The 57,671-nt window shown below is 40.8% G+C and carries 51 protein-coding genes (2 of these 51 cut by a window edge); 16 read left to right on the forward strand and 35 right to left on the reverse strand.

Translation table 11 applies throughout. The features are described from left to right. A protein-coding gene (locus L3V38_RS10310; protein WP_237119361.1) for an ATP-binding protein crosses the window boundary here: on the forward strand, window positions 1–404 show its end. Its footprint begins 880 nt before the window's first position; 404 of the gene's 1,284 nt are visible here — the last part of the coding sequence; its start codon lies off the left edge, out of view; its stop codon occupies window positions 402–404. Window positions 405–457: 53 nt separating this feature from the next. Here the strand turns inward: L3V38_RS10310 and L3V38_RS10315 are convergent, their stop codons facing one another. After that, the gene (locus tag L3V38_RS10315; RefSeq protein ID WP_062570736.1) at window positions 458–796 is read right to left on the reverse strand and encodes a Grx4 family monothiol glutaredoxin; all 339 of its coding nucleotides are present in this window, start codon (window positions 794–796) and stop codon (window positions 458–460) included. A gap of 260 nt (window positions 797–1,056) precedes the next feature. Between L3V38_RS10315 and L3V38_RS10320 the strand changes: the two genes are divergently transcribed. The 4 genes from L3V38_RS10320 (at window position 1,057) to L3V38_RS10335 (ending at window position 6,647) form a co-directional block, all read left to right on the forward strand. Beyond that, on the forward strand, window positions 1,057–1,638 hold the full coding sequence (locus L3V38_RS10320; protein WP_036967613.1) for a Fe-Mn family superoxide dismutase: 582 nt from the start codon (window positions 1,057–1,059) through the stop codon (window positions 1,636–1,638). Between the two features lie 238 nt (window positions 1,639–1,876). Continuing rightward, complete coding sequence (locus L3V38_RS10325; protein WP_237119362.1) at window positions 1,877–3,799, forward strand: PrkA family serine protein kinase; 1,923 nt, start codon at window positions 1,877–1,879, stop codon at window positions 3,797–3,799. 26 nt (window positions 3,800–3,825) lie between these two features. Next, window positions 3,826–5,112, forward strand: coding sequence for a YeaH/YhbH family protein (locus tag L3V38_RS10330; protein ID WP_130151414.1), 1,287 nt, complete (start codon window positions 3,826–3,828; stop codon window positions 5,110–5,112). A gap of 20 nt (window positions 5,113–5,132) precedes the next feature. Beyond that, on the forward strand, window positions 5,133–6,647 hold the full coding sequence (locus L3V38_RS10335) for a SpoVR family protein (protein ID WP_130151413.1): 1,515 nt from the start codon (window positions 5,133–5,135) through the stop codon (window positions 6,645–6,647). Between the two features lie 119 nt (window positions 6,648–6,766). Here L3V38_RS10335 and L3V38_RS10340 read toward each other — a convergent pair whose 3' ends face one another. After that, complete coding sequence (locus L3V38_RS10340; protein WP_130151412.1) at window positions 6,767–7,735, reverse strand: diguanylate cyclase; 969 nt, start codon at window positions 7,733–7,735, stop codon at window positions 6,767–6,769. 4 nt (window positions 7,736–7,739) lie between these two features. Continuing rightward, the gene (locus L3V38_RS10345; protein ID WP_130151411.1) at window positions 7,740–8,744 is read right to left on the reverse strand and encodes a response regulator; all 1,005 of its coding nucleotides are present in this window, start codon (window positions 8,742–8,744) and stop codon (window positions 7,740–7,742) included. Between the two features lie 205 nt (window positions 8,745–8,949). Between L3V38_RS10345 and tpx the strand changes: the two genes are divergently transcribed. After that, window positions 8,950–9,531, forward strand: a complete 582-nt coding sequence (gene tpx / locus L3V38_RS10350) for a thiol peroxidase (RefSeq protein WP_130151410.1) — start codon at window positions 8,950–8,952, stop codon at window positions 9,529–9,531. 59 nt (window positions 9,532–9,590) lie between these two features. On the opposite strand, the gene adk is transcribed toward tpx, so the two are convergent. The 10 genes from adk to L3V38_RS10395 all read right to left on the reverse strand — a co-directional run bounded on the left by adk (window position 9,591) and on the right by L3V38_RS10395 (window position 18,971). Next, entirely contained in the window at window positions 9,591–10,235 is a 645-nt protein-coding gene (adk, locus tag L3V38_RS10355) for an adenylate kinase (RefSeq protein ID WP_237119363.1), read from the reverse strand. Between the two features lie 178 nt (window positions 10,236–10,413). Continuing rightward, window positions 10,414–12,327, reverse strand: a complete 1,914-nt coding sequence (gene htpG, locus L3V38_RS10360) for a molecular chaperone HtpG (protein ID WP_237119364.1) — start codon at window positions 12,325–12,327, stop codon at window positions 10,414–10,416. Window positions 12,328–12,487: 160 nt separating this feature from the next. Continuing rightward, the gene (gene recR / locus L3V38_RS10365; RefSeq protein ID WP_130151408.1) at window positions 12,488–13,096 is read right to left on the reverse strand and encodes a recombination mediator RecR; all 609 of its coding nucleotides are present in this window, start codon (window positions 13,094–13,096) and stop codon (window positions 12,488–12,490) included. A gap of 10 nt (window positions 13,097–13,106) precedes the next feature. Further along, window positions 13,107–13,433: a YbaB/EbfC family nucleoid-associated protein gene (locus tag L3V38_RS10370; protein ID WP_016707773.1), complete on the reverse strand. Its 327-nt coding sequence runs from the start codon at window positions 13,431–13,433 to the stop codon at window positions 13,107–13,109. Between the two features lie 60 nt (window positions 13,434–13,493). After that, on the reverse strand, window positions 13,494–15,962 hold the full coding sequence (gene dnaX, locus L3V38_RS10375; protein ID WP_237119365.1) for a DNA polymerase III subunit gamma/tau: 2,469 nt from the start codon (window positions 15,960–15,962) through the stop codon (window positions 13,494–13,496). A gap of 3 nt (window positions 15,963–15,965) precedes the next feature. After that, window positions 15,966–16,511 carry an adenine phosphoribosyltransferase gene (apt, locus tag L3V38_RS10380; RefSeq protein ID WP_237119366.1) on the reverse strand — a complete coding sequence of 182 codons (546 nt, stop codon included), beginning with the start codon at window positions 16,509–16,511 and terminating at the stop codon, window positions 15,966–15,968. A gap of 160 nt (window positions 16,512–16,671) precedes the next feature. Further along, window positions 16,672–16,794 (reverse strand): hypothetical protein, encoded by a 123-nt coding sequence (locus L3V38_RS20215; protein ID WP_267136360.1) that lies wholly within the window; start codon window positions 16,792–16,794, stop codon window positions 16,672–16,674. A 91-nt stretch (window positions 16,795–16,885) separates the two neighbouring features. Continuing rightward, window positions 16,886–17,638 (reverse strand): putative DNA-binding domain-containing protein, encoded by a 753-nt coding sequence (locus L3V38_RS10385; RefSeq protein WP_346729901.1) that lies wholly within the window; start codon window positions 17,636–17,638, stop codon window positions 16,886–16,888. Next, window positions 17,631–18,479 (reverse strand): DUF692 domain-containing protein, encoded by an 849-nt coding sequence (locus L3V38_RS10390; protein WP_237119367.1) that lies wholly within the window; start codon window positions 18,477–18,479, stop codon window positions 17,631–17,633. The genes L3V38_RS10385 and L3V38_RS10390 overlap by 8 nt, the downstream gene beginning before the upstream one ends. Before the next feature lie 54 nt (window positions 18,480–18,533). Next, the gene (locus tag L3V38_RS10395; protein ID WP_237119368.1) at window positions 18,534–18,971 is read right to left on the reverse strand and encodes a hypothetical protein; all 438 of its coding nucleotides are present in this window, start codon (window positions 18,969–18,971) and stop codon (window positions 18,534–18,536) included. 167 nt (window positions 18,972–19,138) lie between these two features. Here L3V38_RS10395 and L3V38_RS10400 point away from each other — a divergent pair, with 167 nt between their 5' ends. Then, window positions 19,139–20,116, forward strand: a complete 978-nt coding sequence (locus L3V38_RS10400) for a tRNA-dihydrouridine synthase (protein ID WP_237119369.1) — start codon at window positions 19,139–19,141, stop codon at window positions 20,114–20,116. A gap of 52 nt (window positions 20,117–20,168) precedes the next feature. Beyond that, a complete protein-coding gene (locus tag L3V38_RS10405) occupies window positions 20,169–20,504 on the forward strand; it encodes a TraR/DksA C4-type zinc finger protein (protein ID WP_130151401.1) in 336 nt (111 codons plus the stop codon). Here the strand turns inward: L3V38_RS10405 and L3V38_RS10410 are convergent. The 10 genes from L3V38_RS10410 to pyrC form a co-directional block, all read right to left on the reverse strand. After that, window positions 20,501–21,523, reverse strand: a complete 1,023-nt coding sequence (locus L3V38_RS10410; protein WP_237119370.1) for a hypothetical protein — start codon at window positions 21,521–21,523, stop codon at window positions 20,501–20,503. The genes L3V38_RS10405 and L3V38_RS10410 overlap by 4 nt on opposite strands. Window positions 21,524–21,579: 56 nt before the next feature. After that, window positions 21,580–22,839: a tetratricopeptide repeat protein gene (locus L3V38_RS10415; protein ID WP_130151399.1), complete on the reverse strand. Its 1,260-nt coding sequence runs from the start codon at window positions 22,837–22,839 to the stop codon at window positions 21,580–21,582. Window positions 22,840–22,850: 11 nt separating this feature from the next. Further along, window positions 22,851–23,468: an energy transducer TonB gene (locus L3V38_RS10420; protein WP_062570717.1), complete on the reverse strand. Its 618-nt coding sequence runs from the start codon at window positions 23,466–23,468 to the stop codon at window positions 22,851–22,853. Next, window positions 23,468–23,872, reverse strand: coding sequence for a biopolymer transporter ExbD (locus tag L3V38_RS10425; protein ID WP_058585247.1), 405 nt, complete (start codon window positions 23,870–23,872; stop codon window positions 23,468–23,470). The genes L3V38_RS10420 and L3V38_RS10425 overlap by 1 nt, the downstream gene beginning before the upstream one ends. A gap of 14 nt (window positions 23,873–23,886) precedes the next feature. Further along, entirely contained in the window at window positions 23,887–24,411 is a 525-nt protein-coding gene (locus L3V38_RS10430) for a MotA/TolQ/ExbB proton channel family protein (protein ID WP_054551558.1), read from the reverse strand. Continuing rightward, on the reverse strand, window positions 24,411–25,775 hold the full coding sequence (locus L3V38_RS10435; protein ID WP_062570715.1) for a MotA/TolQ/ExbB proton channel family protein: 1,365 nt from the start codon (window positions 25,773–25,775) through the stop codon (window positions 24,411–24,413). The genes L3V38_RS10430 and L3V38_RS10435 overlap by 1 nt, the downstream gene beginning before the upstream one ends. 6 nt (window positions 25,776–25,781) lie before the next feature. Next, the gene (locus L3V38_RS10440) at window positions 25,782–26,552 is read right to left on the reverse strand and encodes a DUF3450 domain-containing protein (RefSeq protein ID WP_130151398.1); all 771 of its coding nucleotides are present in this window, start codon (window positions 26,550–26,552) and stop codon (window positions 25,782–25,784) included. A gap of 473 nt (window positions 26,553–27,025) precedes the next feature. Then, window positions 27,026–27,640 (reverse strand): response regulator transcription factor, encoded by a 615-nt coding sequence (locus L3V38_RS10445; RefSeq protein WP_237119371.1) that lies wholly within the window; start codon window positions 27,638–27,640, stop codon window positions 27,026–27,028. Between the two features lie 396 nt (window positions 27,641–28,036). Then, on the reverse strand, window positions 28,037–28,246 hold the full coding sequence (locus L3V38_RS10450; protein ID WP_036967526.1) for a cold-shock protein: 210 nt from the start codon (window positions 28,244–28,246) through the stop codon (window positions 28,037–28,039). 334 nt (window positions 28,247–28,580) lie between these two features. Further along, on the reverse strand, window positions 28,581–29,627 hold the full coding sequence (gene pyrC, locus L3V38_RS10455; protein WP_130151396.1) for a dihydroorotase: 1,047 nt from the start codon (window positions 29,625–29,627) through the stop codon (window positions 28,581–28,583). Window positions 29,628–29,818: 191 nt separating this feature from the next. Between pyrC and L3V38_RS10460 the strand changes: the two genes are divergently transcribed. Further along, entirely contained in the window at window positions 29,819–32,188 is a 2,370-nt protein-coding gene (locus tag L3V38_RS10460; protein WP_237119372.1) for a GGDEF domain-containing protein, read from the forward strand. Between the two features lie 37 nt (window positions 32,189–32,225). Here the strand turns inward: L3V38_RS10460 and metE are convergent, their stop codons facing one another. Further along, a complete protein-coding gene (gene metE, locus L3V38_RS10465; RefSeq protein WP_237119373.1) occupies window positions 32,226–34,499 on the reverse strand; it encodes a 5-methyltetrahydropteroyltriglutamate--homocysteine S-methyltransferase in 2,274 nt (757 codons plus the stop codon). 287 nt (window positions 34,500–34,786) lie between these two features. Between metE and L3V38_RS10470 the strand changes: the two genes are divergently transcribed. Then, window positions 34,787–35,674 carry a LysR substrate-binding domain-containing protein gene (locus L3V38_RS10470; protein ID WP_237119374.1) on the forward strand — a complete coding sequence of 296 codons (888 nt, stop codon included), beginning with the start codon at window positions 34,787–34,789 and terminating at the stop codon, window positions 35,672–35,674. A gap of 86 nt (window positions 35,675–35,760) precedes the next feature. Here the strand turns inward: L3V38_RS10470 and L3V38_RS10475 are convergent, their stop codons facing one another. Further along, window positions 35,761–36,513, reverse strand: a complete 753-nt coding sequence (locus L3V38_RS10475; RefSeq protein ID WP_130151392.1) for a Nif3-like dinuclear metal center hexameric protein — start codon at window positions 36,511–36,513, stop codon at window positions 35,761–35,763. A 150-nt stretch (window positions 36,514–36,663) separates the two neighbouring features. On the opposite strand from L3V38_RS10475, the gene L3V38_RS10480 reads away from it, so the two are divergent. Further along, window positions 36,664–37,041 carry a hypothetical protein gene (locus tag L3V38_RS10480; RefSeq protein WP_062570707.1) on the forward strand — a complete coding sequence of 126 codons (378 nt, stop codon included), beginning with the start codon at window positions 36,664–36,666 and terminating at the stop codon, window positions 37,039–37,041. A gap of 31 nt (window positions 37,042–37,072) precedes the next feature. On the opposite strand, the gene L3V38_RS10485 is transcribed toward L3V38_RS10480, so the two are convergent. After that, window positions 37,073–37,549, reverse strand: coding sequence for an HPP family protein (locus L3V38_RS10485; protein ID WP_237119375.1), 477 nt, complete (start codon window positions 37,547–37,549; stop codon window positions 37,073–37,075). Window positions 37,550–37,649: 100 nt separating this feature from the next. Between L3V38_RS10485 and L3V38_RS10490 the strand changes: the two genes are divergently transcribed. Further along, window positions 37,650–38,195 carry a TetR/AcrR family transcriptional regulator gene (locus L3V38_RS10490; protein ID WP_237119376.1) on the forward strand — a complete coding sequence of 182 codons (546 nt, stop codon included), beginning with the start codon at window positions 37,650–37,652 and terminating at the stop codon, window positions 38,193–38,195. 49 nt (window positions 38,196–38,244) lie between these two features. Here the strand turns inward: L3V38_RS10490 and L3V38_RS10495 are convergent, their stop codons facing one another. The 7 genes from L3V38_RS10495 to L3V38_RS10525 all read right to left on the reverse strand — a co-directional run bounded on the left by L3V38_RS10495 (window position 38,245) and on the right by L3V38_RS10525 (window position 50,661). Next, window positions 38,245–41,427: an amidohydrolase family protein gene (locus L3V38_RS10495; protein ID WP_237119377.1), complete on the reverse strand. Its 3,183-nt coding sequence runs from the start codon at window positions 41,425–41,427 to the stop codon at window positions 38,245–38,247. A gap of 106 nt (window positions 41,428–41,533) precedes the next feature. Further along, window positions 41,534–42,358, reverse strand: coding sequence for a M90 family metallopeptidase (locus L3V38_RS10500; protein WP_237119378.1), 825 nt, complete (start codon window positions 42,356–42,358; stop codon window positions 41,534–41,536). Window positions 42,359–42,472: 114 nt separating this feature from the next. Further along, window positions 42,473–43,684 (reverse strand): elastinolytic metalloprotease pseudoalterin, encoded by a 1,212-nt coding sequence (locus L3V38_RS10505; protein ID WP_130151386.1) that lies wholly within the window; start codon window positions 43,682–43,684, stop codon window positions 42,473–42,475. 193 nt (window positions 43,685–43,877) lie between these two features. After that, window positions 43,878–46,769 carry a ligand-binding sensor domain-containing diguanylate cyclase gene (locus tag L3V38_RS10510; protein WP_237119379.1) on the reverse strand — a complete coding sequence of 964 codons (2,892 nt, stop codon included), beginning with the start codon at window positions 46,767–46,769 and terminating at the stop codon, window positions 43,878–43,880. Between the two features lie 130 nt (window positions 46,770–46,899). Continuing rightward, window positions 46,900–47,535 carry a CatA-like O-acetyltransferase gene (locus L3V38_RS10515; RefSeq protein WP_237119661.1) on the reverse strand — a complete coding sequence of 212 codons (636 nt, stop codon included), beginning with the start codon at window positions 47,533–47,535 and terminating at the stop codon, window positions 46,900–46,902. A 156-nt stretch (window positions 47,536–47,691) separates the two neighbouring features. Further along, entirely contained in the window at window positions 47,692–48,732 is a 1,041-nt protein-coding gene (locus L3V38_RS10520) for a Glu/Leu/Phe/Val dehydrogenase (protein ID WP_237119380.1), read from the reverse strand. A 402-nt stretch (window positions 48,733–49,134) separates the two neighbouring features. After that, a complete protein-coding gene (locus L3V38_RS10525; RefSeq protein WP_237119381.1) occupies window positions 49,135–50,661 on the reverse strand; it encodes a fumarate hydratase in 1,527 nt (508 codons plus the stop codon). A 181-nt stretch (window positions 50,662–50,842) separates the two neighbouring features. Between L3V38_RS10525 and pabB the strand changes: the two genes are divergently transcribed. From pabB to L3V38_RS10540, 3 genes are all read left to right on the forward strand, one after another. Further along, entirely contained in the window at window positions 50,843–52,186 is a 1,344-nt protein-coding gene (pabB, locus tag L3V38_RS10530) for an aminodeoxychorismate synthase component I (RefSeq protein ID WP_237119382.1), read from the forward strand. A gap of 17 nt (window positions 52,187–52,203) precedes the next feature. Then, window positions 52,204–52,782, forward strand: coding sequence for a CoA pyrophosphatase (locus tag L3V38_RS10535; protein ID WP_237119383.1), 579 nt, complete (start codon window positions 52,204–52,206; stop codon window positions 52,780–52,782). Window positions 52,783–52,883: 101 nt separating this feature from the next. Continuing rightward, complete coding sequence (locus tag L3V38_RS10540; RefSeq protein WP_237119384.1) at window positions 52,884–54,260, forward strand: L-serine ammonia-lyase; 1,377 nt, start codon at window positions 52,884–52,886, stop codon at window positions 54,258–54,260. Between the two features lie 43 nt (window positions 54,261–54,303). On the opposite strand, the gene cysB is transcribed toward L3V38_RS10540, so the two are convergent. Then, on the reverse strand, window positions 54,304–55,281 hold the full coding sequence (gene cysB, locus L3V38_RS10545) for an HTH-type transcriptional regulator CysB (protein ID WP_062570695.1): 978 nt from the start codon (window positions 55,279–55,281) through the stop codon (window positions 54,304–54,306). 320 nt (window positions 55,282–55,601) lie between these two features. Between cysB and L3V38_RS10550 the strand changes: the two genes are divergently transcribed. Further along, window positions 55,602–56,360, forward strand: coding sequence for a hypothetical protein (locus L3V38_RS10550; RefSeq protein ID WP_237119385.1), 759 nt, complete (start codon window positions 55,602–55,604; stop codon window positions 56,358–56,360). A gap of 37 nt (window positions 56,361–56,397) precedes the next feature. Here the strand turns inward: L3V38_RS10550 and L3V38_RS10555 are convergent, their stop codons facing one another. Beyond that, window positions 56,398–57,671: the 3' portion of an NCS2 family permease gene (locus L3V38_RS10555; protein ID WP_165381494.1), read on the reverse strand. Its footprint extends 19 nt past the window's final position; the window shows 1,274 of its 1,293 coding nt (coding positions 20–1,293); its start codon lies off the right edge, out of view; the stop codon is at window positions 56,398–56,400.

Raw genomic sequence — 57,671 nt, forward strand, 5'->3', positions numbered from 1 at the left:
TCACAATAAATTGGACTAACTTAATTGAGCAATTAAAAAATCAGTGGCAGGTCAATGTGATTCTTAATGATGATGTATCAACTCAGGCCGATCATACACAACTGGAACAACTGCTGATAAATCTGTTAAAAAATGCCCATGAGTCAGGCTCAACCCCAGAAGATGTCAGTTTAACGGTACAACAAGAAACAAGCGGCACCCACATCACAGTAAGCGATAAAGGCAAAGGCATGAGTGAAGCCGTAATGGCAAATGCACTTATTCCCTTTTACTCAACCAAAGCAACAGGCAGTGGCCTAGGTTTAGCACTTTGCAGAGAAATAGTAGAGGCACACCACGGGCAAATTAGCTTACACAACCGTGAGCAAGGTGGTTTGAGCGTGCATGTTTTGCTGCCTGCTTAATAAAATTGCTATAAAAAAGCCGCAATTGCGGCTTCTTTCTACACTAAATACGGTTATTCAGCGTCTTCTTCTTTGTACTTTGCAGCAGTTTCTGCAATCAGTGGTTGTAATTCACCACGCTGAAACATCTCAATGATAATATCACAACCACCGATAAGCTCACCTTCAACCCAAAGCTGTGGGAAGGTTGGCCAGTTAGCGTATGCAGGTAACTCTGCACGGATATCAGGGTTTAGTAAGATGTCGACGTAAGCAAACGGTTCACCACACGACATTAATGCTTGTGATGCTTGAGAAGAAAAACCACAGTTAGGTAATTTTGGTGATCCTTTCATATACAAAAGGATTGGATTTTCAGAAATTTGCTGTTTAATTTTATCGATGGTTTCCATTTACAACCTCAAAATACATTGGCTTACTACATTGGCCTTGAAAAAGATTCACTGTGGCCTCAGATATATTACTTAGAATGGCAAACACAGCCACAATTTTAAATAGTCGTAGCAAGAGCATTGCTGTTTGCTAAAACTTGAGTAAAATACTCAACAATTATAGTAACACTATAATACCACTTGGTATAGGTGAGTACGCTGTTTAGCTTGCTATTACCTATAACTAGGTGGACTATCAACCAAGAAGATGGAGATAAAAAATGGCATTTGAACTACCGTCACTACCATACGCAATCGATGCATTAGAGCCACATATTTCAAAAGAAACTCTAGAGTTTCACCACGGTAAACACCACAACACGTATGTTGTAAAACTAAATGGCCTGATCCCAGGCACAGAATTCGAAAATAAATCTCTAGAAGAAATCGTATGTTCTTCAGAAGGTGGTGTATTTAACAATGCTGCACAAATCTGGAACCACACTTTCTACTGGAACAGCCTATCTCCAAACGGCGGTGGTGAGCCTACTGGCGCTATCGCTGATGCTATCAACGCTAAATGGGGTTCTTTCGAAGCATTCAAAGATGCATTAAACGACAAAGCTGTAAACAACTTTGGTTCAAGCTGGACTTGGTTAGTTAAACTAGCTGACGGCACACTTGATATCGTAAACACATCAAATGCTGCAACTCCGTTAACTGATGAAGGTGTAACACCAATCCTTACTGTGGATCTGTGGGAACACGCTTATTACATCGATTACCGTAACGTTCGTCCAGATTACTTAAAAGGTTTCTGGGCACTAGTTAACTGGGACTTCGCGAACGCTAACTTCGCTTAATCTTCTGTTACTAACAGTAATCAAAAAAGGCGCTTCGGCGTCTTTTTTATTGCTATTGCACGCCCCTTCTAAGCCGCAGCCAAGCCCTCACTCAAAAAGCCTAATCAAGATGAGCTTTTTTCAATTAAATTCTTAATTTTCTTGCGCAAAAAGTCAAAATCGTGACTAAGCTTTAAATAACCTTTGCTTTTCTCTTAATCTAATTACACGTCATTTTAGCGGGTTTTCGGAGGTCTCTATGAGTATTTTTGAGCATTACCAATCACGATACGAAGCAGCGCAAGAAGAAGAATACAGTATTGAGGAATTTCTCGAGATCTGTAAAAAGGATAAATCAGCTTATGCCAGCGCGCCTGAGCGGCTTTTAATGGCCATCGGTGAGCCTGAAATTATCGATACATCAACCGATGCGCGCTTAAGCAGGCTATTTTCAAATCGCGTTGTTGCACGCTACCCTGCCTTCCACGATTTTTATGGGATGGAAGATGCAATAGAGCAAATCGTTGCGTACTTAAAACACGCAGCTCAGGGTTTAGAAGAGTGCAAGCAAGTTCTCTATCTACTTGGTCCGGTGGGTGGTGGTAAATCATCAATCGCTGAAAAGCTTAAATACCTGATGCAGCAGGTGCCTATTTATTCAATTAAAGGCTCGCCTGTTAACGATCACCCTCTGGCATTATTTGACCCAAATGAAGACGCTGAGCTTTTAGAAAAAGAATACGGTATTAAACCGCGTTATTTAAAAACAGTGATGTCGCCATGGGCTGCAAAACGTTTAAGCGAATTTAACGGTGACATTAGCCAATTTAGAGTGGTCAAGCGCTTTCCATCCATTTTAAACCAAGTCGCAATTGCTAAAACAGAGCCCGGCGATGAAAACAATCAAGACATTTCAGCACTCGTTGGTAAAGTCGATATTCGCCAACTTGAACACTTTGCACAAAATGACCCCGATGCATATGCCTACTCGGGTGCGCTTTGTTTAGCAAACCAAGGCTTAATGGAGTTTGTGGAAATGTTTAAAGCACCCATCAAGGTGCTACACCCACTGCTTACTGCAACGCAAGAAGGTAACTATAATGGGACTGAAGGTATCAGTGCCTTACCGTTTAACGGCATGATTTTAGCTCACTCAAATGAATCTGAGTGGCAAACATTCAAAAACAATAAAAACAATGAAGCATTCTTAGACCGTGTTTACATCGTCAAAGTACCTTATTGTTTACGTGTTTCTGAAGAGGTTAAAATTTATAATAAACTGCTTGAAAATAGTGAATTACACGATGCACCATGCGCACCTGGCACATTAAAAACACTGGCGCAATTTACCACGCTTTCGCGAATGAAAGAGCCTGAGAACTCAAGTATTTATTCAAAAATGCGAGTATATGATGGCGAAAGCTTAAAAGACACCGATCCGAAAGCTAAGTCGTATCAAGAGTACCGCGACTATGCCGGTGTTGACGAGGGCATGACAGGGCTTTCTACCCGCTTTGCGTTTAAGATTCTATCGCGGGTATTTAACTTTGATACCACTGAAGTGGCTGCAAACCCTGTACATCTATTTTATGTACTTGAGCAGCAAATTGAGCGTGAGCAATTTACTGCCGATGTTGAAGAACGTTACTTAAGCCACTTAAAAGGCTACCTTATTCCTCAGTATGTGGAGTTTATTGGCAAAGAGTTACAAACGGCCTATTTAGAGTCTTACTCTGAATACGGGCAAAACATCTTTGACCGCTACGTCACTTATGCAGATTTTTGGATCCAAGATCAAGAATACCGTGACCCAGATACTGGCCAGCTATTTGATCGCGCGGCACTTAACGCAGAGCTTGAAAAGATTGAAAAACCTGCGGGTATTTCAAATCCGAAAGACTTTAGAAATGAAATAGTCAATTTCGTACTGCGTGCCCGTGCACACAATCAAGGCAAGAATCCGCTTTGGACCAGTTACGAAAAACTTCGCACGGTTATTGAAAAGAAAATGTTCTCAAATACCGAAGATCTCCTACCGGTTATTTCCTTCAATGCGAAAACTTCGGCTGAAGATCAGAAAAAACACGAAGACTTTGTCAATCGTATGGTTGAGAAAGGCTATACCCAAAAACAAGTACGTTTACTTTCTGAATGGTATTTACGCGTTAGAAAATCGCAGTAAAAAACGTTTGTTTTAAGGGGGTTGTTATGGCGCATTTTATTGACCGACGCCTGAATGGAAAAAACAAAAGTACCTTGAATCGTCAACGGTTCATCAGGCGTTATAAAAAACAAATTAAAGAAGCGGTATCTGATGCCATTAATAAGCGCAGCGTAACCGATACCACCAGCGGCGAGAGTATCTCGATTCCGCAACGTGATATCAGTGAGCCTATTTTTCATCAAGGACGTGGTGGCGACCGTGAGCAGATCCACCCAGGTAATGACCAATTTTCTACGGGCGACAAAATCAAGCGCCCGCAAGGAGGCGGTCAAGGGGGTGGTAGTGGCGAAGGTGAAGCCAGTGATTCAGGTGAAGGACAAGACGACTTTGTGTTCTCTATTTCAAAAGATGAATACCTAGATTTATTGTTCGAAGATCTTGAACTACCTAACCTGCAACAAAATCAGCTCGATAAACTGGTGCAGATGAAAACCCATCGTGCTGGTTTTTGTAACGACGGCATGCCTAGCAATATTGATATTGTTCGTTCACTGCAGGGGTCACTTGCTCGCAGAGTAGCGATGACCGCTGGCAAAAAACGTCATCTTGCTGAGCTTGAGGGTCAGTTAGCCTTATTACAAGCTGAAGAAGAGCCAGATAAGGCCGCAATTGCTTTACTTGAACGGCAAATCGAGGAGCTACAAAGCCGTATTAAAGCAGTGCCCTTTATTGATAATTACGACTTACGTTTTCGTAACTATGAAAAACGACCCCACCCTACAAGCAAAGCCGTGATGTTTTGTTTAATGGATGTGTCAGGCTCAATGGATCAAGCGACTAAAGACATGGCGAAACGCTTTTATATTTTGCTGTATCAATTTTTAACCCGTAGCTACAAAAATATAGAGGTTGTCTATATTCGTCATCATACCCAAGCTAAAGAGGTGGATGAACAGGAGTTTTTCTATTCTCAAGAAACCGGTGGCACCATCGTATCGAGTGCATTAAAACTGATGAACGAAATCATTGCTGAACGCTATAACCCTGAGGAATGGAACATTTACGCAGCGCAAGCCTCTGATGGTGACAATTGGGCAGACGACTCGCCAAATTGTGGCGAAATTTTACGTAATAAACTGTTAAAGGCGGTGCGCTATTACGCCTATATCGAAATTACCGCCCGTGCTCATCAAAGTTTATGGCGTGAGTATCAATCTATAGCGCAAACCCACGACAATTTTGCAATGCAACATATCCGTGGCGTCGAGGACATTTACCCTATTTTCCGTGAATTATTTAAAAAGAATCGTCAGCAGCAAGGCGCCGCATAGCCTTGCGAGTGAGGTAAAGTATGGCCGATAAACGTATTAGCGATGGTCCTGATTGGACATTTGATTTATTAGCAGAATATCAAACTGAGATTGAACGGGTAGCGAACATTTATAAGCTCGATACTTACCCGAATCAAATTGAAGTAATAACCGCTGAGCAAATGATGGATGCCTATTCGAGTGTGGGTATGCCGATTGGTTATAGCCACTGGTCGTATGGTAAAAAATTCATTCAAACCGAACAAAACTATAAACGTGGGCAAATGGGTCTTGCTTATGAGATTGTTATTAACTCAGACCCGTGTATTGCCTATTTAATGGAAGAAAACACCCTACCAATGCAAGCTTTGGTGATGGCACACGCTTGCTATGGTCACAACTCATTTTTTAAAGGCAATTACCTTTTTAAAACCTGGACTGATGCCAGTTCAATCATCGACTACTTATTATTTGCCAAAAATTATATTGCTAAGTGCGAAGAAAAATATGGCATCAATGAGGTTGAGAATCTCATCGACTCCTGTCATGCCTTAATGAATTATGGTGTTGACCGCTATAAACGCCCGCAACGTATTTCGCTATACGAAGAGCAAAAGCGCCAGCAAGAACGTGAAGATTACTTACAATCGCAGGTCAATGAACTGTGGCGCACTATACCTACTTCACAGCAAGAATCTAAAAAACGTGAGCGTCGCTTCCCAGAAGAGCCGCAAGAAAATATCCTGTATTTCATTGAAAAAAATGCGCCACTACTTGAGTCATGGCAACGAGAAATCATTCGTATTGTGCGTAAAATTTCGCAATACTTTTACCCACAAAAACAAACACAAGTGATGAATGAAGGCTGGGCTACGTTTTGGCATTACACCATTTTGAATCACCTGTACGATGAGGGTAAGCTCACCGACGCCTTTATGCTCGAGTTTTTACAAAGTCACACCAATGTGGTTTATCAACCGCCCTACAACAGTAATTATTATTCAGGGATTAACCCCTATGCGCTTGGTTTTAACATGATGGTTGATATTCGCCGCATTTGTGAGAACCCGACTGAGGAAGATAAAAAGTGGTTTCCAGAATACGCGGGCAGTGATTGGCTGGAAACACTCCACTTTGCAATGCAAAACTTTAAAGACGAGAGTTTTATAAGTCAGTTTTTATCGCCAAAAATTATCCGTGATTTTAAGCTCTTTACCATTATCGATCACGAAAAAGAACCAACGCTTAATGTCGGTGCTATTCATGATGAAATAGGTTACCACCAAGTAAGAGAGACGCTTTCAGCCCAATATAACCTAAGCAATCACGAGCCTAATATACAAATTTATAATGTTGATATAAGAGGCGATCGCTCACTCACTTTGCGCTATGTGCCTCATAACAGTATCCCCCTTGCTAAATCTAAAGATGAAGTATTAAAACATCTTTATAGATTATGGGGCTTTAAGGTAAAACTAGAGCAAGAGTCAGCAACTGGTGAGGTATCTGTAATAGGTGAGTGCCCCGCAAGTGATACAAGGCATGCTACAGAGTAGCTTGGGCTATTTATAAGTGCAGACTCTCGCGACTGGTTTGTTAAAAATGAAGGTTAACGTATGCAACCTTTAAGCTTAAAATTAGTTGGAATTTTAAAAGACTAAAGCGCTAAACACCTTTAGTCTTTTAAATCTGAATAAGCTGTTACTTTGTTTCGACCATTTTCTTTTGAATGGTAGAGCGCGTTATCTGCCGCTTCAATCCATTTTTCATAGCGGTCAAACTTTTCGTCGAAACAAGCAAAACCAATGCTTACAGTTAGTTTTATTTGCTGTTCTTTGTAATAGATTGACGAGTTCTCAATTAACTCACGTAACCTTTCAGCAAATATAACAGCACCATCATAATCGGTATCCAATAGCGTAATGGCGAACTCTTCCCCACCATAACGGCCTGCTAAATCGGTTTCTCGAAGGGTTTTGCGCAGTAAATCGGCAACATGGCGTAACGCTTCATCTCCGCCGCTGTGTCCATGTTCATCGTTGACGTTTTTAAAATGATCAATATCAAACATCAATAATGTACTGCAACCACCACTTCGAACAATTCTCATGTATTCTTTGCGAAGCTTTTGTTCCCAAAACCCGCGGTTTGTAAGTTGCGTTAATGCATCTGTACGGCTCATTAATTCAAGTTTTGAGTTTGCTTCTTCAAGCTCTTTTTTATTAACTGCTTCGTCAGTAACATCGTAAATAATGATACAAATGTGAGAAACTTCACCTGTCGTCGTGGTCAGCGGTATAAAAGTCGCGTTTTGATACATATGATCCGCTTTGCCGGTAATAGGTCGATAGTTTTTAAAACGGAAAATATACGGTTGCTGCTCCCATATAGTGAATGAGCGATTGTTAAGAATAAATACCGACTCAGATTTACTTCGAAACCACTTTTCATCGATTGATGGAAACAAATCGAACAGATCTCTATCTTTCACCGCACTTGGTAATAGCCCAGAATGGTTCTCCATAAAGCCATTCCAAATACACACTTTATAGTCCCTGTCGAGCACCACAAGGCCTACATCAACTGTATTAAACATATCCATTAACCAATGGAGTTCATTCATATTAAAGTCGGCTGCTGGCATAAGTTTAATCTTCTAGTAAATAAGCTACTTTATATTTTAAGGTCTTCAACGAGTCCTCGGTGAATAGCAACATCAAATCACAATTAATATTATGATTTTCAATGCCGTAGCTGATCTCAATGGCCAACGTTCGTTGCCAACGAGATTTATTAGCTTTGACTAAGTCAGAGACATCACAGTGTTGACCAAGAACAACGGGGTGTCCTTGGCTAAAGCGCATATCAAGCTGCTTAGAAAGCCCTGATAAAATAGCACCAATTAGAATGTTGCTGACGTCCATTAATAATTCAAGCTCAACTTTATTGTTTAACTCACCTTCATAGTTCATCAATGAGGCGATTTCTTTAAAGCTTGAATCATTTAAAAGAAGCAACGCTTCACCTGATACCCCACCACCAATAAAACCCTGGCAAACACCAGACGTTGAGGCATTGGCATCAATAGAACGAAGTGCCATATCCAGCTCATTTACTTCTAAGACATTCACATTAGGAATAGGCAACTTGACAAACACATTGAGTAAACGCGCGAGTAAGTCACCTGCCTGACCCATCGCTACATTTGTAAGTTCTTGATATATATCTCGTACATCAGGATCAACCTGCTCACCTAACTTATTTGCTAAACGCTCACGCATGGCTTTATCTTTAATACCATGATGCTCAATGATATTGGCGAGCTTTTCAGGTGAACAAGGCTTTTGAATAAAGTCGATAGCCCCTAACTCAAGGACACGTTGATGTGCATTAGGTTGAATATCGCCGGAGACAACGACTGTTAGAACATGCAGCCCTTGCTCTTGAATGGCTTGAAGAACTTCATAACCATCCATTTCGGGCATGTTTAAATCCAGAAATAATATTTCTGGTTGGAGTTTCTTAATTTGCTCGATGCAATGAACTCCATTTTCTGCAAATTCAATTTTGATATCCCAATCATCTGGTAAAGAGCGCGCTAATTGCCTACGCGCTAATTTTGAATCATCACATACTAATACCGATGTCGACATACACTCTCTCTAAATCCGCACTTTTTAACTAGTCAGAAAAGCAAAATACTAACTTTATTATTGTTATTATTAATAAAAATTGGGCTGCGTATACATGTTAATCAAACTACCCTTTATTTACAATTTTAAATTACTGTAAACCTTGGAGCTATTAACTCAGTATAATACACTGATGTAAAATGCGTTAATTTGAAGGAATGAAGTTATGATACGCCCATTGATATTTGCACTTGGCTCACTATGTACATTTAGTTACGCAAGTGAGTTACCAGAAAACACGCTTGATGCAGGTAAAGTATCTGCTCAATCAAAACCAGTTACTTTACTAGGTCAAGGTGTTGAAGTTGGTCAACAAGCACCTAATTTTAAAGTAGTAGATGATAGCTTTACACCTGTCACTCTAAATGACTACAAAGGCAAAGCAGTACTTATTAGTGTAGTGCCAAGTTTAGATACCGGTGTATGCAGTATTCAGACTAAACACTTTAATGAAAAAGTAGCTGCCGAATACCCTAGTATCGCGATGCTAACTTTAAGTGCTGATTTACCGTTTGCGCAGAAGCGCTTTTGTAAAGCGGAGAATATAGACAAAGTGACGGCACTCTCGGACTCTGTGTGGCGTAATTTCGGCGAGCAATATGGTTTAATTATTAAAGATATGGGTTTATTAACTCGCGCCGTATTTGTTTTAAATGACGAGCACAAAATCGTATACAAACAACTTGTCGATAACTTATCGAAAGAGCCTGATTACAGTGGTGCAATTGAGGCTTTAAAAAAGCTTTAAAGTTACATTAAGCAAAAAACCGCCAAAGGCGGTTTTTTATTGCTCAGTTAATCCTAAGATTAACCAAGTAACTCACCAAGTTGTTGGCTTACTGTTTCAACAGCTTGTGTACCGTCTAATTTATGGTACTGCGTGTTACTTGCTTTTGCTTCAGCTTGGTAGTAATCAACTAATGGTTTAGTTTGGTCATGGTAGATACCTAAACGTTTACGCACTGTTTCTTCAGTGTCGTCATCACGAATGATTAGATCTTCACCAGTGATGTCATCTTTGCCATCAACTTTAGGTGGGTTGTAAACAACATGGTATACACGACCAGAACCTGGGTGTACGCGACGACCGCCCATACGTTCAACGATGATTTCGTCAGCAACGTCAAATTCGATAACGTGGTCAACTACCACGCCATTTTCTTTCATTGCATCTGCTTGAGGAATAGTACGAGGGAAACCATCTAGTAAGAAACCTTTTTCGCAATCTGGCTTAGCAATACGCTCTTTAACTAGACCGATGATAATTTCATCAGACACTAATTGACCTGCATCCATTACTTTTTTAGCTTCAAGACCAAGTGGTGTACCTTCTTTAATTGCTGCACGCAGCATATCGCCCGTAGAAATTTGTGGAATACCGTATTTGTCCATCAAAAACTGAGCTTGAGTACCTTTACCTGCACCCGGCGCGCCCAAAAGAATAATGCGCATATCATTGTCCTCTGTGTGATACTAATCTTAAAAATGGTCGATCAGTGGAGTTTTGTTTTTAAAGCCTGAATTCTTCCACAACTGAGGCTATACCTCAAGTAACTTATACCAATTGCCTATATTAACGGCAATAAAAAGGGAGCCTTGCTCCCTTTCCCAACTCATTCAGCTAAAACGCTTATTTGCTTATATCTAGCATGAGTTTGTTTAAGCGAGTTACAAAGCCAGCAGGGTCTTTTAGTGTACCGCGCTCAGCGAGTAATGCTTGATCTAGAAGTACGTGTGACCACTGGGCAAACTTGTCTTCATCTTGCTCAACATTTAAGTGTTTAACAAGCTGATGCTCTGGGTTAAGCTCAAAAATTGGCTTTTGCTCAGGCACTGTTTGACCAACAGATTCCATTAATTTTTGCATTTGTGAGCTCATATCGTGCTCATCTGCAACAACACATGCAGGCGAGTCAGTTAGACGATGCGTAAAGCGTACGTCTTTAACGTTATCACCTAGGGCTGTTTTAATACGCTCAACTAGGCCAGCAACTTCTTTTTCTGACTCTTCTTGTGCTTTTTTCGTTTCTTCGTCATCCATGTTGCCTAAATCTAAGTCACCACGGGTAATTGACTGGAATGATTTTTCGTTGAACTCTGTTAAGTAGCTCATCATCCACTCATCAACACGGTCGCTTAGAAGCAATACTTCGATGCCCTTTTTACGGAAGATCTCTAAGTGTGGTGAGCTCTTCGCTGCGGCGAATGAGTCTGCAACTACATAGTAAATTTTATCTTGCTCTGGCTTCATACGCTCAATGTATTGTTCAAGCGATACATTTTGTGTGCTTTCGTCGGTGTGTGTAGAAGCGAAACGCAGTAGCTTAGCAATGGCTTCTTTATTAGCCGCATCTTCAGCAGGGCCTTCTTTTAACACCTGACCAAACTCATTCCAAAAAGATTGGTAATCTTCTTCACGGTTTTTCGCCATTCGCTCAAGCATTTTAAGTACACGCGATGTACAACCTTTACGGATTGCTTGCGTTACTTTGTTGTCTTGCAATATTTCACGCGACACGTTTAGTGGTAAGTCGTTTGAATCAAGTAAACCTTTCACAAAACGTAAGTAGCTTGGCATGAACTGCTCAGCGTCATCCATGATGAAAACGCGTTGCACATACAGTTTTAAACCTGATTGACGCTCACGGTTCCATAAATCGAAAGGTGCTTTTTTCGGGATGTATAACAAGCTCGTGTATTCTGTTTTACCTTCAACCTTGTTATGTGCCCAGCTTAGTGGCTCTTCCCAATCATGGCCAATGTGCTTATAAAACTCTTTGTACTCTTCGTCTGTGACTTCTGACTTATCGCGAGTCCATAATGCAGTTGCGCGGTTAATACCTTCCCACTCGCCTGGCTGTGCTGGAATTTTCTCGCCGTCAGGCCCTTCAGATTCAGGTACTTCTGCTTTATACATTTCAACTGGAATAGAAATGTGGTCTGAGTATTTAGTCACGATGCTACGTAAGCGGAATTCATCAGCAAACTCTGTTTCGTCTTCACGAAGATGAAGGATGATTTCCGTACCACGTGATGGTTTATCAATCTCTTGTAATGTGTACTCACCTTCACCCGCAGATTGCCATTCAATACCTTGGCTTTCACCCGCTTTACGCGTACGCACTGTTACTTTATCAGCAACGATAAATGCTGAGTAAAAACCAACACCGAATTGACCAATCAATTGTGAATCTTTGCTTTGATCACCTGTTAGGTTTTGAAAAAACTCTGCGGTGCCAGATTTTGCAATTGTACCTAGTGAATTGATCACATCTTCACGGCTCATACCAATACCGTTATCGGTAATGGTTACTGTGTTTGCGTCTTTATCTGCACTGATACGTACTTTTAAATCTGCATCATTTTCGTATAAATCGCCATTTGAAAGAGCTAGGAAACGCAATTTATCTGCTGCATCTGACGCGTTTGATACAAGCTCACGTAGGAAAATCTCTTTATTAGAGTAAAGAGAGTGAATCATCAGGTTTAATAGTTGTTTGACTTCTGTTTGAAAGCCTAATGTTTCTTTTTGTGCTGCAGTCATTGTGTAAATCTCCAATTAACAAAGTGTCTTATCTGCACTATGACTCTTTATATGGGGCAGGCTTTTTGAACTTCAAGGCAAAAAGCTAAATTTACGGGTAAAATAGCGGATAGACACAAAAAAGCCTGCATGAAGCAGGCTTTTGATACCATTTTCGGTATTAGTTTTGGTTTACAGCGCGTCGTCCGCTAAAAGCATGCATTAGGGTCATGCCATCAAGTAAATCGAGCTCACCACCAACAGGGACACCGTGAGCAATACGGGATGCTCCTACCTGATACTTATGACAAAGCTCAGCAATGTAGTGGGCTGTGGTTTCCCCTTCAACACTTGGGTTGGTTGCGAGGATCACCTCATTAATGCCGCCTTGTTGCAACTTGCTTTCAAGAATATCAAGGCCAATCTCTTTTGGTCCTATGCCGTCGATTGGCGACAAGTGACCCATTAAAACAAAGTAAAGACCTTGGTATTGACCAGTTTGCTCAATAGCCAGCACATCGGTTGGTGATTCGACCACACATAATAAACCACTATCTTGACGTTTAACACTTGAACATATATCGCACACGGGTTGCTCGGTAAAAGTACGGCACGACTGACAATGCCCTACTTCATCCATGGCTTTAGTCAATGCATGACCAAGCTGCTTGCCACCTTGACGGTCTCGTTCAAGCAAATGAAAAGCAATGCGCTGTGCCGACTTAGGACCAATGCCAGGTTGGCATCTTAGTGCTTCAATCAGCTGTGTTAAACTAGGCGATAGTTGCATATAGAGTCACTTAGAAAGGCATTTTCATACCTGGTGGTAATTGCATACCGCCAGTTACTTTGCTCATGCGCTCTTGTGTTTCTTCTGCAACACGGCGTACAGCATCATTACACGCTGCCGCAAGCAAATCTTCGATCATGTCTTTGTCGTCTTCCATTAGGCTTTCATCTAATTCAACACGACGTACATTGTGGTTACCAAGCATAGTTACTTTGACTAGGCCTGCACCAGCTTCACCTACTACTTCTAGGTTAGCGATTTCGTCTTGGGCTTTTTGCATGCGCTCTTGCATTTGCTGCGCTTGCTTCATCATGTTACCCATTCCACCTTTAAACATAACTGTCTCTCTTTCTAAAACTACTTTAATTGGCATGAAGATAAGGGCTATTGTAACTAATTACAATGCCTGAATACTGTTTTCATCGATTATAGCGCTAAATAACTGCTGAAATTGCACTATGTTTTCATCACTATTTATTACATCAATGGCTTGTTGATGACGACCTGCATCAATCTTTTGTTGGATCAAATACGGTGAATCAATTACGCCATCAGCAAACTCGATACTTAGTTCTACATTATGACCGTAAATTTCACTTAATGCAGCATTGAGCTTTTGCCTTAGTACTGCACTGTCTAAGTGACGCTGTGATGAGTCAACTTCAATGTGCATTTGATTATTATTCTTTGTGAAAATCGAGTGCAATGCAAATTGTCGCATTCGGCCACCTAGCCCCATACGTTTTATTAAATACGCCCATTCATCTTGTTCGTGTGCGAATTTAATACTGCTGATCGGGCTTTCAAAATCATCAGGTATCGGAATACTGGCTTCTTCAATCACAGGCTCAGGCGCTTTTTGTGGATTGATTTGCTCAAGCAACTCAGGCGCTAAATTTTCGGTGATTGTTTGATGCTTTTCTCTAAAGTCGACTTTTTTTACTTTATTATTGCTCTCCCCCGTCGGCTGGGGGCTGGGCTTTTTTACTTCTGCAGCCACTTGTTGCTGCTGAGGTTGATGATTCGTAGCGGCTGTGCTTTGTTGCGCTGGCGGCTTAGCTTCAGACTGTTGTTCTGCTTTAACATTAGTTTGCGTAGCTGTACCACTTAAGCGACCAGCACCTGAAATATTGCGGTCTTGTAAAATACGAGCAATGGCCGACTGCGCCTGACTTTGCTGCTGTTGTAATTGTGCTGGTGCAGTTTGCTGTTGCTGAGGCGCTGTAGATGCTTCATTGGCAGTAAAGCCCTGATCATAAGCGCTATTCATTACATCATCGTATTGCGCTGCAAGTGATGAGTCCATTTGTGCATCATGATCATCCATGTAATCTTGCGAAGAATACTCCTGTGGAGAGTATTCAGCTGCAGGCACTTGCCCTGAGTGGCTTTGCTGTTGTGGCGCTGGTTTAACTTCTGCGGTCAATTCAGTTGTAGCGTTTTGCTGGGGCTGCTGGTTAGCATCTGGCTGTTCTACTGCTGTTGCTTCAACTTGCTGGGCAGGCTCATGGCTATGTGCCGTTTCTGCTGCGGCAGCTTGAATAGGTTCTGCTTGAATAGGTTCTGCTTGAATAGACTCTGCTTCAACAGGTTCAGCTTGTATTGACTGAGGCTCTGAAGATACAGCCGTTGTCTGTGCAGAGCTATGTGCAGCTGGTGCTTGCTCTGAAGCTGCTTGTTCACGTTGCGCCGTTGATTTTTTCAAAATATCACGCAGTGCACCGGCACCGCTAGGTTTAACCTGCTGTTGACTATTCGTTGGTGTTTGACTTTGAGCAAATTGCGTTGGTTGGAATGCGAGCAAGCGCAACATGATCATTTCAAAACCTAGTTTGGCATCCGGCGCCCATTGCAGATCTTTTTTACCATTCAACAGTAATTGGTAATAAACTTGTATCTGCTGCGCATCAGTTGTTTGCGCAACCTGTTCTATAAACTCACGATTACTCTCATCAAGTGCTGCTGCGCTGGGTACTAACTGTGCAAGCTGAATTAGATGTGTAAGTGCAATAAGGTCATCAAGCAAAGCAACAAAATTAGGGTTGCGACTGACAAGGTTTTTTACCTCAGATAACAGCGCATCTCCATCTTGGCAAAGTACTGCAGCTAACATAGTTTGACTGTAGTGAGTATCCATCAAGCCAAGCATACTTTGTACGGCCTGGTAACTTATATTGCCATTCGTTTGGGCAACTGCTTGATCAGTTAAGCTTAGCGCATCGCGCATACTACCATCGGCGGCTTTCGCAAGTACTTGCAAGGATTTATCATCAAAGCTGAGTTGCTCTTGCTGTAAAACATGGGCAAGCTGCTCATGAATTTCTGATTGCGACAACGCATTCAAATTAAACTGTAAGCAACGAGATAAAATCGTCACTGGCAGTTTTTGTGGATCGGTTGTCGCTAATAAAAACTTCACATGCTCTGGTGGCTCTTCCAATGTTTTTAGTAAAGCATTAAAACTATGCTTAGATAGCATGTGAACTTCATCGATTAGGTATACCTTGTAACGACCACGTGTTGGTGCGTATTGAACGTTATCAAGGATTTCGCGGGTATCTTCTACCTTTGTACGTGAAGCCGCATCGATTTCTAATAAATCAATATAACGGCCTGCTTCAATGTCAGTACAACTTGAGCATTGGCCACATGGCTCAGCAGAGATACCCTTATCGCAGTTGAGGCTTTTTGCGAATATACGTGCGATGGTAGTTTTACCCACCCCACGGGTTCCAGTAAAGAGGTAAGCATGATGGAGTCTATTTTGTGTTAATGCATTAACCAATGCCTGCTTAACATGAGACTGCCCCACTAACTCGTGAAAGGTTTGTGGTCGCCATTTCCTTGCTAGAACCTGATAACTCATTAATTATTCGCCTTCGAATTCAACCAACTTTAAAATTTTGATGCCCATATTAGCAACTCGTTGCTCACCACCTAGCTCAGGCAAAGATACAACAAACGCAGCATCAGTTGCGTTACCACCTAGTTTAGCCACTAGTTTTGCAGTCGCTTCAATTGTGCCACCTGTAGCAAGTAAGTCATCAACTAATAACACTTTATCACCAGCAACTATAGCATCGGTATGAAGCTCTAATGTATCTTCACCATACTCTAATTGATAGTTTTGTGAAATGACTTCACGAGGAAGTTTACCTGGCTTACGAACTGGAATAAATGGAATACCTAGTGCATATGAAAGTGGTGCACCAAAGATAAAACCACGTGATTCTGTACCAATTATTTTTGTAAAACCTTGATCTTTATATGCTGATATAAAGCTGTCAATTGTTGCTTTAAACGCGTCAGCATTGGCCATTAAGGTTGTTACATCACGGAACATAATGCCCGGTTTTGGGTAATCAGCAATAGTTGCAATGCTCTGTTTAATGAGCGTTGAAGTTGCTTGAGTCATAATTATACTGCTCAAAAATTTTATCTAACAAAGCTCGAGAGTATAACATCACCTTAGTAGAAAGTCGGTAGCAAGATCCAAAATTAATCCTTGAACTGCATCAATAGTAATAAAAAAGGCTGCATAATGCAGCCTAGTGTCTTAAATTTACTTTCGCAAATTAAGATAAAGCAGTGATCCAACCAAGGATAGCGTTTAGACAGCCAATACCAACAAATACAGCTAAAAACGCAATGAAATAAGTTGCATTGAACGGATCTTTAAAGTCTTTATCATTCGACATAGTTACTACCTTTATTTAAGCACGACACAATAAGGCGCACATGATAGTCGATGTATCCCTATCAATAAAGGCTTTTTGCTGTATTTTAGACCTATGATTTAGTAACGATCACGCCACGCTCAGCCATTGCACTTAAAGTATTAAGCGCCCCTTGATATAGCTGTTCTTGACTAAATTGAGGAGCGTGTCTTGCCACTTCTTGGCAGAGCAGATTTAAATTTATACCCGGTTGCGCTTCGATGATACTTAATAGCAATGCTGTCATCGCATTTGTTGATAAAAACTGCACCTCATCGTCACTATCTCGATAAACAACGAAATAACACGGCTCCGTAAGCGGGCTTTCTGGTTGGTAGCCTTTACTGATTGTATGAACGGGATATGTGTAACTTAAATTACGTGCCAAACAACTTAAAAGCAAACCTGCATTTGTAACCTGATTTGTTTGTAAAGCTGCTTCGTGTTCCTGCGCTTGTGCAACGGATACATCCAGTTCAACCCACTCATAATGTGCCAGTTCTAACATAAAATCAGGATCTGTAGATTGCTTTGAGTAACTTGTAGCTAGAAACTCTAAAAACTCACCGGCAATATCAAGAAAATATGGAGACTTACAATTATGTTGACTAAAAAAGAGGCGTATTAAATTTTGCCAACCACTTTTTGTATACAGACTTTTTAGAACAGGAAAAGCAGAACTAACAAAACCTTCAACATTATTGAAAAACAGATCACGATAAATTGCCATTCTTCGCTCTTCAATATTTATTGGCTTTTTATTGTGATTTGGGTCACGAATATGAGCCATAAATTGTTGCTGAACTTCTGTAAAATGACTAGGCACTGTATTTCACCTTATTTGCTGAAAATTGTAATTTCTCAATAATGTTTAGCTCTGCTAACAGTTCCGCCATCGGTGGAATATTAAAATCGCGTTCAAGAAGAGTTGGAAACACCCCATGAAAAGCATAGGCTTTTTCAAGTAGTTGCCAAACAGGGTCAATGACAGGTGAGCCATGTGTGTCAACCAACAAGTCTTCGGCTTCTGTATAGTGTCCTGCAATGTGTCCATAAGCAATTCGTTGACTAGGTAAACCTTTTAAAAATTGCTCCGCATCATAACCATGATTAATTGAGTTTACATAAATATTATTAATATCAATTAAAAGCTTACAATCAGACTCTGCTAACACAGCGTTGGTAAACTCCAGCTCTGTCATTTCTTGACCTGGCGCAGCGTAATATGAAACGTTTTCTATAGCAATCTGCTGTTCAAGAATATCTTGCACTTGCTTAATGCGCGTAACAACATGCTTGATTGCTTCTTCTGTAAATGGGATAGGCATTAAATCATACATATGCCCTTCGCCTGAGCAGTAGCTTAGATGTTCACTAAATAAACGAACGTTATGCTCTTTAAAAAAAGCCTTTAGTGATTTCACAAATTCTACATCAAGTTCAGCAGGTGAACCTATAGATAAAGATAAACCATGACAAACAAACGCGTTACGTTCAGTTAACTGCTTAAACTGTTTTCCAAACCGACCACCCAGCTTTAACCAATTTTCAGGTGCTACCTCCAGAAAATCAATTGGCCTAGGCACGCCTGTTAACATTTCATCAAGCATTTCTCGGCGTAAGCCTAACCCTATTTGCCCAAACACTGATGTTGATTCAAAAGACATACTACCTCCTACTAAAAAGGGCCTAGATGGCCCTTTTAAAAGCTAAGTGAATGCTTAGTGGTTTGAACCACATTTACCTTCGCCACACTTACCTTCTTTTGCAGCTTTTTTATCTCCGCCGCATTTACCTTCACCGCACTTGCCTTCTTTGCCAGCTTTTTTATCGCCGCCACATTTGCCTTCGCCGCACTTGCCTTCTTTGCCAGCTTTTTTATCACCGCCACATTTGCCTTCGCCGCACTTGCCTTCTTTGCCAGCTTTTTTATCGCCGCCACATTTACCTTCGCCGCACTTGCCTTCTTTGCCAGCTTTTTTATCGCCGCCACATTTACCTTCGCCGCACTTGCCCTCAGCAGCATCTAACTGATAACCAGCTTGCATTTGCTGAAACTCGAATGGGTTGGCGTGCGCATCACTTGCTGCGAAACTTGACGCACCAACAACGACTGCACCTAATGTTAATGCGATTGAATTATGTTTAATTGTGTTCATATGATGACTCTCTTTTTCATAACGGTTATTAGATTAGACCCGACAAATAAAAATTACTTTCACACTTTTTCAATTTAATCGACACTCTACAAATACAAATTACGATTTATCATAGTGGCAATAACAGGTAGAATACGCATCCATTTTTTGTTAAGTAAAATTTATCCATGCAATTAGTTTTAGCACCGATGGAAGGCGTTGTCGATTTTAAGATGCGCCAACTCCTTACAGATTTAGGTGGATTCGATTTATGTGTCACAGAGTTTGTACGTGTTGTTGACGCAACACTACCAGAACGTGTATTTCATCGCTACTGCCCTGAACTGCAAGAAGGTGGTTATACGCGTGCTGGTACACCGGTCAGAATACAACTACTTGGACAAGTCGCGAATGCTTTAGCTGATAATGCTGTCAAAGCGATCCGCCTTGGCTCACATGGGATAGACTTAAACTTTGGATGTCCAGCAAAAACAGTCAACAAAAGTAAAGGCGGTGCGGTACTTTTAAAAGATCCTGAGCACATGTACGACATTATTAAAACAGTCAGAGAGGCCGTCGATCCAGCTCATCAGGTGAGTGCTAAAATTAGACTTGGTTTTGATGATGATAGCAATAGTCAAGAAATTGTTGATGCCGTTGTTAGCGCTGGAGCATCAAGCTTAGCAATTCACGCTAGAACAAAACGTGATGGTTATAACCCACCTGCTTATTGGGAGAAAATTCCTCCTTTAATCAAAGATAAAGCGATTTCGGTTATCGCGAATGGCGAAATTTGGCAGATTGAAGATGCCCTACTTTGTCAAACAAGAAGCCACTGTAATGATTTAATGATAGGTCGCGGTGCATTGGCTATGCCCGATCTCGCAAGGCAAATTAAAGCCCATGTAAATGGTGAAGCTTATACGCCAATGCAATGGGAGCATGTTATTTACCATATTATTCACTCTTCCATGCACCAAGATGAAAGTAAATGTGAAAAATACTTTGCATCACGTACCAAGCAATGGCTAGGTTACTTAAAACGCCAGTACCCGCAAGCGCATGCCCTTTTTGATGAAATTAGGCGCTTGAAAGCAAAGGATGAAGTCGCTGATGTACTAAGAAAGTATGCCAAAGCGCCGAGTATTGATACAAATCATAATTAGCTAACGCATTTTGTTTGATAATGCCAGTATTGCCCACTTGGAAGAAACCGCGATGAACAATACTGAAATACAAACAAAGCTATCTGCTGAACTTGCGCAGGTAAGACAACGTTTACTTGATATGCTGGCAGATTCTGATCAAGGCTATCATCAGCAACTGCTATCGCAACTTAAGGATAACCCTCCTTCAGATTGGCTTGAGCTTACAGCAAATAGCTTAGGCCCTGAATATCAAATCCTCATCTCACGGCTTGAAAAATTAGAAGCCGCCCTATGCCAAATAGATATTGGCCAATATGGCTATTGTTGTGATTGCGAGGAAAAAATTGATGATGAGCGGTTATTGGCTGACCCTGCCACTCAACGCTGTAGACGCTGCGCTCCTTAGAGCGCGGTGCCCTCTTTACTTACAAAAATAAAGCTCATAGCTGGATATAATACAATATCTTCAATAAGCCACTCAGCTTGTGCTTGCTTCACGCCTAAACGTTTCATTAAGTTCACACGCGCTTGTTGCTCACTCCACGTGTGATAATGAATGCCCAGATCTGTTTCCATCATTACCTGCCAAAAGTACTGCTCACCTTGTGTTAATTCGCGTTTACTTTGTCGCGGGTCGACAAATTCCAACTGCCAGTCAAGACCATTATGTTGATGATTATCTGAAAAATAATTCATGACTAATGGCGTCGAATGCGAGTCTGACACTGGTAATACAAAATCAGTACTTACCTGTTGTTTGAGTGACATTTGTATCTCACTAAGCCAGTTTAATGGAGGTTTAGTCTCACCACTAAAATAGTTTAATTTACTTTGATACCAATCTTTACCATTTGCTAAGCCAACTAAACCAAGTTTGCTGCGCGGCTTATATTGAGTTAAGTATTGATCAAGCTTATTTAGGGCGGTTTGTACACTCTCATCATTGTTATCAAGGTGAGATTTGACCATGTCATGTAAAAGCTTTAATTCAATTTTATTAAGCTTTAGATTACTTTGCTCTGCTGTAATTAGCTGGGTTTCTACTAATTCTAACCAACTAGCTAATGACTGTGCGGAGAAATCATCTTGCGAGCTAGCTTGACTTAGAACATCCCGTTGCACAGGCCATACAAAATAACGTTCAGGGTATCGCTCGGCAATGATTAAATAGTTTAGTTGAGCCTGCTGCGACTCGGTTAATTGGGTGCTTTTTAAACCTTGATAAGCAAGATGGCGCGCTTCTAAATAGTGCTCAGAAAAAGGCCAAACACTTGCTTTTGAGGAGTTTGTTGTGTTCAGTAATAAATGATTAATATTACGAAGCTCTTTTTGCCCTTCTTGAAACGTGTGGAATTTTGTAGATTGCTCAGAGCAAGCTAGCAACATTACACTCGCAACAAGTAACAATACGATCTGTCTTAGCATTTTAAAATTCCATAAAAAAAGCCCCAGAGGGGCTTTTTAGTTTAAAACAACATCAATTAGATTTTTACACCGTTACGAGCGGCTTTATCTTTGATGAAGGTTGACCAGCTCTTCGCGAATTTACGCGTGCGCGGGTCATCCATTGCTTTAACAATAGCGTTGTAAGCTTGCTTGTACTTTTCTTGGTAGTAGTAAGCTTCAGCTAAATCAGAGTAGATAGTTCCTTTTTTATCAGAACCTAACTCTAATGCCTTATTCAAACGAATAACGGCAGCACTATAATTTTGCGATTGTAAAAGTAACGAACCTGCTTTGCGATAAAGCTCTGCATCGTCGTCAAATTTAGCTGCTTCTTCATAGTACTTAGCTGCTTTCTCAATATCTTTTGAGCGGTGGTAATTAGATGCCACTGCACTGATATTTTGCTTAGTACGCTTAACTTTTTCTTCGTTAATTGCCTTCTCAAGCACAACAGCTGCTTTATAAGGAATTTCTGTTAACGAATAAAAGTTTGAAAGTACTTTGTATTCAACTTCATTTTCAAAATAGCCATTTTTATAGGCAACTTCCATGGTCGCAAGACCTTTTTTGAAGTCTTCGGTTTGTAGGTAATATTTACCTAAACCAACCCAGGCTTTTTTGTCTTCAGGCCAAACACGAACAATCTCTTCAGCTACACCAACCATGTTTTTGTACTGTTTAAGTTCAAAATAGGCCGCTAGCTTTAATTGGTAAGAAGCTTTAGCAGGTTCTTTTGCCAATTTGATTGCTTTGTCTGCAGCAGGAAGTACGTCTTTATATTGTTTTAACTCGTAGTTTGCTTGCGCAATACGTGTATAAACTTTGTCGTCTTCCTCACCTGTGAAGTCCATCCAAGCATAATACGCATCTTTTGCTTTTGCGTATTGCTCAGTACCCGCGTACATATCACCTAGTAGCTTAAGACCTTGCTCTTGATCGGCAAAGTTTAAAACATCAGGCTTTACTGCCGCTGAAATATGCTTGATCGCTAGGTCGTATTGCTCTTTCTGAGCATACATTTGACCTAGATAGCGATCGACTGTTGCCTTATCGAATTCATCCGAAGGATCAATTTCTTTAAGAAGTGCAATCGCTTCATCAAGCTTTTCTTCGTTGTACAAGTCAAACGCTTTAATAACCTTTTTACCAACGCGCTCACCCATCACTTTAGTTTTTGCTTTTTTACGCGCTTCAATTTTCGCGTAATCTGGCGCTGCTAAAGCTGGTGCAGTGAAAGCTGCACCCGATAGTGACATAAGAATTGCAAGTGCAGTTACTTTAGATAAATTTCTCATTACTCGCCTCCTTAGTTGCCTTGGTTAAGTTTAAAGTCTAGTTGTACTTGAAGACCAAATTGCTTTTGTGGTTTTCCGTCAATAACTTTAGGACGGTACTTCCACTTACGCAATGCACGCTTAGCTTCGCGGTCGAAGATACGTTTAGGATCTGCATCGATTACCTCAACGTCTTCTACCCCACCCACTTCATTGATAGTAAATGAAAGTTGAACCCAACCTTCTTTACCATCACGCGCTGCTTGCGTTGGGTATTTTGGTTCAATACGAACGATAGGTGTCGCATCACCGTCACGTCCAAATGCACCTGGACCACTTAGGCCACCGGCTGTGCCACCCACATCGATACTTGGCATATTAAATGACAAGGCACCAGTGTTAGGGTTGCTGTTTTCCGGCTGAGGCGGCTGCGGTTTAGGCGGCTGCTTTGGCGGTGGTGGAGGCGGAGGCGGAACACGCTTCCTCTCCTGCACCTTAGATTCAGGCGGATTCGTCATAATTTCGACTACGATCTGCTCTTTTTGTTCAGTCGCACGGTCAGCTCCACCGGAGATGAGGTACGCCATGAAGTAGAACAAGCCGAAAGTAACTGCCCCACCTGCAATCAGTGAAAACAGAAAACGAATCATTACTGATCTCCAGCTATTGAAATTCTTAGGTTGTCACCCGTCGCTTTAATCTGGTCCATAACTTTAACCACTACGCCGTGTTTTGCTTCTTTATCAGCTTGCAAAATTACAACTTCAGTAGGTTGTTCTGCTAATAAACTTTCAATTTTTGCTGAAACACGTTCAACATCAACTTGCTGTTTATCAATCCAGATTGCACCGTCAGCACGAATAGCAACAAAAATGTTCGCATTTTTCTGCTTCGTAGCTTGGGCAGCTTTAGGTTTATTGACTTCGATACCAGCCTCTTTAACGAACGATGTAGTTACGATAAAGAAAATAAGCATGATAAATACGATGTCAAGCATTGGCGTCATGTCAACCGCTGCTTCTTCTTCTTCACGAAAACGTTGTTTACGTGCCATATTTAATTCTCTCTCTAGTGATGAGGCATGCTATCTACAAGTTTAGCTTTCGCCATTCTCGCTCTCGCTTCAAGACGTGAGCTAAAGAATACTCCAGATAGTGCCGCAACCATTCCAGCCATTGTTGGGATCGTTGCCATTGAAATACCTGATGCCATTAAACGTGCGTTACCAGTACCTTGAGTTGCCATGGTTTCGAAAACCGCGATCATACCCGTTACAGTACCTAATAAGCCAATTAAAGGACAAACAGCTACTAATGTCTTAATCAACAACATACGCTGATCTAATTTTTCAGACGCTTCAGAAATCCATGCTTCACGGATTCTGTGTGCGTACCAAGACGTAGTGTCTTGGCGGGCATCCCACTGAGCTACAATGTTCTTCGTCATACGAGGAAACTCAGCTAGTAGGAACCAATAGCGCTCAATCATTAAAACCCACATAAGAAAGAGTGCTATCGCGACCACGTATAATACCTGGCCGCCTGTGCCAACAAAATCCCTGATAGATTCCCAGATCTCCATCAGGACTAGCATTAGGCTTTCTCCTTCTCCGCGTGAGCTGCGATGATACCAGCGCTTTGCTCATCAAGGACATGTAGAACCGACTTACTACGACCCGCAACAATTGAGTGAAGTAGAATAAGTGGTAGAGCTGCAATTAGACCTAACGCTGTAGTAACAAGTGCTAGAGAGATATTACCAGCCATGATCTTCGGATCACCTGTACCGAACAATGTGATTGTTTGGAACGTAAGGATCATACCGATTACCGTACCTAGTAGACCTAGTAATGGAGCGATTGCTGCCAAGATCTTGATGATGTTGATACCAGCTTCGATGCGAGGCGTTTCACGTAGGATTGCTTCGTCAAGTTTAAGCTCAAGGTTTTCAACGTCTTGATTCTTGTTGTCAGCATAAACCTTAAGAATACGACCCAGTGGGTTGTTTGTATTCGGCGTAGAAAGGTTTTTAAGCTGGCTCTTAATCTTAGTGCTAGTAAGCGCAAGATCAATGAAACGTACTACGAAGATTAGTAGACCAACAAGTAATAATACTGTGATGATGTAACCTACTTCAGCACCTTGCTCGTAGTATTCCATAAGAGATTTTTTCTGCGTGTTGATACGTAAGATTGCGCCACGTGTAGGGTCAACAAATACGCCTGTGTAGTTATCAGCAGAAGTGTTTTCTAAATCAGAAATACCAGAAAGGATGTAGCTATCAGGTTGCTTACCTAGTGGTTGAATTGATTTAGTTTCTGGAGAGTAAATTAAATAACCGTCGTCAGTTACTAAGTTGAAGTTACCGATACGTGTTACTTTTTTCACTGTAGCTGAACCGTCAAGACCAGCCACTTCAGTTTCGAAAGTTGAAACCTTAGCTGATTCTGTCATTTCAGTTTGAAGTGCAATCCAAAGCTCTTCTAATTCACGAACTGTTGGTAGCTCTTTAGCTGCCGCAAGTGAACGAAGTACTTCAGCACGTCCTGGTTTTTCAGCAGAAACAAGTGATGCTTCGATAGTACCGATTGCATCTGCAGCTGAACGACGTACAACACCGAACATTTCGCCTAACGTACCTTGTGCATTAAGAAGCTCTTGCTCTTTTTCTGCTAAAGTATTTTCGTTTTGCGCATATTCTTTAGATAAGCGATCGCCACGTGCTTTTTCAGCAGCTAGCTCGCTTTTCGCTTTATTAAGTAACGCTTGCTTGTCAGCACGAGCTGAAAGGAACTCTTGTTCACGTTGCTTATTTAATTTACCTTCAGAGATACGCTCTTGCTTTACTTGCTCAAGAATTTTGTCTAAAGCACCAGTGTTTGCGTGTGCATTAAGCGCGGTACCTGCAGAAACAGATAGTACTGCTGCAACAGCAAAACCTTTAAATAGTTTCTTCATTATTGATTACTCCGCGCCAAAGATTGGTAGTTTAACAAGTTCTAATGTCGCTTGTTTACGCGCCATACGGATAACTTCTTTAACAGGTTTTAGGTATTCTTCACCTAATGTTTTCCACTGTTTTGTATTGTTATCCCACACCCACGCATGCTTAAGGTCGAAAGACTGAGCTACGTATGTGATGCGGCCTAAACGACCAAAGTCAACGTTGATGCTTTTACCATCAATTTCAAGTGTACCTTGAGAAGCTGTTACTGCTGAGCTGTATGCAGCTTCAACTGTGTATGCTTCTAGCACTTGGCGGAATTTTTCAGATGTAGTAACTGACGCTGATGCCATGATGTCACGAAGTCTTTCAACACGTGCAAGACGGTTTTCAAGATTGAACGGAACGTCCGCTTTGATGAATTGCTCAAGCGTATCGATCATGCGATACATCAAAGGCACAACGTTTTGTTTCGTGTTATCGATTGTCGCGATTTGACGGTCAAACGATTCGATAGATGCGTTTTGGTCAGCGACCAAACGTGCTACGTGATCGTTGTACACTTTCATAAGCTCAGTTTCATCAACAATGCTACGGTACTCAGCGATTAGCTCTTGAGTTTGACCATAGATATTGTCAATTTTAGTTTGAGACTTAACAGCAGCCTTTTGAATTTGTTGACCTGCATCTTGCACATCTTTCAAAGGATCTGCAATCACATTGCTGCTTGCAAATGCAAATGCGCCAACCAACGCAGATGCTACAAGACTCTTTCTGATTTTAACAGACATAGTTCCCAACCAATTAAGTAATGTTACTTTTATAATTTAATTATCCTCCGAAGAGGACAACCCTGATATCTTTTAATAGATATCAACCCTCCAATAATGCTAAATGCATCTAGCTCTGTCAACTTGATGTTCGGGTTTCATCGGAAAAAATTGGTTACTCGTCGTTGCAGGGAAAATAGCCAAAACAACGAATTAACAAAAAAATAACAGAGGTATTCAAAGGAAAGTTCTATAGCCCTTTACTGGTAAACATTGGGTCTTGTTTGTGTTTTTACTTAAACATAAATGTAACATTTTGTAAAAACAGTAAAGGGCCATTTAACTCGAAAAAAAAAATCTTTTAAATCGTCTAAAAAATCTCTTTTGAAGAATTTTTATGCACTCAATGAGCAATATTGTACAGCTTGCGTACAATACTGAGGTATCCACTTGGGTGAGTGTATTGACTAAACCCCATGATTTAGGGTGGTCGACTAAAAAATGGCGCGGTCTTTTACAAGCTTTGCTAATGAAATGATTGAGTCAACTTCAAGCTTTTCAAATATTTTTGCTTTATAAGTACTTACCGTTTTGTTACTTATAAAAAGCTTTTCCCCTATATCCTTGTTCGACAGGCCCTGTAATAGATAGTTCATAACAGCTAACTCTCGCTCTGTCAGTAATTCATCGATATCTTTCTCTGAAGCAATTAAATGCTCTTGAGGGAAAAACGTATAACCGCGTAAAATCATTTCGACAGCAGCCGAAATATCTTCTAGGCTTTCAGCCTTGTTTACAAAGCCTTGTGCCCCCAACTTTGCAGCTGTGCGAATAATATGCTTATCGTGTTTTGCTGATAGAAAAAGCACCTTACCTGCAAAGCCATTACTTACAGCGCGCTTGTAAAGACTGAACCCATCTGAGTCTTCAAGTTCAATATCTAAAATTGCAAGTGCAATATTATGGATTTTTAGAAACTGTAACGCTTCCTTTTGACTTGCAACAGCGTGAACTTCGTTTACGAGAGTTGATTTTGCTAGCACCATTTTAATTGCAGTAGCCACCATTGGGTGATCATCTACTAGCAGAATATCATTTCCTATGCTCATCAATTAGTAAACCTTCATTATAATTCATCAAACAACTGTCACTAAACCCAGATTTTTTTCTGTTTTAAGTTTAACTAAGTTTAGCGGGTTATTTTAAGATTGGTGAAATAAATGCAATCGAGCGTAGAACACTTCACGCTTGCATTATCATTCCCACAACAACAGTAAATGTATTTTTTATAAAACTGTCGATACAGCATATAATACTTTAATTATAGAAAGTAGGTTTTTAAGGAATAGTTAGCTAGTTACAGGATAACTACTGAGAAGAATTTACTTAAATAAGCCTTTAGGAGGAAATGTAATTCGGGACGTTTGATATTTTTAAATGGGAGGAATGAATTTTGGTGAAACAGAGACTGCCCCACCAAAATATATTCAGGTTCACATAATTACTTATGCTACTTCTACATTCTCAGCTTCAGGGCCTTTTTGACCTTGTTTGATGCCGAAAGATACTTGCTGACCTTCGCTAAGAGTGCGGAAGCCTGTACCTGTAATAGCGCTGAAGTGTACAAATACATCAGGACCATTTTCTTGTTCAATAAAACCAAAGCCTTTTGCTTCGTTAAAGAACTTAACTTTACCAGTAACCGTGTTTGACATACTAAATTTTCCTGTAAGTCAATAATTAAAAATTCAGCCGTAGTGGCTCTATCCTCCCTGAGTGAATGCCCAATAAACTTGGGGTAAAGTACAGGAAGAACCAATAACCAAACCGGTAACCGTACAAGCCGCACATTATCCGTAAATTCAATACGCAAAAACTCAAAGCAACTACAGACTAACACATTAATTTTATTTTAGCTCTAATAATCGAAAATTATTTTGAGGTCAACTGCCACAGCAAAAAAATATGACGATAGTATTTATAAGCAATTAAAATATAATGAAAAAGCCCACTAAAAAAAGTGGGCTTTTTGGTTGATTGCTAATAGGCTTATTTAACTTGCCAATCCATTTGTGCTTCAGCTTTGATTGGAACCACTTTTGAATCGCCTAGCTTGTAGCTTGCAGGCACCGTCCAGCTTTCTCTTACTAGCGTGATTGTGTCTTGATTTCGCTCCATGCCATAAAAATCAGGACCAAAATGACTCGCGAAGCCCTCAAGCTTGTCCAAAGCGCCCGCTTCTTCAAACGCTTCAGCATATAATTCAATCGCAGCGTGGGCAGTATATGCGCCAGCACAACCACACGCCGCTTCTTTTTTGTCTTTATAGTGCGGCGCAGAGTCTGTGCCTAAAAAGAATTTTTTACTTCCACTTGTAGCAGCTTCAATTAGCGCCTGCTGATGAATATTTCGCTTTAAAATTGGTAAGCAATAGTAATGTGGGCGGATACCACCGGCTAACATATGATTACGGTTATAAAGCAAATGATGCGCTGTAATTGTTGCTGCTACATTCTCAGAGGCCTTGTTAACAAACTCGACAGCATCTTTTGTAGTGATATGCTCAAGAACGATTTTAAGTGTTGGAAAGTCATTAACTACATCGGCTAACACTGTTTCTAGAAATACTTTCTCGCGGTCAAAAATATCAATTGATGAATCAGTGACTTCGCCATGTACAAGTAACAACATACCCACTTCTTGCATTGCCTCAAGCACTGGGTAAATATTTTTAATTGACGTCACACCTGAATCTGAGTTTGTTGTCGCGCCTGCAGGGTATAATTTAGCCGCAACAATTTTACCTGTTGCTTTGGCTTTTTTAATTTCTTCAGGCGTTGTTTTATCCGTTAGGTAAAGCACCATTAGGGGCTCAAAATTACCTTGCGGGCCAGCGGCTTTAATTCGCTCATAGTAAGATAATGCGCTTTCTGTACATGTAGCCGGTGGAACAAGATTAGGCATAATGATCGCACGCCCCATATAACGGCTTGCATCACGAACAGTGTCGGTGAGTTGATCACCATCACGTAAATGAATGTGCCAATCGTCTGGGCGAGTGATTGTTAAAGTTTGCATCGAATTTAAATCTGACATTGCTGGTTTCCACGGCTAAAGTTAGAGGGATAGCGTAAACTATAGGCAAATAACCTCGCTTATTTACCCAAGCTCATATTCAGGTGACTAGTTTACACCAGTTAAGGTTTTTTTTGAAAATAACTTTGTGGATATATAAATAGTAGGTTAAGTTAATAAATTAACAGCTAATTTGAGTCAGTTTTCTTTTTATGTCTAAAAGGTTAGATACCGCATTTGCACTTGAGGTCAAAACAGACCAACTACGTATAATAAATCAGTTTTCATCGTCATTGATGCAGCTAGATACGCTAGAAGAATTACTCGATTATGTAACATCTCAGGTTGTAAACCGCCTTGGTTTTATTGAATGTGTTATCTATTTAGCTGATGACGAAACACGTACATTAAAAGAAGTTGCTTCACTGGGAACTGCGAGTTCTTCAGATACCTACCATATAGACAGAACTGAAATCAACTTTGACCAAGGGATCACCGGTTATGTTGCATCATCAGGACTCCCTCTGATGGTTGGCGATGTCACTCAAGATAGTCGTTATATAGCGGATGCCCGCCCTGCTCTTTCTGAGTTATGTGTGCCCCTTGTTTATAAAGAAAAGGTCTTAGGGGTGATTGATTGCGAGCACCCACAAAAACATTATTATACAGATGCGCACTTAGAGGTGCTCTCAACGGTTGCTCATTTACTGAGTGCGAAGATAAATCAAGTTCGCACCGTTGAAAATTTACAACAAACTGTAAAGCAGTTAAATGATGCTCAAAAGCTTGAAAACAGTATGTTGCAAATTGCAAACTTAACCTATCAATCAAGCGAACTAGACAGCTTTTTTGAATCGCTTCACAGTATTATTACCTCTTTACTGCGAGCTGATAACTTCTTTATCGGTTTGTATGATAAACAACTAGATGTACTTGATTTAGTCTATATTATTGAAGAAGGTGTTCGTTCAAACGCACACAAAAAGATTTCCAAAGAATTACTCAAGGACACCGCTTCGTATTATCTTTTAACGATAGATCAATCTCTATTATTTAATAAAGAAGAGTTTGAAAAACATATAAAAGCAGGTCATTTTAAGATGGTTGGTAGGCAAGCAGAATCTTGGCTCGGTGTGCCTTTTAAAGTAAATGAACGTATCAGTGGTGTAATTGCAGTTCAAAGCTACAGTAAACATTACCATTACAGTGAACATGATCGTGCTCTTCTCACGTATGTAAGCCGACAGATAAGTATGGCAATTGACCGTCAGCTTTCGCGCCAAGAACTGGAACATAAAGCACTGCACGACGAACTCACAGGCCTGGCAAACCGCTCATTACTTATCGAGCGAGTTAAACACGGGATTTTACGCTTAGCTCGCTCTGATGAAAAAAGCCAACATGCCCTACTTTATTTAGACTTCGATCGCTTTAAGAGTATTAACGATTCGCTCGGCCATGAGGTTGGCGATCATTTTTTAGTAAAAATATGTGAGCTAATACAAGGAACGATTAGAAATACAGATACATTCGCGCGCTTGGGCGGTGACGAATTTGCTATTTTTATGGAAAACATTACTGACAAACAACAAATTGATGATGCACTCGCACGTATCCAATTGGCACTTGCAGAGCCTCTCAATATCGATGGTCACCTATTGCAAGCTTCAACGAGTATCGGTGTTGCATTTTGTACGACTGAAAAAGACAAGGCTTATAAGTTACTGCAACATGCTGATGCAGCTATGTATGAAGCAAAATCTTCAGGTCGCGGACAAGTCAAATTTTTCAATAACACAATGCGCAAGAAATTAAAGTCACATGCAGATATTGAAAATGACCTACAACATGGCATCGAGCATAACGACTTTGAACTTTACTACCAGCCTATTTTTACTATTCAAAGTAATGAAGTTGTTGGTTTTGAAGCGCTTGTTAGATGGCATCACCCTAGCAAAGGTTTAGTGGCCCCTAATGATTTTATTCCGATTGCTGAGGACACAGGGCAGATCATTAATCTTGATTTGCACTTATTAGAACTTGCCGCAAAGCAGATATTCGCTTGGCATAAACAAGGAACACCTTTTTTACGTGTCACTGTCAATGTGTCATCTAGGCATTTTGCCAGCCTCGACTTTGTGAGTCAGATACATGACTTATATAAAAAGTATCAATTACCGCTGGGCTCTTTATGTTTAGAAATAACAGAGTCAGGCTTAATTGGTAACCTAGAATTGGCAACAAAAATAATAGAAGGCCTTGCTCCGCTTGAAGTCAAACTATGTTTAGATGATTTTGGTACAGGTTACTCTGCACTTGGTTATTTACATCAACTACCCATTCATATTTTAAAAATTGATAAAAGCTTTATTGATCATTTAAGGAAAGAGCATAACCCACTTGTTGACGCTATTCTTTCCTTAGCCCAATCATTAAAGCTGGATGTAGTCGCAGAGGGAATTGAAACAGAGCAACAATTAAACATTTTAAAACAAACACAATGTAAGTTTGGCCAAGGCTTTTTAAAGGCCAAACCTATGCCAGCCAGTGAAGCTGAAAAAATAATTCTAAATGGTCTTTAAAGCCTAAGAGCGACTTAGGCTTAGTATGTTTATGAGGTTAGCCTAACTCTCGGCGTAACTCTTTAGCGGCAGTAACCATATTTTGTAATGCTAAGCGTGTTTCTTCCCAACCGCGGGTTTTTAGACCGCAGTCAGGGTTGACCCAGAGCCTCTCTACTGGCACTTTTTTAGCCGCTTTATGAATTAAGTTTTTAATCCAAGCAATATCGGGGATATTTGGGCTGTGAATATCATATACCCCAGGCCCGATATCATTCGGATAGTCAAAATCCTCAAATGCTTTTAATAGCTCCATATTTGAACGAGATGTTTCTATCGTGATGACATCTGCATCCATGTCTGCAATACCCGCGATGATGTCGTTAAACTCCGCATAACACATATGAGTATGAATTTGTGTTTCATCTGCCACTTTCGATGCACAAACACGAAACGCATAAGCAGCCCAATCCAAGTACGATTGCCAGTCACTTGATTTTAATGGCATACCCTCTCTAAAAGCGGGCTCATCGATTTGAATTATCTTTATACCAGCTTGCTCTAAATCGACAACCTCATCACGAAGCGCTAATGCTATTTGCTTAGCAATAGTAGGTTTATCTAAATCATCACGGATAAATGACCAAAATAGAATAGTCACTGGGCCAGTTAGCATTCCTTTCATTTTCTTCGTTGTTAGAGATTGTGCATAACGCGTCCATTCAACTGTCATAGATTGCTCTCTCGACACATCGCCCCAAATAATCGGCGGTTTTACACAACGCGTGCCATAACTTTGTACCCAACCAAATTGGGTGAATGCAAAGCCTTGCAAAAACTCCGCAAAGTACTCAACCATATCGTTACGCTCTGCCTCACCATGCACCAAAACATCGAGCTGTAACGCCTCTTGCTCTTCAACAGCATAGCGAATTTCTGCTTCCATCTGCTGACGATACTCAGCAGCAGGCAAAACCCCCGCTTTAAATTCTTTACGTGCTTTACGTATCGATTGAGTTTGCGGGAAAGATCCTATCGTGGTGGTCGGTAGTAAAGGTAGCCCAAGTGCGCTTTGCTGTTTGGCTATTCGAGCTGAGAATGGACTAGACCGTTTAGCATCTTTGTTAGTTAATGTACTCAGACGGTTTTGTACATCTTGATTATTAACTCTTGCTGATATTAAACGTTTCTTAACTGGCTCACTGTAATCGCACAGCAACTGTGTTTGCCCTGTGTTAAGCGCATTACGCAATAGTTGTAACTCTTCGCCCTTTTGTTTGGCAAAAGCAAGCCACGATTTTATTTCACTATCTAATTGCTGCTCTTGATCTAAATCGACAGGTGTATGAAGCAACGAACAAGATGGTGCAAGCCACAGGTTATCGCCTCTTTTTTTAGCTAACGCGTGTAATACAGAATACTTCTGCGTTAAATCACTGCGCCATATATTACGACCGTCAATAATACCCAGTGAAAGTACCTGCTGTTGTGTTATTAAGGTATCAAGCTTTGATATATCGTTATTTCCTGCAACACAATCAAAATGCACACCGTCTACAGGGTAATTAGCTATATCGGCAAAATAATCATTTACCGAGTCAAAATAACTGGCAAGTAGTAACTTAACACCTTGTCCTGAAAGCGTCGCAAAACTTGTTTTAAGTGCCTTTCGCTGGCCATGGTTTAATTCTAAGGCAAGAACAGGTTCATCTATTTGAACCCACTCAACACCCAGCTTTGCAAGCTTAGCTAATACCTGTTGATAGACAGGTAAAAGTCTTTCGAGTAATGATAACGTATCAAACGACTTTCCAGCAGGCTTAGCCAAATGTAAATAAGTCACAGGACCAACCAACACAGGCTTCACCTTGTGGCCTAATTGATGAGCTTCTTGCACATGCTCAAATAGTTCAGTCCAAGTCAGTTCGAATGTTTGATCTTCCGATAACTCAGGAACAATATAGTGATAATTTGTATTAAACCATTTTGTCATCTCACTTGCCGCACATTGACATCCAGTAGGCGCTTGCCCTCTAGCAATTCTAAAAAGTGTATCTAAGTCAACGTTACCTTCCTCACTATGATGGCGCTTTGGAATTGCTCCCACCAAAAGTGATGTATTCAAAACATGATCATACCAAGCAAAGTCACCTACAGGCAGTAAGTCAATACCGGCATTAGCTTGTAGTGCCCAGTTTTCTTCTCGAATAGACTTACCTCGTTCGAGTAATACCTGTTGGTTTATTTTTCCTGCCCAATAAGATTCTATTGCGAACTTTAACTCACGTTTCTTTCCTATTCGAGGAAAGCCTAAATTATGTAATTGTGCCATATCCATTCCATTTAGCTGTTTAGATGTCTAAAACATTAGCGATGAGATAAACCTAATTCAACTGATGCTTTCTCAGTTTCAACTTGAGGTAATTTCATGGATTTAAAAAACAATTTAAATAAAAAACAAATGACAACGCTGTCAATTTAAGTAATAAAAGTATATTGTAAATATGAGGTAAAATCCCTCTGAAATTTTAGACGTCTAGACGTTGAAAAAACATGATTGTAGGCGTACTATGTCCGTAATCTGAGTTTGACTCACATTTTTCATGAGATTTTTTAAAGATGATCGATATTAAACACTTAAAAACCATAGCAACCCTTAAAGAAACAGGATCTTTGGTCAATACAGCCCGAGAGTTGTTTTTAACTCAATCGGCTTTATCGCATCAAATTAAAGATCTTGAGAATAAGTTAGACTGCCAACTTTTCGAGCGTAAAACTCAGCCCGTACGCTTTACCCCACAAGGTATGCTGTTACTGGAGTTAGCAAACGAAGTTTTACCACGTGTTGAAGCAACAAAATGTCGTTTAAAAGAAAGCCTTAATCAACCAATTTCAAACCTGCGTTTAAGTGTCGAATGCCATGCTTGCTTTCACTGGTTATTACCGACGATAAAAGAGTTCAACAACTTTTGGCCAGATATTAAAGTCGATTATGAAAGAGGCTTTAGTTATGACGCTATTCCTGATTTGATGAATGATGAATTGGACTTAGTACTCACATCTGATATCCGTGAGCCAGACAAATTAGAATATGCGCACTTATTTGATTTTAAGTTAAAACTGATTGTTTCGCCTGATCATGAACTGGCTAAAAAAGCCTATGTCACCGCACTGGACTTAAAAAACGAAACGATAATTTCTTACCCCATCCCACGTGAACGCCAAGATATCTTTAAACATTTTATTCAAAATGCACGATTTGATGGCACGCTGAAAACGGTTGACCAAGGCTTATTGATATTCCAATTAGTGAGCGCAGGTATGGGGGTTGCGGCTTTGCCGGATTGGTTAGTGACCCCTTATGAAAGCCAAGGGCTCATTAAATCCATTCCGTTAGGTGCATTAGGGTTAACACGCCCGATGTATTTAGCAATGAAAAAAAATATGAAAGATAACCCTGTTTATCGTCACTTTTTAAATACGTGTAAACAAAATAACGGCCGTTAATAAAAGCCCCCTTACTGGTTTAGTCCATTTTACCAGTGAAATATGCGCCACTGGTTTGATGCAGGGGCGCAGAAGTCTCCATAGAGTCAGACTGGATTATCGATATCAATAAAGGTGACATCAAAACCATGCTGCTCAGCTAATAGCTCACCCAGCGCTTTAATGCCGTAACGCTCTGTCGCGTGGTGACCTGCTGCAAAAAAATCGATACCTTGTTCACGTGAGCTGTGAATAGTTTGTTCAGATGCTTCACCTGTCAAATAAGCATCAATATCCTGCGAGGCTGCTAAATCAATATACCCTTGTCCACCACCAGTACACCAAGCAATAGTGTCGATTTTCTCTTCTCTAACTAAGCTTGTTAACGGTGCGCGATTGAGTACTTGGGTTATTTTGTCGGCAAATTCTTCACCAGTTAATGGTGTTTTTAAACGCCCTTTTACTGGCACACTATTTGGACCGGATTCAAGCCCTCCAGTGAACTCAATATCGAGTAACTTTGCCAATTGTGCGTTATTACCAATGTCAGGGTGTATATCTAGCGGCAAATGATAGCCATATAAATTAATATCATTGTTTAAAAGCGCTGCAATACGGCGTTTTTTCATTCCCGTAATTGGCTGCGACTCTCCTTTCCAGAAATAGCCATGGTGCACCAAAATCGTATCTGCATTCTCTGCAATAGCGGCATCAATCAATGCTTGGCTTGCTGTTACACCCGTTACTATTTTTTTTACTACGCTCGAACCTTCAACTTGTAAACCATTGGGGCAAAAATCAGCGATTGAATCAGGTTTAAGAATGTCGTTTAATAATTGAGTAAATTGTTTGCGTTGCATATAAAAATCGTTCTCCAACCCTCTATTTTGTGCAAATTTTGGCGGTTATGAGCGAAAAATGGAAGGAAAATCGCAAAAAATTGAAAAGTAAGCTAAAAATAGGTATAAATATATATTCTTAATCTGTGTTTACAACGTATAGGGTCTCTGATGAGCAAACTAGACAAAACAGAAGTGTTAAATGCCTTCGAAGCAGCATACGAAGCAGCGAATGGTAAGAAACCTGAAATTACTACAAAACCTGGTTGGTATAGCATCGATGGTGGCAAAAACTTGCGCCTAGCCGATGTTGCAGCGCTGACTGAAGAGCTTACTTCTGGTAAAACAGCTGAGCCTAAGGCAGAAGAAGCACCAAAAGCCCCAGCGAAAAAAACCAAAACTAAAACCGCTGCGCCAGCTAAAACAGCAAAAAAAGCATCGTTCACTGTTGTTAAAGCAAACGATGATGGTTACAAAGCTGAAGAGCTTTGGATTGTTAACCTAGCTGAAAAAGACCACGATTGTCGTTTACCACGTGGTGTTGTGTAATTTAATTACATGCATTCATTTTAAAAAACCGCTACTCGTTAGCGGTTTTTTTATATCCTTCCAGCAGAATATTTAATAGCCATTGACTAAAATAACCAAATAACACAATAAAAACAGTGCCAATCAATACAGGCATCACTAAAAAATCCCAACTTTGCAAAGATTGTATAATCAAAATTGGGTTTGCGCCTGCCGCTGGATGTATTGTGTCTGTCAGCATCATGAGACTGATTGCCAGTCCTGTTGCTATAGCAATTTCAACAGGCCCTACACCGACATAATTTACAAATACAACGCCAATTAATGCAGTCAAAAGGTGCCCACCGATAACATTCTTCGCTTTCGCAAGCGGGCTGTGTGGCACACCAAATACCAACACGGCAGTTGCACCAAACGGTGCCATCAACCACACACCGTAATGTCCTAGTTGCTGTAAATAGGCCAACACAAAAATTGCCATACAAGCAAACACACCCGCGATTGCCGCTCTACTCACTTTATTTTCCATAACGCCTCCCAAAAGTAGACCGAGTTGTCTACTCGACAAATGGTAGACAACTCGGTCTACTTCTGTCAAGATATTATTAGTCACCAATTAAGAGCTTGTTATGGATAAACGAACACATATTATTTTGACCGCCCTGTCACTTTTTTATCAAAAAGGCATTCATAATGTGGGAATCAACGAGATTATTAGTGTCGCGGGTGTCGCCAAAAAAACCATGTACCACCATTTCGCAAGTAAAGATGAATTGTTACTCGCGTGCCTTAGTGAGCGCCACACCCGATTTTTAAATTGGTTAACGCAAGCCACCAGCAAGCAAACAACTATTGAAGAATTTAAAGTCGCTTTGATCAGCTGCCATGAAGCTTGGTTTAATTCTGAAGTGACTGAGTTAGGTGATTTTAATGGCTGTTTATTTATTAACACTGCAGCCGAATTTGCTGATTCTGCAAGTCCAATTAATCGAGCCTGCAAAGAGCATAAATTGGCAGTCCAACAGTTAATAAAACGGCGCTTATCAGCGTGTGAAAACATGGAAATTTCACAGTTGGACTTGCACAGCCACTATTTGATGACGCTCGTTGAGGGTATGATCTGCCAAGCAAAACTGGTAGGAATTAAACAGTTTCCTCATTTAAAAAATGAATAAACAATAAAAAAGCGGCACTATGACCGCTTTCAGTTTAGATTAAGCTTTGTTAGATTTTTTCAAAATATAACTTTTCGCGTTTTTTCTCACCCACTTCGTTCATGGTTGCAGCATCAAATAAACGACCATTAATCATGGTGTAATCGATTTTATCTGTATCACGAATATTCGTTAGTGGGTTACCGTCAATAACGATTAAATCGGCAAGCTTACCCGCCTCAAGTGAACCGATATTTTTATCAAGGCCAATGTATTTAGCAGGATCTAAGGTTGCTGCACGAATTGCTTCAAGTGGTGTCATACCACCTTGCGCAAACATCCAAATTTCCCAATGTGCGGCTAAACCTTCACGTTGGCCGTGAGCACCTAGGTTCACTAAAACACCTAAGTCTTGCAGCTCTTTTGCAACACGGGCGTTGTTAAAGTGGTTATAGTGATGATCGGGCGCCTTAACACGACGCATTGAGCGAGGTAAAAGCTGGTTCTTTGGTACAAACTTACTCAAGCGTGGGTGATTCCACACATCGGTCTTGTCGTACCAATAATTTTCACCCCAAATACCACCGTATGCGACACCCAGTGTCGGTGTGTAACCTACATCACTTTGTGACCAAAGCTGGCGAATATCATCATAGATATTGGCAACAGGAATTGAGTGCTCAATACCCGTATGACCATCAACCACCATGGTTAAGTTGTGCTGCAGTAATGAACCGCCCTCTGGCACAACCATCATTTCAAGTTCACGACCTGCTTCAATGACTTGCTGACGCTGTTCACGACGAGGTTGGTTATATGATTTAACACTAAACGCGCCCACTTTCTTTAAGCGCTCAAGGTGGAATTTGGCATCTTCTAACGAATCAATATGCGACGTGTAACCAGGCATATTCGCACCATATAAAATAGTACCCGTTGAGAAAATACGAGGAGCGATAATCATGCCTGCTTTTTGCATTTCGCTTGCAGCAAAAATCTCAGTGGTGTCGTTTGATGGATCGTGAATCGTTGTCACACCTAACGCTAAGCCTGCTAAGTTCTTCCAGTTTTGCTGTGGAATGATCTCATCGCTACCTTGCGAGCCGTGCGCATGCGCATCAACAATCCCAGGCATAATCGTCTTACCAGTTACATCAATTACCTCAGCGCCTTTAGGAATAGCAACACTGTCTTTACTGCCAACCGCTTTAATATGCTTACCATCAGTAACAATAACGCCGTTTTCAATAACCTGCTCACCATTCATAGTGATAATGCGCGCGCCAGTTAAAGCGAATACTGATTTAGGCTCGTCCATGGTTTTTGTAAAACCGATGTTATCACCACTTTTAACTTTAAAATCAGTCTCAGCATTTTGGTTAATATCAAATAAACCCGCTAGGCTTGCATGATATAACTCAGGGCCTAAGCTCCAATAAAGTTTATCGCTTGTGCCACTCCAGCTGATGTTTTCACCCGCGCGAACAGACAGCTGCTCAATTGGGAATTGGCTATCTTTCGGACCAATATTAATGGTTTTACCACGCTCAACAAATGGTGTAACAAATACTTTAAAACGCTCTGCAAACGCTAAGTATTGACCATCTGGTGATACTCTAAACTCTGTTGCATGTTCTGATTCATAAAGTTTACGAACTTGCTTTGATTCAAGCTCAACAACACTTAATGTTGGTTTTGGCCAAGGACTCATCACATAAATACGGTCATTCGCTGCTCCAAATTGCGGCTGATACCCTGATTTAGTAATAAGTGTTGAATCACCGCCTTTGGCACTTACTGAGTAAATACCTGGCTCTAATGACCATGTTGGGTTAAGGATACTGCCGCCAGACGCTTTACGGTAAACAACCGTTTTGCCATCAGGGCTGAAAGTTGGCTCTACATATTTACCCGGCTCTTTAGTAAGGGTATCGCCACGGCCACTGCGCGCAGATACAACACGTACCGAGCCCTGTTCGTTATCATCCCATGTGGTGTAAACAATTTTCTTACCATCACGAGAGAACTGTGGGAATAATTCAAAGTGATCGTCTTGCTTAGTCAGGCGCTTCACTTTGCCAGACTCTAAATCACGTTTATAAATATGACCAAGCGCTTCAAAAATAGCCGTTTCACCATCCGGTGAAATTTGTACATTGCGCAGCATTTTCACATCAAAATTATCGCTATCGATGTTTTGTGTAAAACGCACGGCTTTTTGAATTTGCTTATTGGTCTCAACTTTAAATGGAATAGTCGAGACAGACTTATCATCCACGTCTAGCTTATGAATGGTACCACCCGCCCAAAAGACCAATTGTTCGTTATCTGGTGTCCAAGCAATTGTTGGGTATACGCCATGAATAGCCCATGTTTCTTGCATATCACGCTCAAGCTCGCCATAGAGCTTTGTATGCTCACCGGTATGCAGATCATATAAGTACAAGCTTGTTTGGAAATCATCGCGCTTTATATACGCAAGTTTTTTACCATCTGGTGAAGGTGTCGGTCGAATAGCCCCACCCATGCCATCAATGATAGTTTCAATCTCGCCGGTTTCACGGTCATAGCGTTTAATTTTATAAATACCCGCTACAGAGTCTTTAGAGTAATGGAATGTTTTGCCCGGCGTTGCATCATGCGAAAAATAAACATAACGACCATCCGGTGAGAACATTGGCTCGCCTAAGTCTTTTTGATCGTTTTCACGTGCAGTTAGCTGTACACCTTTACCACCCGCTTTGTGGTAAAGCCATACTTCACCAGCGCCTAAAGAGCGGCTTGCAGTAAAGTGCTTACGTGCTACTAAGTAGTCGCCATCAGGGCTCCAAGCAGGACTATTTAACAAACGAAATGTTTCGTTCGTGACTGCTTTTTGGTTTTCGCCATTTAAATCCATAACCCAAATGTTGTCGCCACCACCTTGGTCTGAAGTGAATGCAATGTGCTTACCATCAGGGCTAAAACGTGGTTGCATTTGCCATGCAATATCACTTGTTAATTGCGTTGCAGTGCCACCTGACATTGGCATGGTATAAATATCGCCGAGTAGGTCAAACACCACTGTTTTACCATCAGGGCTAATATCTACGTTCATCCACGTGCCCTGCTCAACACTAATTTTAGCGTCTAGGAATTGGCCTTTTGGTGCGTCCACCTGCCATTTGTCATCATTTGCTTGCTCTGCTGCTACTTGCCCTGTAAGAGCAAGTGAAATCGATACAGCCAGCACTGTATGAAGCATTTTCTTCATTGAAATCTCACTTATTATTGTTTTGCTTATATGCACACTTTTAGGATTGCACCAAATAGCATAGCAAGATTCCAGCAATTCGTGTTAAACAAACGTAAATAGTCGACTAATGCCACGCAATCGGATCAAACTGATAAAAGCCAACCAGTAAATGATAAATTTCAGGGTCAAACTGCCTGAGTTCGGCGGGTTTTTCTAAAAAGGTTTCTGTAATAACGGCAAAAAATTCTGCCTCGTTGGTCGCGCCATAACTATGAATAACATGCGGCATGCCATAAGCTAAATGGGTTTTGAGTTGATTAAAGGCGCGGCTAAATACTTTTGCCCACTTTTGATAATCTTCATTACTCGCAAGCATTGGCGTGCCTGTGGTTTTGCCTGTTTCTTGATCGAGCTGATGGGCAAATTCATGAAACACTAAATTATGACCATCGCTTGGCAAGCGGTTCCCCTCAAGTACATCATGCCAGCTCAATACCAAGGTTCCACCCGGCCATGATTCACCTTGGCGAACGGTATTGTGATAACTGACAAGCCCTGCATTATCACGGGAGGTTTGCGGGGCATAATACGCGCTTGGGTATAAAAGGATCTCTTTTACATTACGATACAATGGCCACGGTTTATTGAGCACTAAAACACAGGCATCGGCTGCTACAATCAACTTCATTGCATCATTAAGCTCAAGACCATCACAGCCAATAAAACGTTTTTCATTTAAAAACCAAACGATATGACGTTCTAGCTTTTCGCGGTCGGCGTCGGTCATTCTTTGGTAGATGGGCATGTACTTTAGCAACAAATTCTTTTGCTGTGAGTTAAGAGCAAAACGATGGTACTTTTTTTGCCAAAAATGATTTCTAATAACATCCCAGCGCCAATAACACACAATAAAAATAACTAAGGAAAGTAACAAAAATAGGTTAAGCATTACCATCGCCTAAAAAACGGTCTTAGTAGTTAAATGTGTGCAAACAAAAAAAGATCAATACTTGAAAAATTAATTGAACATTAAAAGCCGTGTTAAACACGGCTTTTACCATCATTAACGGTATAAGGGTTGCCAAGCACAGGTTCTACGTCCGTTGCGCTCAAAATAAAAGTTATTACAATTTGAATCATAGTTACTATTACCAACATCAATACGATAATTACTGATATAACGGTTATGTAATGAAACTTGCTGACCATTTTGTAATAAAGTAAAGTGCACGTGTGGACCAGATGATTGTCCGCCTTCGCACAGTGCTTGGTTATAACTATTCGCATAACGACCTAGCAACGTTCCAGGCTGCACAGTGTCACCATTATTGTATTGTAAGTTAGACATGTGGTAATAATTAGTTGCAAAGCCACTTGAGTGCGTTACCCGTATATTACATGACGAAAAACGAGTGATGACTCCACCATGTGCGGCTTGAACCCAAGGCGTATTACTTCCCCATCCACCAGACCCATTGTTAAAGTCTAATGAAGAATAAGGATAACCTGAGCCAGTGTTTGAATGCGCTCCACCACTATACCAATAATATCCTTGAGACCAAGGTAAGTTCATAGTAAATGTGGCTTGAACCGACTGCTCTTCCCCTGAGAAAGTGACCTGGTCTGTATTCAAGATAAGAGACTGTTCGGGTGATAGTTGCTCGAATATATCTAAGAAGCGAGTTAAAGAATCATTTGGCTGACCATGCAAATTATGCTGCTTACTCATCATGCTGGCAAGCGCAGCTGTAGCAGCAGTACTCACTTGTGAAGGTCTAATTAGATGCTTTATGGAATTTGAGTTTTTATCATGCTTTGCGGCTTGCTCTTGCCAGTGTTTGAAGGCATAGAAACGTTGACTTAATTTAAATACAACGTCTTTCACCTGCTCATCAAACCCTTGCTTATCAGAGATATTGCTAAACACGCTTTCTAATTCAACCGAAGGATCAGAAAGTCCCTCACTTTGCTGTTCAATCAGGGCCAAAATCACTTTTGGGTTAATACTATAATAGCCAGCCCAGTGTAGTATAAAAGCTTGTTTACTTTGAAGTTCAGGGGCATACGATGCGAAGTAGTTGTCCCAGTCTTCATTTAATAGATCATTATTAAATACAAATGTTTGGTCATCCATAATTAATAATGAATTAAGATTCAGTTGTTCTACTGCTTGGTCTGAAAATTCAAACGTTTCATGGTTATGCACACCGGCAAACGCTATAGAAGAAAAACCAAGTCCAGTCGTAACCGCAAGTGTTAGTAAATGTTTATTCATCTTTTTGTTCCCTTTTATAAAACCCCATACGGGGAACAAAAATGTAGATCAAAAGTGAATTAATTGTTAATTTTATATTCTTATGTAAACATTTACGTAAGTAATGTACCTTTAATAACACCACCTTGAAGCCGAAAACGTGTACAAAAATAAAACATTTTATTTTGTAATCAATAGCTGATTGAGCAACTAATTATTCACTGTGGTAAATAACAACCTGATTTCGTCCTGCGGATTTAGCGCAATACAATGCCTTATCGGCTTGTGCTAAAAGCCGATCGTAATCACTTGCACTTTGACTGTCAGCTAAACCAAAGCTAACCGTAACAGACAAACCACTGGCGATATGCGAGAAATCATAGTTTGCAATCTCAAGGCGAATAACCTCACATACTCGTGCTGCCTCTTTTGCTGTTTTTTCTGGGAATAAAAGCGTAAATTCCTCGCCACCCCAGCGAGCTGCTTGACCTATATGGGTACAATTTAAAGTGAGTAAGCGCGCTATTTCACAAATTACTTTGTCACCTATTAGATGAGAAAAATTGTCGTTAACTGATTTAAAATGATCAATATCCATGATCGCAATAGAGAAGAATTTATTCTCTTTTCTAAATTTATCAAAACTTTGTGACAAACAAACATCGAAAGCGCGTCGATTAGGTAACTGAGTTAACTGATCATGATTAGCCAAATGTGCAAATGCATCCGCTTGGTTTTTCAAGTCATGCATTTGTTGCTCTACTTTTTCGGTTAACTCTATTTCAATCCGCTTGTAGTGGTATAAACGAAATTTATAAATACTGTAAGCTATTAAAATAATCGCAAAAACGACTAAAAGTTTGAAGCTTGTCTTCTGCCAAAAATAAGGAGCTATCCTAAAGCGTAAAACTTGTTCGTTATCTTGCCAATCGCTGTTAGGATAGCCTGCACGCACTTTAAAAGTATACTCACCTGGCGCTAAATTCGTGTATTCAGTAATAGCCAAGCGCCCTCTATCAACCCACTGTTCATTGTAACCGCTCAGTTGGGTCTGATAGTTAAGTCGCTGAGGCATTATAAAACTCAACCCCGCATAATTAAACGATACACGGGAAATCCCAGGCGACAGGTTAAGTAGTTCATCACTAGGTGGCAGTGCAACCGCTCTGCCATCCACATCAAAACTTTCAATGACTGTCGATAACTGGCGTGTACTGGCTTCTTTTAATCGCTCAGGCGTTGCCACAGCAACGCCACGTGCGGTCGCAACCCAAATTTGTCCGTCAGAGTGAAGGGTTGCTGCTGGAGTCGAGCCCCCATTAGCCTGGGCGCTCAGCATTCCATCACCCTCATCATAGAGTTGCATAGACACGGTCAGTGGATTAACGCGTTTAGGCTGATCTAAAAATGCGACTAACTGCGCCTTATTTACTTGAATAATTCCCCTATTACTTGTCAGCCAAAGTGAGTCACCTTGCTCAACAATCTGAAATAATTTATCGACAGGTAGTCCTTCTTGACGACCAAATAGTGACATTGTGTCGTTTAGCATATTGTAACGAACCAAGCCTCTGTCAGTCGCTAACCACATGACAGTATCGTCAACATAAAAACCAAACGCATACTCAGTGCTAAAGTATTCTGGAAAAGTAATAGTGGCAAAGCTGTCCTCAGACGGTGTATAGATAGAAACACCGACTCCGGTACCAATCCATAATCGACCTTGAGTGTCCTCCGCCAAGGCCATAATAAAGTCCCCCGCTAAACCATGTTCCGATGTATAAGAATGCACTTGCCCATCTTCGTTTAACTTTGTTAAACCACTGGCTGTACCTATCCATAAATTATTTTCAGAATCAAAAAGTAACGAACGAACCTCATTACTGATTAAACCATTTTTTCTATTCTTCACGGGGTAAATTTTATTATTAACGACTTTCATTAAGCCAGCCGTATACGTGCCTAACCAAACATCACCTTTTTTATCTTCGATTAAGCTCAATACCGATAAAGGATCACGCTCATAGGCTTGTCTTAAAGTGCTAATTTCACCCTTTTCAATGCGGTTAAGCCCATTGCTGCTACCAACCCATGCACTGCCATCTGAATGTGAGAGAACCGTTCTGACGTAATCAGATGCCAAACCCCGACTTTGACTCCAGTTGGTAAATGGCGCTTCTCTTAATCTAAATAGTCCTGCATTAGTACCAACCCAGATACTTTTTTCACGATCTTGCAAAAGAGATAAGATCCGGTTGTTAGGCAATCCATCATCTGCATCTAGATTCTCAAGCCCTCGCTCACTTAACCTAAAAACACCTTTATTAATGGTGCCAAACCATAAGTCCCCTTGTGCATCTTCAAGCAAACTCGATATTGATTCATTGTTTAAAACATCATTTATGGAAACGAATACATCTTGTTGCTTTTTCCAAGCTCCACTCTCAGTCCCAACAACTAGATCACCTGATTGAGTAAGCAACAAGGTAAAGACAGATGCATCAGGTAAGCCTGAACGTGGGCTCACTTTACTGACTTTTTTATTGATAATTTGATATAAGCCATCGCTCGTTGCGGCCCAGATAACATTATCATTATCTTGCAATAATCGATAAACGCTGAGTTTATCTAGTAACTGTTGTTCTGGTGCTTGTTCAGACGAGCGGTAAAGTATACCTTGCCCCTCAAGAGCGAGCCAAAGCTCTCCACTTTTTGTAATAAGGGCATGATTTACCATTGTTGATGAAGCTGGCAGTGCCTGCCAATGACCTTGCGACCTTTTCGCAATTCCTCCACGAGCTCCGACTATGTACAAATCTCCATTTTCTGTGGCAATCAAGCTTCGTAGACCAGAATCAGGTAACCCAGGAATTTCTGTGCGTGTTAAGAGTTTGAATTCTCGTCCGTTAAAACGTGCTAACCCTTCCCACGTTGCCACCCAAATATAACCATCTTTTGTTTGGCTAACACTATTGATACTGTTATGCGGTAGGCCAGAGCGAGTGCTCCATGTTTCAGTGAAGTAATCTGTTAGTGACAGACGCGCAGGTTTGGCTGTAAGCCCAAAACTTAAAAACAACAACACACAGCAGATTACCCGCGCCATAAAATAAAACCTTGATACTTATTATCATTATTACTGTGTATAGTTTTGCAGAATAAGCGAAGATTCAGCCAACTGAGCAAATACTACCTAAGTGCTAATTTTTACTCAGTTTAATCACAATTAGCAACAATCATTTACAAAAATTATTAATTTTTTCTTGCAGTAGTTTTACAAAACGTGCGACATGTAACCCATCCATCAATGCGTGATGTACATCGATTGATAGCGGCATCTTGCCAGTTTGTAGGTCAAACTGACCAAATACAAATTTAGGAATACCAAGACCATGACCTTCACTCACAGCGTGGGCAAACCCAGTAAAGTTTAACCATGGAAGTACTGAGATATGGATAAGATCAGGCTGCCCTTCTGTTGCAGCAAATGCATCAGAGAAAAACGGTTTTGCTTTACTTGTTTTACCCACAGTAATGGCGTGTTTTGAGAAGTCTTCAATCGAGGCGTGCTTTTCAAAATAACTAAAGCGGAATGTTTCATCTTCTGCCAGCTCAACCACACTGCCACGTACAGATGACAGCTGCACAGGTAAAAAATCAATGATACGTTGACGCATTGGCGCATAGTCATGGCATGCTTCAAGTGTTAGGTAAACATAGCTGTGAAAAAACGAATACGGCTCGGCTTTGCACTTGTTGTAAAGAGCTGCCATATCGAGTGAAACACACACATTAAAATAAGGCAGAGAAAATTCTTTAAAAAAAGAGAAATGCTGTTTACGAGGCCAAGTATTAAGATCAATTGGGGTAATTTCACAAGATGGAGTTTTCATTAGGCGTCCTCGAGGTTTAAAAACCGAGTGTACCTAGCAAGCATAGCTTCGTCACCTTGATGCGATAAATAACAGAGACAAAAAAGGTGCGACTTGCGCACCTTTTTTAACTATAAATTTAGTCGATTTACTAAATTATAAACCGTTTTCGATAATTTCTAATGCTAGTTCATCGGCAATTAAATGCGTTGATTTTTGCTCTTTTTCAGAGCGAGCAAAGATTTCAGTTAGCGTATCAAAAATGCCTTCAACGTGTTTAGTTGATGCTTCTGCACTATAACCTTCTGGTGCAGTTTCGTAGTAAACGTTGATGATACCACCTGCGTTAATTACGTAATCTGGTGCGTATAAGATACCTTTTTCGCGGATGATCTCACCGTGACGAGACTCTGCTAATTGGTTATTCGCACAACCTGCAATAATTGTTGCTTTTAAACGCGGGATAGTCGTGTCATTTACCGTTGCGCCAAGTGCACATGGTGCATACACATCAACATCTAAGTCGTAGATTTCATCAATACCCACAGCCGTTGCATTGAAGTCATTAACAACGCGCTCAACAGCTTGCTCGTTGATATCAGTTACAAATAATGTTGCGCCCGCTTCGTGTAAGTGTTTACAAAGGCCATATGCCACTGCACCTAAACCTTGCACGGCAACTTTGATACCAGCAAGGTCTTGATGACCACGTTGATGTTGTAAAGCTGCTTTAATACCTAAAAATGTACCGTACGCTGTGAAAGGTGATGGATTACCGCTTTTACCTTCAAGGCCTAATACATAGTTAGTTTCTTTATTCATGATAGCCACATCATCACAGGTGATGTTTACGTCTTCAGCTGAATAGTAGCTACCGCTTAAACGCTCTAACTGGCGACCGAATGCACGGAAAAGTTGCTCTGATTTAATTTCTTTTGCATTACCGATAATAACTGACTTACCGCCACCAAATGGTAAACGTGCCACAGCATTTTTATACGTCATACCTTTTGATAAACGAAGTGCATCTGTTATAGCAGCTTCATCTGTTGCGTAGTCCCACATTCTACAGCCGCCAACAGCTGGACCTAACTTGGTATTGTGAACCGCAATGATAGCCTTAAGGCCTGATTCTTTATCTGAACAAAACACCACTTGCTCGTGGTTATCAAAGTCGACTTTATTAAATACAGCCACAGTTAAATACTCCGAAATTTTCTTACCCCAAAGGGTGTGAGCGCTGAAATTGCCGAGACTTTATCACTTCGAATGCTCCCTTGCCACTAAATGAGATGATAAAACTAAGCAAAGTTCTCACACTGAAACAACAACTCAACAACTAACAGTTTATAGAAAAAATATACCCAGCAAGGCAAATAACAAGCATTATTAATTCAAAACAAGCGATTTACATCAGCAACTTTATTACGTGGACGTAAAGGTAAAGTATAGCGTAAAGAAAAAGTGACAAGAAAAATGTGCCTATAAAGCCTAGCAGCATCAGCTTTATAAAGGTATTCAAAGAAAAGAATTCTGACTGGTCAGAGCTGAAAAAAACGGCGCAGGTGCGCCGTTTTTATTAAAAGCATTTCAAGATGGTTATTTTAATTTGCCATCAAGTTCTTCGATTTTTGCTTTCCAAATAGCAGGGCCTTGCGTATGCGCATTTGCACCTTCACTATCAACAGCAACCGTTACTGGCATATCTTCTACTTCAAACTCGTAGATTGCTTCCATACCTAAATCTTCGAATGCAACAACGCGTGCTTTCTTGATTGCTTTAGATACAAGGTAAGCTGCACCACCTACCGCCATTAAGTAAATAGACTTATTGTTTTTGATTGATTCAACTGTTGCAGGACCACGCTCAGCCTTACCAATCATACCGATGATGCCCGTTTTTTCTAGCATCATATCAGTAAATTTATCCATACGCGTTGCAGTTGTAGGGCCAGCAGGACCTACCGCTTCATCACCTACTGCATCTACAGGGCCAACGTAGTAGATAAACTTATTATCAAAATCAACGCCTTCAGGTAAACCTTCACCTGATTGGATCATATCTTGTAGGCGTTTATGTGCTGCATCACGACCCGTTAAAATAGTACCAGACAGAAGAACTGTTTCACCCATCTTCCATTCTTGCGTGTCTTCTTTAGTCAGCGTGTTTAAATCAACGCGACGTGTACCTTCACCCACTTCGAACGTAACTTCTGGCCAATCTTCAAGTTTAGGCACTTTAAGATCAGCTGGGCCTGAACCATCTAACGTGAAGTGAACGTGACGTGTTGCTGCACAGTTAGGGATCATTACCACTGGTTTTGATGCTGCGTGAGTTGGTGCCGTTTTGACTTTCACATCAACCACGGTTGTTAAACCACCAAGACCTTGAGCACCAATACCTAACTTATTAGCACGTTCGAAGATATCGATACGCATTTTTTCTTCAGTTGTTTCTGCGCCGCGCTCAATCAGCTCGTGAATATCAACCGGATCCATTAATGATTCTTTAGCAAGTACCGCAGCTTTTTCTGCAGTACCACCAATACCTATTCCTAGCATGCCAGGTGGACACCAGCCCGCCCCCATCGTTGGTAATGTTTTTTCAACCCATGCAGCCACATCATCAGATGGGTTAAGCATAACCATTTTCGTTTTATTTTCTGAGCCGCCGCCCTTCGCTGCCACCATTACTTCTACTTCAGCGCCTGGCACTAAGTCGATATGAACAACTGATGGAGTATTATCTTTGGTGTTTTTACGTGTACCAGCAGGGTCTGCAACAATTGATGCACGTAACGGGTTATCTGGGTTTAAGTATGCGCGACGTGTACCTTCATCAACCATTTGCTGTACAGTCATGTCTGTTTTATCCCACTTAACATCCATACCTACTTTTACGAAGCAGGTAATGATACCTGTATCTTGGCACAGTGGACGTTTACCTTCAGCAGACATACGAGAGTTAATTAAAATTTGCGCAATGGCATCTTTTGCCGCTTTGCTTTGCTCTTTGTTGTAAGCTTTTTCTAAGGCTTGTACGAAATCGAGAGGGTGATAAAAAGAAATGTATTGCAATGCATCTTCAATGCTATCAATGAAGTCTTGCTGACGAATTGTGCTCATTACGGGTTCCTTAAGTTTTTATCACGTAGCGCTGTACGTGATCCTGAGTAAACCGGTGACGAAGATTTACTCTACGGGTTAGTCATGGCATCACTATAAAGGAAATCATAACGCTGCCAATCAAATTTAACTTATGATACCCTCCTCGCCCGTTTCGGGCTAGTTATTCAGGGCAATGTAGATGATAAACGATGAAAATTTGTGCATTAAATTAGATTTAAGCGGTGATTGTATCGCGCTATTTAGTCATTTTGCTCATTTGCCCCATGCTGTGTTGCTCGATTCAGCCAATAGCGAGCATATAAATAGCCGCTTTGATATCATTGCCATTGCGCCATTAAAGCAATTAGAAGTGCGCGATAATCAGTGCTTTGTCGACGGCAAGGTACAATCAAGTGATTGTTTTAGCTTGATGAAAGCAGGTCTTCAGGAATTTAATCACACAGCAAACCCTAACAGCCTGCCTTTTACAGGTGGTTGGCTTGGTTATTTTGGTTATGACTTAGGTCGTGTAATTGAAATCATGCCAAGTACTGCCGAAAACGACATTAACATGCCGCAAATGGCTGTCGGTCTTTATCCAGATGCCCTTATTTTCGATAAGCAACAACAAAGCTGGTTTTACGTTTGTCAGCCAAATCAAAATCGCTTAGCCCTATACCAGCAGCACCTAAACGAAACGCCAGCAAGTGCAGAGTTCGTGCTACAAAGCGACTGGCAGTCAAATATGAGTAAAGCCAGCTACAGCGAAAAGTTCGAGAAAATTCAGGCTTATTTAAAAAGTGGTGACTGTTATCAGATCAACCTTGCGCAGCGTTTTAAAGCTGAATTTTCAGGTTCAACATGGCAAGCATATAAACAACTCCGAGAAGCGAATAAAGCACCGTTTTCAAGCTATATAAATCACCCAGATGGCGCTATTTTATCTATCTCACCTGAGCGTTTTATTTCTATTAATCAGGGCCAAATAGAAACCAAGCCAATTAAAGGCACACTCCCTCGTTTGGCTGACTCTGAACAAGACCAAGCGCAGGCAACTCGCTTACAACAATCAGAAAAAGACCGCGCAGAAAATGTCATGATTGTTGATCTGCTGCGCAACGATTTAGGCAAAGTGGCTCGTCCAGGTAGTGTCACAGTACCTTCGCTATTTACCATTGAAAGCTTTCCGGCTGTTCATCATTTAGTAAGTACTGTGCGCGCAGAATTAGCGGATGGCAAAGATGCTATTGACCAAATTCATGCCGCTTTCCCAGGTGGTTCAATTACAGGAGCACCGAAAATTCGTGCTATGGAAATTATAGAAGAGCTCGAACCACATCGCCGTAGTGTGTACTGCGGCTCAATTGGCTATTTAAGTGCTTGTGGCAACATGGATACCAGTATCACAATTCGCACTTTAGTGTGTCACAAAGGTGCAGTTTATTGCTGGGCTGGCGGCGGCATTGTGGCTGATTCAAAGGTCGACTTGGAGTACCAAGAAACTTACGATAAAGTAAATAAAATACTGCCCTTATTAAAGTAAAAGTTGAAGTAACAACATTGAATAGTCAGCAACTAATTGCCCGTTTTAGTTTAAGTCAAACCACAGAGCGCCCTGCTACCATTCGCTTTAATGCCGAAAAGCGTGCCAGTGCCGTGATGCTGCCTCTGCTCGATGTGAATGACAAAGCGCATTTGTTGCTGTGCAAGCGACCAAGTTATTTACTTCATCACCCTGGGGAGATTTGCCTGCCCGGAGGTAAGTATGAAGAGCAAGATGAATCTTTGCTGCACACAGCTCTTCGAGAGCTTAATGAAGAGCTCAGCATTGGCAAACATCAAGTGACTGTCCATGGTAAGTTGCACCAATATGCGACCTTAACCGGTTTCACGATTGAGCCCTATGTTTGTACCCTCAGCAAAGGCACAACATGGCAAGCGGACCCTAACGAAGTTGCTGCCAGTTTTTTAATGCCCTTGTCTTATTTGAGTAATCAACAAAACTGGCAACCTCTCCCCTTTGAGCGAAGTGGTAAAACCATTATGTTGCAAGGCTTGATGACTCCGCACGGTCTGCTGTGGGGGGCAACAGCCAGCATTATTAATAACTTTATCAAACAGCTCGCCCTACCAGTTTAATTATCCTGCTTTTAGGGTTACACAGACACGTTTAAACGTTATCATGTGGCACCGTTCAAAGGCAGGTAGTATGCCGTTAAAAGGAAAATGAGTAGCAAATTATGATCAGTGCATTCGATATGTTTAGTATTGGTATTGGCCCATCGTCATCTCACACTGTTGGCCCAATGCGCGCTTCGCGTTTATTTGTAAACGAATTAGAAGAAAAAAACTTACTTGCAAACGTTACCGATATTAAAGTTGAGCTGTTTGGCTCATTAGGTCAAACAGGAATTGGCCACGGCTCAGGTAAAGCCGTGATCTTAGGTCTTGCCGGCTATGATCCAGAAACCATTGATGCTGATTTAGTTGACGATATCCTCGCGAAAATCGAAAAAGAGCAGGTTATTTACTTAAACCAACGTCATAAAGCCAATTTCCCTAAGCAAGGTGCAATTGTATTCCATCGTCGTAAAACACTACCAAAGCACTCAAATGCGATGGAAATCATTGCTAGCCAAAATGGCGAAAAGTTATTTAGTAAAGTGTATTACTCAATCGGTGGTGGTTTTATCGTAAGTGATGAAGAGTTCGAAAACGAAAAACAAAAAGCACTCGAAATACGCGAAGAAAACCCAGCTCCTTATCCGTTTAATACAGCAAAAGAGCTGCTAGAACTGTGCCGTGAATCAGGCTTTAGTGTATCAACACTTATGATGCACAACGAGAAAACCCTGCGTAGCGAAAAAGACATCAAAGATGAGCTGTTTAATATTTGGCAAGTAATGAAAGCCTGTATTGAACGTGGCATGCGCACAGAAGGTATTTTACCAGGCGGTTTAAAAGTAAAACGTCGCGCACCAAGTTTACACCTTAAGTTAAATATTGAGGTAAACAACGACCCATTACGTGCTATGGATTGGGTTGATTTATTTGCCCTTGCAGTAAACGAAGAAAACGCTGCCGGCGGCCGTGTTGTTACTGCACCAACCAACGGTGCTGCAGGTATTTTGCCAGCGGTATTAATGTATTATCACACTTTCATCAAAGAAGTAGACCGTGATATTGCGACTCGTTATTTATTAACAGCAGCAGCCATTGGTATTTTGTATAAAAAGAACGCGTCAATTTCGGGTGCTGAAGTAGGTTGCCAAGGTGAAGTGGGCGTTGCTTGCTCAATGGCAGCGGGGGCACTAACTGAAATCATGGGTGGTAACGTTGTTCAAGTTGAAAACGCTGCTGAAATCGGTATGGAGCACAACCTAGGTTTAACCTGTGATCCTGTTGGCGGCCTTGTGCAAGTGCCGTGTATTGAACGTAATGCAATGGGTTCAATTAAAGCGATTAATGCATCACGCCTTGCAATGCGTGGTTCTGGCGAGCAAAAAGTAACCCTAGATAAAGTAATAAAAACCATGCTCGACACAGGTAATGATATGAAAACAAAATACAAAGAAACCGCGCGCGGTGGCTTAGCAGTTAATATCATCGAGTGTTAATTTCAGCACAATAAAAAAGCCGCTAAAGCGGCTTTTTTATTGTTTATTTTACTGGTAACTCAATGTTTTCGAAAAGTTTATCAACATCTTCTTGGTTACGTAATAAGCTTGCTCGCTCAACGAGTTCTTTAGTTAAGTGTGGTGCAAAACGCTCGATAAAGTCATACATGTAGCTGCGTAAAAAACTGCCTTTTCTAAAGCCAATCTTAGTAGTGCTCGCTTCAAACAGATGGCTAGCGTCAATGCACACTAAATCAGTGTCTGTTACTTGATCAATCGCCATCGATGCGACAACGCCCACACCTAACCCTAAACGTACATAGGTTTTAATCACATCAGCATCTGTTGCAGTAAATACGATATGTGGCTCAAGCCCATGAGCATTGAAAGCTTTATCTAATTCAGAGCGGCCAGTAAAACCAAATACGTAAGTAATAAGTGGGTATTTAGCCACATCAGCAACCGTAAGGTTATCAGCTTTTTGCGCAAGCGGATGTGTTTTTGCCACTACAATACTGCGATTCCAGTGATAGCATGGCAACATAACTAAATCAGAATATAAATGAAGCGCTTCTGTTGCAATGGCAAAATCAGCGTCGCCTCGTGCTGCTGCATCAGAAATCTGCTGTGGCGTACCTTGATGCATATGCAAAGACACTGCAGGGTACTTTTTCATAAAGCCTTGAATAACATTAGGTAATGCATAACGTGCTTGCGTATGCGTAGTCGCAATATTTAACTTTCCTTGATCAGGCAAAGTATGTTCATTGGCAACCGCTTTAATCCCCTCAACTTTCGATAATATTTCGCGGGAAATATTAATTATCTCATGACCTGCACTAGTGACATGCGTTAAATGCTTACCACTTCGACCAAAAATCTGTACGCCAAGCTCGTCTTCTAGCATACGAACCTGTTTAGAGATCCCTGGCTGGGATGTAAATAAGCTTTCAGCTGTCGCTGAGACATTCAGTTTATGATTTTGGACTTCGACGATGTATCTGAGTTGTTGTAGTTTCATGGCTGCGTTGTAAATGTTGTTATTCTTTATTTATAAAGGCTGCTAAGCAGGATGCCAAGTAATATTTACTCACATTATAATTTTTTTGTTTTCAATCTGACTTTTTATAGCAATTCTGTCTAAGGCTAACACATCCAACGTTAACTCGATAGAGATGATTCATCTGAAAATACTCAATAAACATGCTAACTTAGTCTTGAGTTAGTAAAAAATAACTAGTTATTATAACTTTATTACACATTAGTATGCGCAAAACTACCCAGATGTAATATTTTTAATGTAAGATAAAAAAATTAGATAGTGAAAACTGAGATTTAGCTATGATCGTTTCTATCATCATTATGCTCATTGTTGCTTTGATTGTCATTGCTCTTTGGGTCAGTGCGGTTCAACAGCATAAAGAAAAACAAGAAGCTGAACGCCGAAAAGAATTAGCCAAACAAAAAAAGATTATTGAAGAGGCTGAAGATGTACTTATCAATAGTACAAATATTCCTATGTCTGAAAATCTTTTGCGTATTATTCAACGTCGAGTCTACGATGCTCTAGCATCAATGGTGCAATTATCACCTACCTCAAAAGAATTAAAAAACCGCCTTAATGAATCTAAAGAACGATTAAGTGCACCAATTGATGGAAATAACTCAGAGTCATTAGTGCTACCAGATAATGACAAACAGCTAATATCACTCATTCAAGGTATAAAAAAATTACGCTCTGTACTTCGCTCTGAGCATGGAAAAGGGAAAGTTGATAGCCAAATATTTGTTGCCGAAGATAAACGCCTCGAAAAGCTGCAACTGAGAATTAACGTAGAGAGTCAAATCAAACGAGGAATTTCTGCTCGTTCAGCGAACATGATTGGCTCTGCAAGACAATATTTCGAAAAAGCCCTTGCGACGCTCTCTTCAATTAGTTACAGCGACGAATACACAAATGCAAAGCGTAATGAAGTGGAAGGTTATTTAGAAGCAATTAGCACTGAATTAAAAGCGTCAAATGCAACGTCACTGAAGAAAAAAGCAGAACAAGAGCAAGACGATTTAGATGTTTTGTTTGCACCAAAGAAAAAGTGGTAAGCCACTTTTTCTTTGTGCCTTTGGGTTAAGTCATATTTTAAGATAAAAACGCAAACTTAATAATAAATAATGCAGTCAAAATCCATACACTCACACTGATTTCATCTTTTTTACCACATACTAATTTCACCGCAGTATATGAAATAAAACCAAGTGCAATACCGTGCGCGATAGAAAAAGTTAATGGGGTCATCAATAGTACAACACTGACAGGGATCGCATCGGTCATGTCATCCCAATTAACCAGCTTTAAATTTTGCATCATCAACACTGCAACATATAAAATTGCTCCTGCTGTTGCATAGGCAGGGATCATCGCAGCAAGCGGTGCAAAGAACATCATTAATAAGAAGCAAATACCCACAACAACCGCAGTTAACCCCGTACGACCACCAACAGAGACACCTGAAACCGATTCAATATAAGACGTGGTCGTTGATGTACCTAGCATTGAGCCTGCAATAGTTGCGGTGCTATCTGCACTTAATGCGCGGCCTAAACGTGGCATTTTGCCATGTTCATCGGCAAGGCCTGCTTTTTGCGTTACAGCGACAAGCGTGCCCGATGTATCAAACAAATCTACAAACAAAAACGCAAAGACAACCGTTAACATTGATATTTCAAACGCGGCGGCGAAATCAAGTTGCATAAAGGTCGGTGCGATCGATGGGGGCAAAGACATAACACCTTGGTATTCAACTAAATCTAAACCTAACGCAATGGCAGTGACTAATAAAATACTGATAAGTACACCGCTTTTCATATCGCGATATAAAAGAGCCGCAATTACAAAAAAGCTAAAAATAGCGAGTAAAGGCCCTGGAGCCGTTATATCCCCTAACTGTACAAGTGTTGCAGGACTTGCCACGATAATGCCCGCATTCTTCAAAGCAATAAGTGCTAAAAATGCCCCAATGCCCGTTGCAATTGCACGCTTTAAAACTAAAGGAATCGCATCAATAATCCACTCACGGACTTTGAATAAACTTAAGAACAGGAAAATACAGCCTGACATAAAAACAGCGCCTAGCGCAGCTTGCCAGCTATAGCCCATTCCTAGCACAACACCATAGGTGAAAAATGCATTCAGACCCATCCCTGGTGCAAGAGCTAAAGGATAATTAGCCCATAATCCCATAATAAAACAGCCAATCGCAGCAGCAATACACGTAGCAACAAAGGCTGCACCTTGATCCATACCCGCTTCAGCTAACATCGCAGGATTTACAAATACGATGTAAACCATGGTGATGAAAGTTGTAATACCCGCAATGGTCTCGCGGCGAATAGTGGTGTCGTTATCGTTTAATT

It is taken from the genome of Pseudoalteromonas sp. L1 (genome assembly GCF_021728095.1).
GTDB lineage: Bacteria > Pseudomonadota > Gammaproteobacteria > Enterobacterales > Alteromonadaceae > Pseudoalteromonas.

Bases quoted from the DNA above. Each gene is read 5' to 3' on its own strand.
- recR (WP_130151408.1), bottom strand. From the start codon at position 13,096: ATGCAACTATCGCCTAGTTTAACACAGCTGATTGAAGCACTAAGATGC.
- tpx (WP_130151410.1), top strand. From the start codon at position 8,950: ATGATACGCCCATTGATATTTGCACTTGGCTCACTATGTACATTTAGT.
- adk (WP_237119363.1), bottom strand. From the start codon at position 10,235: ATGCGCATTATTCTTTTGGGCGCGCCGGGTGCAGGTAAAGGTACTCAA.
- metE (WP_237119373.1), bottom strand. From the start codon at position 34,499: ATGGCACAATTACATAATTTAGGCTTTCCTCGAATAGGAAAGAAACGT.
- L3V38_RS10425 (WP_058585247.1), bottom strand. From the start codon at position 23,872: ATGGCACGTAAACAACGTTTTCGTGAAGAAGAAGAAGCAGCGGTTGAC.
- pyrC (WP_130151396.1), bottom strand. From the start codon at position 29,627: ATGTCAGATTTAAATTCGATGCAAACTTTAACAATCACTCGCCCAGAC.
- L3V38_RS10340 (WP_130151412.1), bottom strand. From the start codon at position 7,735: ATGCCAGCAGCCGACTTTAATATGAATGAACTCCATTGGTTAATGGAT.
- L3V38_RS10370 (WP_016707773.1), bottom strand. From the start codon at position 13,433: ATGTTTAAAGGTGGAATGGGTAACATGATGAAGCAAGCGCAGCAAATG.
- L3V38_RS10475 (WP_130151392.1), bottom strand. From the start codon at position 36,513: ATGCAACGCAAACAATTTACTCAATTATTAAACGACATTCTTAAACCT.
- L3V38_RS10320 (WP_036967613.1), top strand. From the start codon at position 1,057: ATGGCATTTGAACTACCGTCACTACCATACGCAATCGATGCATTAGAG.
- L3V38_RS20215 (WP_267136360.1), bottom strand. From the start codon at position 16,794: ATGTCGAATGATAAAGACTTTAAAGATCCGTTCAATGCAACTTATTTC.
- L3V38_RS10450 (WP_036967526.1), bottom strand. From the start codon at position 28,246: ATGTCAAACACGGTTACTGGTAAAGTTAAGTTCTTTAACGAAGCAAAA.
- dnaX (WP_237119365.1), bottom strand. From the start codon at position 15,962: ATGAGTTATCAGGTTCTAGCAAGGAAATGGCGACCACAAACCTTTCAC.
- L3V38_RS10435 (WP_062570715.1), bottom strand. From the start codon at position 25,775: ATGAAGAAACTATTTAAAGGTTTTGCTGTTGCAGCAGTACTATCTGTT.
- L3V38_RS10505 (WP_130151386.1), bottom strand. From the start codon at position 43,684: ATGAATAAACATTTACTAACACTTGCGGTTACGACTGGACTTGGTTTT.
- L3V38_RS10395 (WP_237119368.1), bottom strand. From the start codon at position 18,971: ATGAACACAATTAAACATAATTCAATCGCATTAACATTAGGTGCAGTC.
- L3V38_RS10460 (WP_237119372.1), top strand. From the start codon at position 29,819: ATGTCTAAAAGGTTAGATACCGCATTTGCACTTGAGGTCAAAACAGAC.
- L3V38_RS10500 (WP_237119378.1), bottom strand. From the start codon at position 42,358: ATGCTTAACCTATTTTTGTTACTTTCCTTAGTTATTTTTATTGTGTGT.
- pabB (WP_237119382.1), top strand. From the start codon at position 50,843: ATGATAAACGATGAAAATTTGTGCATTAAATTAGATTTAAGCGGTGAT.
- L3V38_RS10345 (WP_130151411.1), bottom strand. From the start codon at position 8,744: ATGTCGACATCGGTATTAGTATGTGATGATTCAAAATTAGCGCGTAGG.
- L3V38_RS10405 (WP_130151401.1), top strand. From the start codon at position 20,169: ATGAACAATACTGAAATACAAACAAAGCTATCTGCTGAACTTGCGCAG.
- L3V38_RS10540 (WP_237119384.1), top strand. From the start codon at position 52,884: ATGATCAGTGCATTCGATATGTTTAGTATTGGTATTGGCCCATCGTCA.
- L3V38_RS10325 (WP_237119362.1), top strand. From the start codon at position 1,877: ATGAGTATTTTTGAGCATTACCAATCACGATACGAAGCAGCGCAAGAA.
- L3V38_RS10490 (WP_237119376.1), top strand. From the start codon at position 37,650: ATGGATAAACGAACACATATTATTTTGACCGCCCTGTCACTTTTTTAT.
- L3V38_RS10410 (WP_237119370.1), bottom strand. From the start codon at position 21,523: ATGCTAAGACAGATCGTATTGTTACTTGTTGCGAGTGTAATGTTGCTA.
- L3V38_RS10510 (WP_237119379.1), bottom strand. From the start codon at position 46,769: ATGGCGCGGGTAATCTGCTGTGTGTTGTTGTTTTTAAGTTTTGGGCTT.
- L3V38_RS10480 (WP_062570707.1), top strand. From the start codon at position 36,664: ATGAGCAAACTAGACAAAACAGAAGTGTTAAATGCCTTCGAAGCAGCA.
- L3V38_RS10400 (WP_237119369.1), top strand. From the start codon at position 19,139: ATGCAATTAGTTTTAGCACCGATGGAAGGCGTTGTCGATTTTAAGATG.
- cysB (WP_062570695.1), bottom strand. From the start codon at position 55,281: ATGAAACTACAACAACTCAGATACATCGTCGAAGTCCAAAATCATAAA.
- L3V38_RS10390 (WP_237119367.1), bottom strand. From the start codon at position 18,479: ATGTCTTTTGAATCAACATCAGTGTTTGGGCAAATAGGGTTAGGCTTA.
- L3V38_RS10495 (WP_237119377.1), bottom strand. From the start codon at position 41,427: ATGAAGAAAATGCTTCATACAGTGCTGGCTGTATCGATTTCACTTGCT.
- L3V38_RS10550 (WP_237119385.1), top strand. From the start codon at position 55,602: ATGATCGTTTCTATCATCATTATGCTCATTGTTGCTTTGATTGTCATT.
- L3V38_RS10525 (WP_237119381.1), bottom strand. From the start codon at position 50,661: ATGAGCACAATTCGTCAGCAAGACTTCATTGATAGCATTGAAGATGCA.
- L3V38_RS10430 (WP_054551558.1), bottom strand. From the start codon at position 24,411: ATGCTAGTCCTGATGGAGATCTGGGAATCTATCAGGGATTTTGTTGGC.
- L3V38_RS10445 (WP_237119371.1), bottom strand. From the start codon at position 27,640: ATGAGCATAGGAAATGATATTCTGCTAGTAGATGATCACCCAATGGTG.
- L3V38_RS10485 (WP_237119375.1), bottom strand. From the start codon at position 37,549: ATGGAAAATAAAGTGAGTAGAGCGGCAATCGCGGGTGTGTTTGCTTGT.
- L3V38_RS10440 (WP_130151398.1), bottom strand. From the start codon at position 26,552: ATGTCTGTTAAAATCAGAAAGAGTCTTGTAGCATCTGCGTTGGTTGGC.
- L3V38_RS10420 (WP_062570717.1), bottom strand. From the start codon at position 23,468: ATGATTCGTTTTCTGTTTTCACTGATTGCAGGTGGGGCAGTTACTTTC.
- L3V38_RS10335 (WP_130151413.1), top strand. From the start codon at position 5,133: ATGGCCGATAAACGTATTAGCGATGGTCCTGATTGGACATTTGATTTA.
- L3V38_RS10330 (WP_130151414.1), top strand. From the start codon at position 3,826: ATGGCGCATTTTATTGACCGACGCCTGAATGGAAAAAACAAAAGTACC.
- apt (WP_237119366.1), bottom strand. From the start codon at position 16,511: ATGACTCAAGCAACTTCAACGCTCATTAAACAGAGCATTGCAACTATT.
- L3V38_RS10415 (WP_130151399.1), bottom strand. From the start codon at position 22,839: ATGAGAAATTTATCTAAAGTAACTGCACTTGCAATTCTTATGTCACTA.
- htpG (WP_237119364.1), bottom strand. From the start codon at position 12,327: ATGACTGCAGCACAAAAAGAAACATTAGGCTTTCAAACAGAAGTCAAA.
- L3V38_RS10470 (WP_237119374.1), top strand. From the start codon at position 34,787: ATGATCGATATTAAACACTTAAAAACCATAGCAACCCTTAAAGAAACA.
- L3V38_RS10315 (WP_062570736.1), bottom strand. From the start codon at position 796: ATGGAAACCATCGATAAAATTAAACAGCAAATTTCTGAAAATCCAATC.